Annotated in this window: 49 protein-coding genes and 1 pseudogene (2 of these 50 cut by a window edge); 30 read left to right on the top strand and 20 right to left on the bottom strand. The window is 42.4% G+C overall.

What is annotated here, in order from left to right; genetic code table 11:
• Nucleotides 1-77, bottom strand: the beginning of a protein-coding gene (sppA, locus tag ACI2JM_RS11680) for a signal peptide peptidase SppA (RefSeq protein ID WP_404644342.1). It extends 979 nt beyond the left edge of the window; 77 of the gene's 1,056 nt are visible here — the first part of the coding sequence; it begins with the start codon at nt 75-77; its stop codon lies off the left edge, out of view.
• 206 nt (nt 78-283) lie between these two features.
• A complete protein-coding gene (locus ACI2JM_RS11675) occupies nt 284-3,298 on the bottom strand; it encodes a ComEC/Rec2 family competence protein (protein ID WP_404644340.1) in 3,015 nt (1,004 codons plus the stop codon).
• 323 nt (nt 3,299-3,621) lie between these two features.
• On the opposite strand from ACI2JM_RS11675, the gene ACI2JM_RS11670 reads away from it, so the two are divergent.
• Nucleotides 3,622-4,197, top strand: a complete 576-nt coding sequence (locus tag ACI2JM_RS11670; protein WP_227694148.1) for a DUF2062 domain-containing protein — start codon at nt 3,622-3,624, stop codon at nt 4,195-4,197.
• A 183-nt stretch (nt 4,198-4,380) separates the two neighbouring features.
• On the opposite strand, the gene ACI2JM_RS11665 is transcribed toward ACI2JM_RS11670, so the two are convergent.
• From ACI2JM_RS11665 to ACI2JM_RS11655, 3 genes are all read right to left on the bottom strand, one after another.
• On the bottom strand, nt 4,381-4,692 hold the full coding sequence (locus ACI2JM_RS11665; RefSeq protein WP_404644338.1) for a hypothetical protein: 312 nt from the start codon (nt 4,690-4,692) through the stop codon (nt 4,381-4,383).
• A gap of 334 nt (nt 4,693-5,026) precedes the next feature.
• Complete coding sequence (lolD, locus tag ACI2JM_RS11660; RefSeq protein ID WP_045451357.1) at nt 5,027-5,707, bottom strand: lipoprotein-releasing ABC transporter ATP-binding protein LolD; 681 nt, start codon at nt 5,705-5,707, stop codon at nt 5,027-5,029.
• Nucleotides 5,708-5,800: 93 nt separating this feature from the next.
• Nucleotides 5,801-7,036, bottom strand: coding sequence for a lipoprotein-releasing ABC transporter permease subunit (locus tag ACI2JM_RS11655; protein ID WP_055123885.1), 1,236 nt, complete (start codon nt 7,034-7,036; stop codon nt 5,801-5,803).
• Between the two features lie 453 nt (nt 7,037-7,489).
• Here ACI2JM_RS11655 and ACI2JM_RS11650 point away from each other — a divergent pair, with 453 nt between their 5' ends.
• Nucleotides 7,490-8,464 (top strand): hypothetical protein, encoded by a 975-nt coding sequence (locus ACI2JM_RS11650; protein WP_109589131.1) that lies wholly within the window; start codon nt 7,490-7,492, stop codon nt 8,462-8,464.
• 130 nt (nt 8,465-8,594) lie between these two features.
• On the opposite strand, the gene ACI2JM_RS11645 is transcribed toward ACI2JM_RS11650, so the two are convergent.
• Entirely contained in the window at nt 8,595-8,984 is a 390-nt protein-coding gene (locus ACI2JM_RS11645) for an SCP-2 sterol transfer family protein (protein ID WP_404644335.1), read from the bottom strand.
• A gap of 861 nt (nt 8,985-9,845) precedes the next feature.
• Here ACI2JM_RS11645 and ccoN point away from each other — a divergent pair.
• The 6 genes from ccoN to ACI2JM_RS11615 all read left to right on the top strand — a co-directional run bounded on the left by ccoN (nt 9,846) and on the right by ACI2JM_RS11615 (nt 16,096).
• Nucleotides 9,846-11,327 carry a cytochrome-c oxidase, cbb3-type subunit I gene (gene ccoN, locus ACI2JM_RS11640; RefSeq protein ID WP_201560066.1) on the top strand — a complete coding sequence of 494 codons (1,482 nt, stop codon included), beginning with the start codon at nt 9,846-9,848 and terminating at the stop codon, nt 11,325-11,327.
• Between the two features lie 9 nt (nt 11,328-11,336).
• A complete protein-coding gene (ccoO, locus tag ACI2JM_RS11635; RefSeq protein WP_404644333.1) occupies nt 11,337-11,975 on the top strand; it encodes a cytochrome-c oxidase, cbb3-type subunit II in 639 nt (212 codons plus the stop codon).
• Entirely contained in the window at nt 11,975-12,157 is a 183-nt protein-coding gene (locus ACI2JM_RS11630; protein ID WP_010199605.1) for a CcoQ/FixQ family Cbb3-type cytochrome c oxidase assembly chaperone, read from the top strand. The genes ccoO and ACI2JM_RS11630 overlap by 1 nt, the downstream gene beginning before the upstream one ends.
• Nucleotides 12,154-13,290, top strand: coding sequence for a cytochrome-c oxidase, cbb3-type subunit III (ccoP, locus tag ACI2JM_RS11625; protein WP_404644331.1), 1,137 nt, complete (start codon nt 12,154-12,156; stop codon nt 13,288-13,290). The genes ACI2JM_RS11630 and ccoP overlap by 4 nt, the downstream gene beginning before the upstream one ends.
• Before the next feature lie 479 nt (nt 13,291-13,769).
• Nucleotides 13,770-15,179 carry a cytochrome c oxidase accessory protein CcoG gene (gene ccoG, locus ACI2JM_RS11620; RefSeq protein ID WP_404644329.1) on the top strand — a complete coding sequence of 470 codons (1,410 nt, stop codon included), beginning with the start codon at nt 13,770-13,772 and terminating at the stop codon, nt 15,177-15,179.
• A 335-nt stretch (nt 15,180-15,514) separates the two neighbouring features.
• Complete coding sequence (locus ACI2JM_RS11615; RefSeq protein ID WP_404644327.1) at nt 15,515-16,096, top strand: FixH family protein; 582 nt, start codon at nt 15,515-15,517, stop codon at nt 16,094-16,096.
• 153 nt (nt 16,097-16,249) lie between these two features.
• Here the strand turns inward: ACI2JM_RS11615 and ttcA are convergent, their stop codons facing one another.
• Nucleotides 16,250-17,407 carry a tRNA 2-thiocytidine(32) synthetase TtcA gene (gene ttcA / locus ACI2JM_RS11610; RefSeq protein ID WP_404644325.1) on the bottom strand — a complete coding sequence of 386 codons (1,158 nt, stop codon included), beginning with the start codon at nt 17,405-17,407 and terminating at the stop codon, nt 16,250-16,252.
• Between the two features lie 430 nt (nt 17,408-17,837).
• Here ttcA and queC point away from each other — a divergent pair, with 430 nt between their 5' ends.
• The 11 genes from queC to ACI2JM_RS11555 all read left to right on the top strand — a co-directional run bounded on the left by queC (nt 17,838) and on the right by ACI2JM_RS11555 (nt 30,340).
• A complete protein-coding gene (gene queC, locus ACI2JM_RS11605; protein ID WP_167541684.1) occupies nt 17,838-18,554 on the top strand; it encodes a 7-cyano-7-deazaguanine synthase QueC in 717 nt (238 codons plus the stop codon).
• 236 nt (nt 18,555-18,790) lie between these two features.
• Nucleotides 18,791-19,120, top strand: coding sequence for a hypothetical protein (locus tag ACI2JM_RS11600; RefSeq protein WP_045445384.1), 330 nt, complete (start codon nt 18,791-18,793; stop codon nt 19,118-19,120).
• Nucleotides 19,121-19,310: 190 nt separating this feature from the next.
• Nucleotides 19,311-19,808 carry a peroxiredoxin gene (locus ACI2JM_RS11595; RefSeq protein WP_404644323.1) on the top strand — a complete coding sequence of 166 codons (498 nt, stop codon included), beginning with the start codon at nt 19,311-19,313 and terminating at the stop codon, nt 19,806-19,808.
• 196 nt (nt 19,809-20,004) lie between these two features.
• A complete protein-coding gene (locus ACI2JM_RS11590) occupies nt 20,005-21,501 on the top strand; it encodes a dihydrolipoyl dehydrogenase (protein ID WP_404644321.1) in 1,497 nt (498 codons plus the stop codon).
• A gap of 115 nt (nt 21,502-21,616) precedes the next feature.
• Nucleotides 21,617-22,804 (top strand): mechanosensitive ion channel family protein, encoded by a 1,188-nt coding sequence (locus ACI2JM_RS11585; RefSeq protein ID WP_296241338.1) that lies wholly within the window; start codon nt 21,617-21,619, stop codon nt 22,802-22,804.
• Nucleotides 22,805-23,032: 228 nt separating this feature from the next.
• Nucleotides 23,033-25,336: a bifunctional 23S rRNA (guanine(2069)-N(7))-methyltransferase RlmK/23S rRNA (guanine(2445)-N(2))-methyltransferase RlmL gene (gene rlmKL / locus ACI2JM_RS11580; RefSeq protein ID WP_404644319.1), complete on the top strand. Its 2,304-nt coding sequence runs from the start codon at nt 23,033-23,035 to the stop codon at nt 25,334-25,336.
• 402 nt (nt 25,337-25,738) lie between these two features.
• On the top strand, nt 25,739-26,314 hold the full coding sequence (locus ACI2JM_RS11575; protein ID WP_055123872.1) for a TerD family protein: 576 nt from the start codon (nt 25,739-25,741) through the stop codon (nt 26,312-26,314).
• Nucleotides 26,315-26,588: 274 nt separating this feature from the next.
• Nucleotides 26,589-27,653 carry a DUF475 domain-containing protein gene (locus ACI2JM_RS11570; protein ID WP_045445375.1) on the top strand — a complete coding sequence of 355 codons (1,065 nt, stop codon included), beginning with the start codon at nt 26,589-26,591 and terminating at the stop codon, nt 27,651-27,653.
• A 469-nt stretch (nt 27,654-28,122) separates the two neighbouring features.
• Nucleotides 28,123-28,698, top strand: coding sequence for a TerD family protein (locus ACI2JM_RS11565; RefSeq protein ID WP_045445372.1), 576 nt, complete (start codon nt 28,123-28,125; stop codon nt 28,696-28,698).
• A gap of 171 nt (nt 28,699-28,869) precedes the next feature.
• Entirely contained in the window at nt 28,870-29,622 is a 753-nt protein-coding gene (locus tag ACI2JM_RS11560; RefSeq protein ID WP_045451333.1) for a TIGR00266 family protein, read from the top strand.
• Nucleotides 29,623-29,731: 109 nt separating this feature from the next.
• Nucleotides 29,732-30,340: a TerD family protein gene (locus tag ACI2JM_RS11555; RefSeq protein WP_045445366.1), complete on the top strand. Its 609-nt coding sequence runs from the start codon at nt 29,732-29,734 to the stop codon at nt 30,338-30,340.
• Nucleotides 30,341-30,476: 136 nt separating this feature from the next.
• Here the strand turns inward: ACI2JM_RS11555 and ACI2JM_RS11550 are convergent, their stop codons facing one another.
• A complete protein-coding gene (locus tag ACI2JM_RS11550) occupies nt 30,477-31,748 on the bottom strand; it encodes a TerD family protein (protein ID WP_404644316.1) in 1,272 nt (423 codons plus the stop codon).
• A gap of 305 nt (nt 31,749-32,053) precedes the next feature.
• Between ACI2JM_RS11550 and ACI2JM_RS11545 the strand changes: the two genes are divergently transcribed.
• From ACI2JM_RS11545 to ACI2JM_RS11515, 7 genes are all read left to right on the top strand, one after another.
• Nucleotides 32,054-33,217 carry an ATP-grasp domain-containing protein gene (locus ACI2JM_RS11545; RefSeq protein WP_404644314.1) on the top strand — a complete coding sequence of 388 codons (1,164 nt, stop codon included), beginning with the start codon at nt 32,054-32,056 and terminating at the stop codon, nt 33,215-33,217.
• An 87-nt stretch (nt 33,218-33,304) separates the two neighbouring features.
• Nucleotides 33,305-34,549: a trypsin-like peptidase domain-containing protein gene (locus ACI2JM_RS11540; RefSeq protein WP_404644312.1), complete on the top strand. Its 1,245-nt coding sequence runs from the start codon at nt 33,305-33,307 to the stop codon at nt 34,547-34,549.
• A 398-nt stretch (nt 34,550-34,947) separates the two neighbouring features.
• The gene (locus tag ACI2JM_RS11535) at nt 34,948-36,021 is read left to right on the top strand and encodes a J domain-containing protein (RefSeq protein WP_404644310.1); all 1,074 of its coding nucleotides are present in this window, start codon (nt 34,948-34,950) and stop codon (nt 36,019-36,021) included.
• A gap of 46 nt (nt 36,022-36,067) precedes the next feature.
• A complete protein-coding gene (locus ACI2JM_RS11530) occupies nt 36,068-37,375 on the top strand; it encodes a phosphoribosyltransferase domain-containing protein (RefSeq protein ID WP_404644308.1) in 1,308 nt (435 codons plus the stop codon).
• Nucleotides 37,376-37,457: 82 nt separating this feature from the next.
• The gene (locus ACI2JM_RS11525) at nt 37,458-38,285 is read left to right on the top strand and encodes an HAD hydrolase family protein (RefSeq protein ID WP_404644306.1); all 828 of its coding nucleotides are present in this window, start codon (nt 37,458-37,460) and stop codon (nt 38,283-38,285) included.
• 63 nt (nt 38,286-38,348) lie between these two features.
• Nucleotides 38,349-39,545 carry a cysteine protease StiP domain-containing protein gene (locus tag ACI2JM_RS11520; protein ID WP_404644304.1) on the top strand — a complete coding sequence of 399 codons (1,197 nt, stop codon included), beginning with the start codon at nt 38,349-38,351 and terminating at the stop codon, nt 39,543-39,545.
• Between the two features lie 213 nt (nt 39,546-39,758).
• Nucleotides 39,759-40,823: an HpcH/HpaI aldolase/citrate lyase family protein gene (locus ACI2JM_RS11515; protein ID WP_193007565.1), complete on the top strand. Its 1,065-nt coding sequence runs from the start codon at nt 39,759-39,761 to the stop codon at nt 40,821-40,823.
• Nucleotides 40,824-41,075: 252 nt separating this feature from the next.
• Here ACI2JM_RS11515 and ACI2JM_RS11510 read toward each other — a convergent pair whose 3' ends face one another.
• Nucleotides 41,076-41,888 (bottom strand): alpha/beta fold hydrolase, encoded by an 813-nt coding sequence (locus ACI2JM_RS11510; RefSeq protein WP_404644302.1) that lies wholly within the window; start codon nt 41,886-41,888, stop codon nt 41,076-41,078.
• Nucleotides 41,889-42,359: 471 nt separating this feature from the next.
• On the opposite strand from ACI2JM_RS11510, the gene ACI2JM_RS11505 reads away from it, so the two are divergent.
• Nucleotides 42,360-43,157 (top strand): enoyl-CoA hydratase/isomerase family protein, encoded by a 798-nt coding sequence (locus tag ACI2JM_RS11505; RefSeq protein ID WP_404644300.1) that lies wholly within the window; start codon nt 42,360-42,362, stop codon nt 43,155-43,157.
• Between the two features lie 121 nt (nt 43,158-43,278).
• Here ACI2JM_RS11505 and ACI2JM_RS11500 read toward each other — a convergent pair whose 3' ends face one another.
• The 4 genes from ACI2JM_RS11500 to acnB all read right to left on the bottom strand — a co-directional run bounded on the left by ACI2JM_RS11500 (nt 43,279) and on the right by acnB (nt 47,258).
• Entirely contained in the window at nt 43,279-43,722 is a 444-nt protein-coding gene (locus ACI2JM_RS11500) for a PACE efflux transporter (RefSeq protein WP_404644298.1), read from the bottom strand.
• Between the two features lie 323 nt (nt 43,723-44,045).
• Nucleotides 44,046-44,291: a hypothetical protein gene (locus ACI2JM_RS11495; RefSeq protein ID WP_238035014.1), complete on the bottom strand. Its 246-nt coding sequence runs from the start codon at nt 44,289-44,291 to the stop codon at nt 44,046-44,048.
• On the bottom strand, nt 44,284-44,478 hold the full coding sequence (locus ACI2JM_RS11490) for a hypothetical protein (protein WP_404644296.1): 195 nt from the start codon (nt 44,476-44,478) through the stop codon (nt 44,284-44,286). Before ACI2JM_RS11490 ends, ACI2JM_RS11495 begins: the two co-directional genes overlap by 8 nt.
• 176 nt (nt 44,479-44,654) lie before the next feature.
• Entirely contained in the window at nt 44,655-47,258 is a 2,604-nt protein-coding gene (gene acnB, locus ACI2JM_RS11485) for a bifunctional aconitate hydratase 2/2-methylisocitrate dehydratase (RefSeq protein ID WP_193007569.1), read from the bottom strand.
• Nucleotides 47,259-47,727: 469 nt separating this feature from the next.
• Between acnB and ACI2JM_RS11480 the strand changes: the two are divergent.
• Both ACI2JM_RS11480 and lipA read left to right on the top strand, forming a co-directional pair.
• A pseudogene (locus ACI2JM_RS11480) lies at nt 47,728-48,139 on the top strand (carboxymuconolactone decarboxylase family protein).
• Nucleotides 48,140-48,313: 174 nt separating this feature from the next.
• Nucleotides 48,314-49,357: a lipoyl synthase gene (gene lipA / locus ACI2JM_RS11475; RefSeq protein ID WP_055123860.1), complete on the top strand. Its 1,044-nt coding sequence runs from the start codon at nt 48,314-48,316 to the stop codon at nt 49,355-49,357.
• A 127-nt stretch (nt 49,358-49,484) separates the two neighbouring features.
• Here lipA and ACI2JM_RS11470 read toward each other — a convergent pair whose 3' ends face one another.
• From ACI2JM_RS11470 to ACI2JM_RS11460, 3 genes are read right to left on the bottom strand one after another with little or no spacing between them, the layout of a single operon-like run.
• The gene (locus ACI2JM_RS11470; protein ID WP_404644406.1) at nt 49,485-51,536 is read right to left on the bottom strand and encodes a TRAP transporter permease; all 2,052 of its coding nucleotides are present in this window, start codon (nt 51,534-51,536) and stop codon (nt 49,485-49,487) included.
• Nucleotides 51,537-51,546: 10 nt separating this feature from the next.
• Nucleotides 51,547-52,107: a DUF1850 domain-containing protein gene (locus ACI2JM_RS11465; protein WP_404644293.1), complete on the bottom strand. Its 561-nt coding sequence runs from the start codon at nt 52,105-52,107 to the stop codon at nt 51,547-51,549.
• The gene (locus tag ACI2JM_RS11460; RefSeq protein ID WP_404644292.1) at nt 52,088-53,107 is read right to left on the bottom strand and encodes a TAXI family TRAP transporter solute-binding subunit; all 1,020 of its coding nucleotides are present in this window, start codon (nt 53,105-53,107) and stop codon (nt 52,088-52,090) included. Before ACI2JM_RS11460 ends, ACI2JM_RS11465 begins: the two co-directional genes overlap by 20 nt.
• Before the next feature lie 517 nt (nt 53,108-53,624).
• Here ACI2JM_RS11460 and mtnP point away from each other — a divergent pair.
• Complete coding sequence (mtnP, locus tag ACI2JM_RS11455) at nt 53,625-54,530, top strand: S-methyl-5'-thioadenosine phosphorylase (protein ID WP_404644290.1); 906 nt, start codon at nt 53,625-53,627, stop codon at nt 54,528-54,530.
• Nucleotides 54,531-54,643: 113 nt separating this feature from the next.
• Here mtnP and ACI2JM_RS11450 read toward each other — a convergent pair whose 3' ends face one another.
• The 4 genes in view from ACI2JM_RS11450 to arsS are tightly spaced (at most 39 nt apart) and all read right to left on the bottom strand, a layout consistent with a single transcriptional unit that may run on beyond the window.
• Entirely contained in the window at nt 54,644-55,282 is a 639-nt protein-coding gene (locus tag ACI2JM_RS11450) for a TIGR04282 family arsenosugar biosynthesis glycosyltransferase (RefSeq protein ID WP_404644288.1), read from the bottom strand.
• 34 nt (nt 55,283-55,316) lie between these two features.
• Entirely contained in the window at nt 55,317-56,027 is a 711-nt protein-coding gene (locus tag ACI2JM_RS11445) for a TIGR04283 family arsenosugar biosynthesis glycosyltransferase (protein ID WP_404644286.1), read from the bottom strand.
• A gap of 39 nt (nt 56,028-56,066) precedes the next feature.
• Nucleotides 56,067-56,930 carry a DUF547 domain-containing protein gene (locus ACI2JM_RS11440; RefSeq protein WP_404644284.1) on the bottom strand — a complete coding sequence of 288 codons (864 nt, stop codon included), beginning with the start codon at nt 56,928-56,930 and terminating at the stop codon, nt 56,067-56,069.
• Between the two features lie 12 nt (nt 56,931-56,942).
• Nucleotides 56,943-57,671 carry the 3' portion of an arsenosugar biosynthesis radical SAM (seleno)protein ArsS gene (arsS, locus tag ACI2JM_RS11435; RefSeq protein WP_404644282.1) on the bottom strand. Its footprint extends 270 nt past the window's final position, so 729 of the gene's 999 nt are visible here — the last part of the coding sequence; the start codon falls outside the window, past its right edge; the stop codon is at nt 56,943-56,945.

Genomic DNA, 57,671 nt, shown 5'->3' with positions numbered 1-57,671 from the left:
CTTGGCGGCGACATCGGTACTGGCTGATTTGCCGAATTGTCAGGACGTTTGTTAGGGTCTGGTGGCCAGTTGGGCATATAACTTCCTAAGTCAGAAACAATCTAAAGCAATAAAAAGAGAAGATAGAAATACAGTCAGTAATAAGGAGCTGCTTCTCACTCCAAATACGTTCACAGTCATCTATATTCATAGGCTGCTAAGTATGGTGGTATTTCAATCATGGTTCAATAGTATAACTGTGAAATATCACTATATTGTAACATTGATTAGACAAGCGATATTTTTACGGCGTCATATTAGTAGTATCTACTGCCGCATTGAGAGACAACGTTGCTTCTGGCATTTTGTCATCATAAGTGATCATTTCATTGATTGTTTGACGATTTATCACCTTAGCAGTTATCTGTGATGTGCTATGTCCTAGCCATGTCACATTACGAAAAGTGCGTGGTTGCTCGGGTGGTTCAACTGGACATAACAATGTCCACATTTGCCAGATACGCTGATGAGTATCTGCATTTAATATCAGACGTGCCTGAGGCATATTGGCTTGATGAGTCGGTGGCTGGCTACTTGATGTGAGTGTTTGCGCAGTGGCAGGTGTTGATTTGAGTGGATCAGCCGCATTATATTTTAATACCCTTATGGGCAAGCTGGCATCTATAGCCACTGTACAATCCCAAACACTCGGACTGTCTATTTTGCTCCACCCTGTCAATGCTTGTATGGACAAATCACCATTGCCCAACTGCCACGTTTTGCCTTGTTCACAGCGTTGCACACTAATATTCGTAATGTCCTTGGATTGGCTAGTGACTTTATAGGCTTGCTGAAATGCAGACCAATGATCAGAGCGCCCTGCTTGCCAATACTGACTAATAGGTAAACGCTGATTAAGCTGAAAAACCGTCAAAGGCAACAGCTCAGAAGCACTAGCATTAGTAGAAGCAGAAGCATTAGAAGCTAAATACGTCTTATCAGTAGTAAGCGTATCCGTCAATCCAGCACTACTACTCTGCACGACTATACCTTCTAGTGTATCAACTGACAAGCTACCCAGCTGCTGCGCCAATGTCATCGACAGCTTATTCGCCGTTAGATTACTGGGCATCGTTCGTGCGACATTGGGTCTGTGGTCAGATAAAAATAGCCAGCTGATGTTTGTCTTATGCGTATCTGTTGTGGATGACTGCTTATTATTGGCAACAGGATACTGCAACAAAGCAGCGCTTATATAGGGGTCACCCGTTGGTAAGATATATAAGGTCGGTATCGTCGTGAGTGATTGCTGATTGGCATATACTGTCATCATTAATAAGGTGAGCGGCGGCAGTGCCAGCCAACGACTGATAAACCCTCGTGGTAGTAGCCATGGCAACATACTTAATAGTACCATCAGCAATATGGCGACATTCACGGGGGTATAAAGCCACGCTTCTGACAATGCAGGTAATGAAGTTAACCACGTTATCAGTTCATGCAATTTCGCGACAATGGCGCTAACGAGCAGCCAAATACTATCAGCAATAGCAGGTGATAAAAGATAGCAAAGCCCTGCCCACAGATTAAGTGGCACAATCACCCAACCAAATAAACCGATAGCAAACAGATTGATGACAAGACCCCACAGCGACGCCTTGCCAAATAATAGCAATGTAATAGGCAGTAAAGTAATAAATAGCCAAAATTGTAATTTGAATACACGTTTGACTATTATCCAAATATGCTTGAACGCAGTCTCTACTACACTGGCATTATGAGCAGGTGCCGTTTCTGATACGACAGCTGATTGCGTATATGATGCATCATCATATTTAAGGAGTAATACCACTGCAATAAAAGATAGCCAGTACCCTGCCTGCCATAATACGTAGGGATCAAGCCATGCCATCAACACTGCCAAGGCAAACAACACCCGCATCGTACTAACCGGCAATAATGTTAAACGTACCAAACCTATCGCAAATAACATCCATGCGGTACGAGCAGCGGGTACATCAAAACCAGTAAATAGCGCATAAATAAAAGCAGCAGCGATCATCACCCACCAGCGCACTTGCCAACGCGGTACATAACGATAAACCTTTGGCCATAGCCGATCAAAAAGCAACACCGCCGCACCTGCCAGCATAATCGCTAAAAACAACACATGGGTGCCAGAGATAGCCAGCAAATGTGAAATACCAGCCAGCTGATATAGATCTTTGGTATCGCGATTGATTAAACTGCGATCACCTGTGAGCAAACTTAAAGTGACCGCTTTTGCCTGTTGCGCTGCTGTGGTCTGTGTCGACCAATCTTGATAAAAATACTGGCGTAATTGCCAACGTCCTTGGTTGATATAAGTCTGAAAACGCTGCAGATATGAAGAAGAGGAAAATGCTGGCTTTGATACCTCAGTATTGGTGACATTTGATGTGCCAACGGTCAATATATTAGCGACTCCATCAATATGACGACCTCGCAGCCAGCGATAACTGTCAAAACCAGATGGATTGCTCAACGCTTGCTCAGAGGTCGCCAGTGGTGCAAGGGCTAAACTCATAAACAGCTGATCGCCAGGTTGTAAGTAATTTAAGCGGTCAAACGGATTGTTGTCCAAATTTTTCTTGGATGATTGTTTTGATGGATTTTTTGGATAACCATTGAGCAATACACGGTACGTGCCATCCTTACCGTTATTGTTATTGTTATTGTTATTGTTATTTTCATACAATCTATTATTGCTTAGGCTATTATTTTCATCTATTAGAAAGTTACTGGTCATGGCATCTAAATCTTCAACCGCCAACGCCGACACCAAGGGTGATATATCACTAATGACAGCAACTTGTCGATAGCCACTGTCCGTGGCGACGTCATAAACGCTGTCACTTATTCCTTCGATGGTGACTAATGCTTGTACACGCATTGGCTCAGTGATTTCTGTTAGTTCTGCTTGCTGATGGCTAATCAGGGCTTGCAGCCCACTGCCAATGATTAATCCAATTGCCAATACAGCAACTAAAACATGAGTCAAGATACGAAAGAAGAGTTTAGATTTATGTGAAATATTATATGAAGGATTACGTGAAGAGAGACCCGCAGTATGTTGCGATAAATGGCTGGGTTTTGCAGAAGGTACATTAAACTGGGCAATAACAATCAGTATAATAGCAAAAATAATGAGCGACAAAGATAAGGTGGGAGTATTCAATATATCCATTAACGATGAACTAGTGGGTATCGCCATACTATCTGCGACTGCCAAAACGCCCATCATGGCGATAATAATCAAGCTACCAATCAACCAGTACACCAGCGCTCCTTGCTTGATGAGGTGAATATTAGTTTTTGCCTAAATAAAGCCATTTATTATGATAAATAGCCACTTAATACGACGAAAATGTACCGGAATGCTAAAACACAGATTGATACTAAAACCAGAAACAACAACTGATACGTCATGCAATAGCATTTATATAACTATTACCCTATACTGACTGACATATTGCGATGATGATAATCTAACATCATTATCCTCTATATTCTCAGCTGTACACTTTATGAATAATATTACTTTATAGCAGACCATCAATGAGATTGAGCGGACTTTAGCTAACGATTACAAAAGGCGATCCTGTGCCCCAAAAACGTCTGAAAGACCTACTTCCTACGCCAGAGAAAATCTTAGAAAGTCGCACCTTAAAACTGTTCGCACCGCATTTGGCTGATCCACGATTATGGCACTTTAATCGACATAGCTTAAATAAAGCGGTCTATATCGGGGTGCTTAGTGCATTTTTCCCATTGCCAGGGCAAATGCTACTGGCTCTAGTTGGCTCATTGATTTTTCGTGCCAATGTTCCCATGGCACTCGGCTTGACTTGGATTACCAATCCACTCACGAGCTTGCCCATCTTTTATGCAGGCTATTATATCGGTGCCAAAATCCTTGACGTACCGATGATTAGTTTGCGGCTTATCGGCAGGATGATTGCTGATTTTAGCTTATGGGCACTATCAGATGGTGCAAATCCATTTATTACCTATCGCGGCACGGTATCGATTGCTGCTTTTTGCATAGGGTTGACGATATTAGCGATTGTGACCAGCATCGTTTGTGGACTGGCATTTAAGGCTGTTTGGCGATATAAAACCGTCGTGAGCTGGCAAAAACGTCAGCAAGAACCTTCTGATAAATCACCTAAAACCTAATATATGCTGCTGTTCTCAAGTCATGGTAACCATAACGTAGCGAACCACCCTTTACTTTCAACCATTCGCTAACGCCAGCAATCTAGGTTACCATCTGTCCTCGATTATTCTATGCTATGTCTCGATATCACCTTAAGCTGGCTATGACTTAAAAACAAAAGCCATTTTCTCTGTTGATACCAGTCACTCTGCTTCTTTATTCTTTTCTATGGCAGCAAGGATGTTGTCCGTAAGGCTAGTGTCCATCACGAAAACTTCAACCACTTTTTCATCTTTAAGCAATGTATAACGTTTGCCCGTTGCACTGTCTTGAGCTTTTAGATCATAATCAACGCCAGCCAAAGTAATGGCATCAAAAACGGGTGTTAATAGATCTATTTGTTCCTGTTTATCAATTGTCTCGAATAACGTCACATCCATATAGGGTTTTAACGGTTCATTGCCTTCTTCGGCACTGCCAAAAGCAGCGATTGGGTCGTCATCTCTATCCATCATAATAATCCTTCTTTAATAAATTGGCGGCATTTTTCAGCCCCATTTTGCGTTTATTTTTATTAAAAACTTAGTGTCTGTTGAACATAATCTTGTCTTTCTAGGGTATATCCTCATTTAATAATGATGATAAAAGCAAGACAAATTGCCGTTAAACAAGAGAAATAACACAGATCATAGTAAATATTAATCAGCAGTTCAGTTCAACGACGTTTGACAAATTTTAGCCCGTATAGATATCCATTGACTTAAATCAGGACACACCCTACTACTTAGCAACCATAACCATTTACGCTATTACAAATAAAGCGCTAAAAAATGCAGTGTTAAAAAACAGCTAATACTGCTCCCAATGACCATTACGTAGCAATAACTGACGATCCGCCAACGCCGCGAGATTGCGATCATGTGTCACCATTAATAGTGCGGTTTGCATGGTATTCTGCAGCTCTGATAATAATCCGAACACGCTTTGCGCATTGTCATAGTCCAAATTACCAGTTGGCTCGTCTGCCAAAATGAGCGATGGCTTCGTAACCAAAGCACGGGCAATAGCCACACGCTGGCGCTCACCGCCCGATAGCTCACCAGGTCTATGCGCCAGACGATGCTCAAGTCCGACACTTTCTAGTATCGCAATTGCTTGCTCTCTTGCTGAAGTCGTTGAGACTTCTGGTCGCATCAGCAACGGCATAGCAACGTTTTCAATGGCAGTAAATTCGGCTAATAAATGGTGAAACTGATAAATAAATCCCAAATGCTTGTTACGCATGGCACCGCGCTCAGTTTCATTCATGCTATTTAACAATTGACCATGTAGCCAGACCTCACCGCTGGTTGGCGTATCAAGACCACCAAGCAAGTGTAGCAAAGTGCTCTTGCCTGAACCACTGGTGCCAACGATGGCGATGCGCTCGCCAGCATGGACGGTCAAATCCAAGCCAGTCAGTACTTGCGTACTAACCGCCCCTTCATCATATATCTTGTTGATATTTTTCGCCTCTAAAATGGCAGACATAGCGCTTCCTTTATTTTATTTTTTTCGATACTTATTTCAATACTGAGTCTGATACTTAGTTCAGTATTTAGTCCCATACTTAGGCATTTGAGATTACTCGTAGCGTAGTGTCTGGGCAGGCTGAATCTTAGCCGCTCGGCGTGCTGGATAAATGGTTGCCAAAAAGCTCAGTACGAAAGACGCACCTGTAATCAATACCACATCTAGTACACGCAACTCTGATGGCAAATAATTAACAAAATACGCATCAAACAAGTTCAAATTAAAGACTTGATTAATAAAGCCTAAAATATCACTCACTGTAAGCGCAAATATCACGCCCAGTATCGTACCAGCAATCGTACCAATCACACCGATGACCACACCTTGCACCATAAACACTTGGGTAATCAAACGAGGAGATGCACCAAAAGTTTTTAGAATCGCAATATCCGCTTTTTTGTCAGTTACGAGCATCACTAGACTTGAAACAATATTAAAAGCAGCCACTAGGATAATTAAAAATAGCAGCAAGCCGACCATGGCTTTTTCCATTTGAATTGCACCAAATAGGTTGCCATGTGTTTGTGTCCAATCATTAGGATACAATTGCTGAGGGGCAATAGCGGCAGCTTTTTCTGCTGCCATCGGCGCGGTAAAGATGTCATTGAGCTTCATACGCACACCCTGCGCGCCATCTGGCAGACGCAACAGTTTTGCCGCATCACCCATCGGGATAAATGCCATGAGGCTATCCACTTCTGGACTGATGGTAAAAATACCTGTCAAGGTAAAGCGCTTGAATCGTGGTATCACGCCAGCTGGTGAAGGCGATGCCTCTGGCAGCACTAGCGTCACTTTATCACCCAGTTGCAGACCTAGAGACTGTACCATCTCTTCACCTAGCACAATATTGAACTCACCACTTTGTAAAGTATCAATACTGCCTTGAACCATGTGTTCATTGATAATAGAGACATCTTTTTCGTATTCAGGATCGACACCAGTGACCATAATCCCTGCAACCTGACCGTTTGACGTCAACATCCCTTGCAGTTGAATAAAGGGCGCTACAGCTGCCACTTCAGGATCTTCTTTAATTTTATCAGCCAATTGCTTCCAATCACTGATAATCTCGGTGGAAACGACCGTTGCTTGCGGGACCATACCCAAAATACGGGTTTTTAACTCCCGATCAAAACCATTCATGACTGATAGCACCGTGATCAATACGGCAACCCCAAGAGTCAAACCAATCATCGAGATCAGCGAGATAAAAGAGATAAAACCATTACTACGCTCTGCTCGGGTGTATCGTAAGCCGATAAACAACGCTAAAGGACGAAACATATTCAAACTCTTTATCTTATCTACGTGCGACTTTATATATACTATAAAACGAGCAACAGCAAATGCATCTCACACCTGCACTTGCCATAGTCACATATAAATCGAACACAAAAACAGGGTTTCAGACGAGCCAAAGACAGCCGTCAAAAGGGAGCTAGTTTGACACAATTTGGCTGATATGTGCCAGTCATTAGCAAAAACTGGGCGTATTTTTTAATAAAAAACTGGCTTTTGTTACTATTTTTTATGAGGGGCTTGCTATTACTTGCGTCAATACCTATATATTGTATGCTAAGGACAATTGTCATTAACCATTCATTGTGGTTTGTTGACCCTTTACTGATGACAACGTTGCCAACTATCATAAATCTATCGTGTTAAATAAAGCCTTATGATAGTCAGCAATAGCCGTTTCAGGTCCAAACCTCACGCTGACTAATTTTGAGTATCTTCATGACCATTAATTATCAATACAAAAACGTCCAATCTCCCACTAAAATCACCATGACTGATGAACAATCTGCAGGTCATGCCGATCATTGGAGTATTCTGACCGATGACATGAGTCATGACGTGCCAGAATGGCTACAAAAAATGATCGAAAAGGCGGCCATGCCTAAAGGCCTCAATAGCAATGTCAGCGCTCAAGACAGCTGCCTACTGCTCTCTGAAAACCAGCCTTGTCATATCAATCAAGTATTGGCCATGAAAAATGGCAAGCCTGAATGCTTTATCAATGCTTATCCTTGTGTCGATAGCCCGTATGGACTCAATTGTAAGATTGAGCGCATCATTGCCAATGACAATTCACATGATGCTGTATTACGCTTGCGTACCGCTGATGGCAGTATTATTTACGCCTTTGACCAGCTCTACACCACCAATCGCCATTTATATCAGCGAGACACGTCTTACTTTGTGAACTTTAGCGCTTGGGCACATGAGATTAAGCTAAGTGAGCAAAACGAAGTCATCATGGTTGAAGATCAAGAAGCGATCCGCTACCACCGTGCATTTAACGACATCGTTGCCGCCAATGATGGAAAAATACCCGATGATCTGCAAGAGCAAATCAAAGAATGGAAACCAGAGACCAAAGCGCAAATGGCGCCAGTTGAGATCAACTTAGGTCACATGTGTGCCTATCTATTCGGTGATACTTTGGGACAAGAAGATGAAGCATGGTGCCAAGGTCAGGTGCTCGGCAAGCAAGAAACAACATTTAATGATAAATCCATTATCCTGTTTGATGTCGTGATACTACGCGAACAAGATGCCGATCCTTTCGTGATTCGTATCGGCGCGCTCAACACGCCAGAGACGGCTTCTATTAAAGTGCATGACTACGTACAAGCGAACGTCTGGCTACAAGCTGCCATCTATAAAGAAAACCAGCAAAGTGCAGCGCAGCAATCAAAAGCCAGTTAACTACTTTACGAGTCATCCACTACTTTTAAGAATGACCATTAAATGTATCATCAAATAAAAAGCCCCTAATAAGCATTAGGGGCTTTTTGTCTTCTTACAATCGTCAGGATAAAACCCTGAAAATATAAAATTAAGCCATGGTCGTCATTGATTTGATACGAGTATATAGCTCTTTTTGTTCAGCACTTGGGCGTGCCGTTTGTACTGCCATCAGTTGTGACATATCGCCTTCAACGCGAATTTTACCACCCATAAAAGCACCCATAATTTCATTGGTATCGAAATCAGTGATGATTGATTGCAAGATACTGCGGTCAAGCAACAATGTGGTTGTCGCGGCGGCGTTCAAGCCGCGATGCAATAAACCGTTTGCAAAGTTCGCTTCGATGTCTTGCTCAGTGTCAGATACTTTTAGATTGACGATCATATTCGCCAGTGCTGGCGGCAAATTTAGCTCGCCTGCCTCATTACCCATTTGCTCAACTTGCTCAAACCACTCATCTGTCAAAAAAACTGCCATATTATTGTCCTTAATTGGTGTTATTTCAGGCTACCGTTGTTTGGCTCACTCGCCTGACTGGATATCAAGTGATAAAATAGTTGCTCATAATAGCAGTACAAAAACTGCTATCATCACTTATATTTAGCCTCATTATAAGGGTCGACTTGATGATAAGTAAAACTTATTTAGAGTGCTCATGCGGCCATTGTTACAAAAATGCTGCTGGTCATGATATCTAAGCGTAGTAATTACTGTCCATCTATCACCAAAATGTATTTCTAGAATCGTGATAAAATTGGGTATAAAATAGACAAATTGCACAGCTATAATAAGTTGCTTGCTAAGATTTTTACCAAAGAGTTTGTATTTTGCCGCATAGTTCTGATGATATTTGATTAGGATTGCGTTACAATACCCTTAAACAGAGTCGGGAGTTTTAACTAAACATTACGCAAACATGTTTTTTTGTCAGCCGCCGCTAGCATACGTCTATGGTCAGTACGTTTTTATGGCCCTATGGATATTGGTATCTATCTTCATTAGTACAGAATTTTTGGTAATAATTAAGATAAATACTTCACCTCTTTGGATGTTTGATGCTCAAAAACGGCGCATCTTCTTATTCACCTTAATGATTTATTAACAATCCTACTATCGACCAGCTGTGAGTGTCGTGCGTTTAAAACGCCTTTATGCCTCAATACCAGCTGATATAAAGCGAAAGCTTAGATTGATAGTTAATAATATTATGGTGATAAGCAAGACAAAAAACAGCATGTACCGCGATTCTATTTTTATCTGACTATTACTTTTATGATGCAGATAGCGCGGAGAGTTAGTTAATTCTGTTGATAATTCGGGCTGTAAAGGAATCATCCAATGAGTTTACAAAACACAGCAGTCGCCCCAGTTGACCGTGAGTACGAAATTACTATCGTAAGATTCTTTACGATAATGGCCGTGGTATGGGGCATCGTCGGCATGAGTATTGGTGTGTTCATTGCTTCACAGTTAGCATGGCCATCACTTAACTTTGACATTCCATGGCTGACATTTAGTCGTTTAAGACCACTACATACCAATGCGGTCATTTTTGCGTTCGGTGGCTCTGCCCTGTTCGCAACGTCTTACTATATTGTTCAGCGTACCTGTAAGACAAGGTTATTTGCGCCTTATTTAGCTTGGTTTACCTTTTGGGGTTGGCAAGCCGTTATCGTATCAGCGGTTATTACCCTACCTTTAGGTTTAACATCGACCAAGGAATACGCTGAGCTTGAGTGGCCAATCGATATTTTGATTGCCTTGGTATGGATCTCTTATGCCATTGTTTTCTTCGGTACGCTCATCAAACGTAAAACCTCACATATTTATGTGGCTAACTGGTTCTTTGCAGCCTTTATTATTACGATTGCATTACTGCATATCGTAAACAGCATGGCGATTCCTGTTAGCGCATTTAAGTCTTACTCGTTATTTGGCGGTGCGACTGATGCGATGGTGCAGTGGTGGTACGGACATAACGCGGTAGGTTTTTATCTAACGGCAGCTTTCTTAGGAATGATGTATTACTTCGTTCCAGTACAGATTGGTCGTCCTATTTATTCTTACCGTTTGTCTATCGTTCACTTTTGGGCATTGATTGCGTCATATATGTGGGCTGGTGGTCACCATTTGCATTATTCAGCGCTTCCAGATTGGACGCAGTCTCTAGCAATGGTATTCTCAATCATCCTGTTTGCGCCATCTTGGGGTGGTATGATTAACGGCGTGCTAACACTATCAGGTAGTTGGGATAAATTACGTACCGATCCGATCATTCGCTTTATGATTGTGGCATTGTCGTTTTATGCGATGTCGACCTTTGAAGGTCCAATGATGTCGATTAAGACAGTGAATGCGTTATCGCATAACACGGATTGGACAGTCGGTCACGTACACTCAGGTGCACTTGGTTGGGTAGGTATGATTACCATTGGTTCGCTATATGTACTGTTACCACGTATTTATAACAAACCTAAGATGTATTCTATCAGCTTAATCACCACGCATTTTTGGTTGGCGACAGCGGGTACTATTTTCTATATCGTATCTATGTGGATTTCAGGTATTGGCCAAGGCATGATGTGGCTAGCTACTAATCCAGACGGTACACTGGTATATAGCTTCGTTGATACAGTTGAGTTCTCACATTTCCCATATATTGGTCGTGCTTTTGGTGGCTTCTTGTATGTATCGGGTATGTTTGTGATGGCATATAACGTTTATAAAACACTTAAAATGCCAGAAGGTAAGCCTGTCGATATCGCAGATCCTACTGATCATGAACCTAGTGTTGATAAACCTTCAGCAGCTAACGTATAAGGAGCGATCATGTCTGGTACACCGCATGAAATTATTGAAAAAAATACAGGCTTGTTGGTTATCGGTATCGTTATTGCTATTAGCTTTGCAACGCTAGTTGAAATCGTACCATTGATATATGACAACAAGGGTCCTGAAGAAGGTGGGGTGAATGCTCCCCTGCCCTCTATGGAGCCATGGACTGCACTAGAATTTGAGGGTCGTGACATCTATATTCGTGAAGGTTGTCACGTTTGTCATACTCAGATGATTCGTCCACTACGTGCTGAAGTTGAACGTTATGGGCCCTACTCACGTGCTGCTGAATCTACGTGGGATCACCCGTTCTTATGGGGTTCAAAACGTACTGGACCTGATCTGGCACGTGTTGGCGGTCGTTATTCTGAAGACTGGCAAAAGCAGCATTTAATTGCGCCACGTTCACTAGTACCTGAATCAGTAATGCCTGGTTTCCCGTGGCTTGCTACCAACGAAGTGAATGGTAAAAACGTTCAAACTAAAATGCGTCTATTCCGTGATCGCTTTGGTGTACCTTACACTGAAGAAGATATCGAAGGAGCACCAGATGCTGTACTTGGTGCCACTGAACTTGATGCTTTGGTTGCTTATCTACAGCAACTGGGCACCGCGATGGAAGGACAGCGCTAATGGGTATTGGTGAATTACAAACAATTGCGACCGTTTCTGCCTTTGTTGCCTTCGTAGGTGTTGCATGGTGGGCGTATTCGCCAAAAAACAAAAAACGCTTCGAAGAAGATGCACAACTTGCGCTTGATGACGAGGATATAAAATCTCTGTCTGAAGAGCAGCGCAATAAGGATAAACGATGACATTTTTTTGGAGTTCTTGGATTACCATACTAAGTATCATGTGTTGGGCTGCTATCCTCGGTGTCTTACTAATGGTATTGAAGTACAAGCCAGAACTAGAAGATGACGGTACGACAGGCCACGCTTATGATGGTATCAAAGAGTACGACAAGCCATTGCCTAAATGGTGGCTCGTGATATTTTTTGGCTCTATTGCTTGGGGTGTTGCCTATTGGGTATTTTTCCCAGGTATCTTCCCATCAAAATGGGAAGGTATTGCCACTGTAGAAGTCGATGGCGAAATTGTACCGTGGACCTCTAAGAACGAGCTATATAGCGAGCTTGAGAGTAATAACAAAGTATTTACGGATAACTTTGAGAAAAACATTTTAGCAAAAGCGGATGCTAGTGGTGCAACAGAGACCTTAGCGGCACTTGCTGAGTTACAGGCAACGATGCGCCGCAGTGAAACACCACCAGCAGATCTGCAAGCTCAAATTGATGAGAAAACTGCAGAACTATCACCTTATGTAGAAAAGCTTTCAGAAAACCCGAATGCTTTAAAAGTTGGTAGTCGTTTGTTCTTACAGAACTGTGCGGTCTGTCATGGCTCTAACGCCAAAGGGGCGGTAGGCTATCCAAATCTAACTGACAATGACTGGTTATATGGCGGAGAAGCGTCAAACATTTTGACCACGCTACATAAAGGTCGAGTTGGTGGTATGGCTGCATGGCGTGATCAAATCGGTGAAGATGGGGTACGTGCGGTATCTGAATACGTGCTGTCAATATCTGGCAACCAACCTGGTTACGAGCTTGATAAAGCTCAAGTCGCTCAAGGTGAGGCAATCTTTAATGAGCCGACTAACTGTGTACTTTGTCATGGTGCAGATGCCAAAGGTATGACTTCTACTGGCGCGCCAAACTTGACGGATGACATTTGGTTATATGGTGGTGATCGTGAGACCATCCGCGAAACCTTACGTTATGGTCGTGCTGGTGTGATGCCTGAGTGGGAAACCAAACTGGGTAATGAGCGTATTATGCTGCTTGCAGCTTATGTTTACTCATTATCAGATAAAACCCCTCAATCTGCTGCTAAAGCACCAACTGCTACTCAAGTAGCAACCACTGTAGAAACGACGGCTAACTAATATTTAAAGATGGTTGTCATAGCATCAGTGGATAAGATTTGATAAAGGGAGAACTGTTATTGCAGTTCTCCTTTTTTTATGAATTCTTCGATGAGAGTTTATTAACTGCTACCGCATTATCAAAATTTGAGTAGTAAATGAAATGCGGTTTAATACTGCATATAGTACGATCAATATATCGATCATTATGCTGATATATTGATTGGTTTTTAAGATTATTACCCCATTTATAATAGGGAGAATGCTAAAATGACAGTACCTAAAAACCACTTATTAGTGGCGAATTTAGAAGATAATCACCCATTCTCATTAAGCTAATTGCAATCGATCATTTGGTAGATGGGTTAAAATATTTTTCTGTTCAAAATTTTATCCGCTACTTACTGACATTGATAACATCACACACTCATACATCTGATGATTAAAGATGTTTGTTCATCATGCCAGCAAACTGATTCTTTTTTAAAAGAGGCACGTTTATGTCAGCACCACAACCCAATAAAATCCCTGTACAGCAAATTGACCTTGATGCGACCAAGCATCGAGTTCACCCTAGGTTTGTCACCGGTTTTTATCAAAACATTCGTGTCGTCACGATGTATGCGCTTTTAGCCGCTTTTCTGCTTTTGCCGTGGTTACGTTATAATGGTAGGCAAGCAATATGGCTTGATGTTCCCTCGCAGCATTACTATATTTTTGGCATGACTTTTTTGACCCAAGATTTTTACTTCATTGCCGCCTTTGCGATTATTGCCGCATTCACTTTATTCATGGTGACTGTGTATGCGGGGCGTGTTTGGTGTGGCTATGCCTGCCCTCAGACGATCTGGACACATCTTTATCAATATGTTGAAAAATGGGTGATTGGCGATCGCAACAAGCGTATCAAGTTTGACAAAGAACCGATGAGCGCAAAAAAAGCTTTTAAACGTTCTTTGATATATTTTATTTGGTTAGTATTTTCAGTGATTACCGCGGCAACTTTTGTCAGTTATGTCGCTGGAACAGATTATTTATATCAGAGCTGGCAAACCATTGGCTTTGTTCCCATTCCTGATTGGCCAACATGGGTATGGGTATCAATGTTTATCTTTACCTTTGCCACTTATGCCAATGCGGGCTACATGCGTGAGCAGATGTGCGTACAGATCTGTCCTTATGGTCGTTTTCAGAGCGTTATGTTTGATAAAGATACGTTAGTTGTGTCTTATGATTATGAACGTGGCGAACCTCGCGGGGCACGTAAAAAAGGCACCCATCCTGAACATTTAGGGGATTGTATCGAATGTACCATGTGCGTACAGGTTTGTCCGACTGGGATTGATATTCGAGATGGCTTGCAAGTTGGTTGCATCCAATGTGCTGCTTGTATTGACGCTTGTAATGAAATTATGGATAAAGTCGGGTATCCACGTGGACTCATTCGTTATACGACAGAACGACAGTTGTCAGAAAAAGAAAATACCCGCGTCATCAGTCCACGTCTATTTGCTTATTTAGCCGTTATTACTATCTTATGTGGTGGCGTTATTTATGCATTGACGGACCGTGTACCGTTAGAGATTGATATTCGCCGTGACCGTAATCAGTTGTCTTCAGTGAATAATCAAGGCATGATTGAAAACAGCTATATCGTCAAGCTGACTAATAAAACACAAGAGCCGCATACCTATACAATAACCCTTGCTCCACAAGAAGGTTTGAGCTTGGCGCTGCGATTCAACGATGTACCATTAGAAGCAGGTGAAAGCTTTGATATGCCTGTGAGTATTTATGGCGATCCTAAGGTTATCGATTTTGAACAAACGTCAGTGACCCTAAATGTGACCAGTGAAGATGGTCAGTATAAAGTCAGTAAACAAAACGTATTTACTACTCAAGGGCAGTAGGTTTTTATAAGCGCTTGATAGCTTAGCTAGTGCGGGTCCTCATTTTAAAAGTGGTAATAAAAATGAGATAAATGGCAGCCAAACTGGGAAAATAGTGCAGATAACATCGTGCTATTAACCAGTAGTTTGGCAAAATTTAACCATTTTTAATCCATTTAGGTGCTTTCATTCAGACTGAGGATGCGCCCTAGTATATAATTCTATATTTCACCTGTGAGTCAGTGGCTAGCAGGTGGACGATTTATCATTAAACTGGCAGCTGTCTCGCTGTCAGCTTATCCATTGATACAGTTTATAGATATCTGATAAACAGATATCTGATTAATAGGTATTTTATGTCTACTCCAGCATCAAATTTTAAGCATCAAGATACTCAGCCATGGTATAAGAATTACATGGTGGTTATTTTTGTTATTGGCATGCCAGCATTTGTCGTAGTGGCCTGTATCTTTTTTGTTTATTACTCTTATCAAATTCGGGATAGCGTGGTACGTGACGACTGGTATATGGATGGTAAGACGCTTTATCATGATGTGTCACGTGACAAATTGACTTATGACTTAAATTTGCACGGCGAAATGCAGTTTGCAGATAATGGTGATGTTGTATTCTATCTAAATTATCCTGAACAGAGTCTGCAATCAGGTAAACTGCTGAATGGCAATCCTCTAGCTTATCCTGAAAAACTAGATCTGTCTATCTCACATGCAACCGATATCAAAAAAGATCACGATGTCGTACTTCAACATGTCGAGGGCAATAAATACAGTGCGCAGGTAGATATAGATCCTTTAAAAGCAAAATATTATCTACAAGTAAGTAGTGATGGTAAAGATGACTGGCGTATGCAAGATGTAGCGAAATTACCACGTTCAAAAGTTAGCTTTGACCCATTACCTGTTTTTGCAGAAAGTTGATTTTACCAATCTTGCTATTATAAGCATGATTAATAATTGATTTATTAACACATAAAAAAACCAGCCATTAATCAATAATGAGCTGGTTTTTTACACTAACGGTTTATGCTATTTTTTATAAATGTCACTTAATATTATCGAATAAGCGAATCGTTAAATAACAGGATTTATTGTTGGAATCTTCTGATTCGTATGCTTGTTTTCTGCTGAATTATCAGACTCTGTCGAAAGCAGCTTACTATCGAACTTCGGATTGAACGCTTGAGTTTTTGGCGATACAGGTAAGCCAATTTCAGCCAAGCTCTCGGTCTGCCCAGCTTGGATGTTATCTCCTTCAAACAAACGTTCATTATCATCACGATCAAGACTTAACTGCTCAAAATCAAACAATTCACGGTCTGCTAGTTGCGACGGTGCCACGTTTTGCATGGCTTTAAAAATAGAGGCCAAACGCTGCGGATGAGCATTATCCCATTCCCGCAACATATCGTTGATAATGGCTCTTTGTAAGTTGGTTTGGCTGCCACATAAGTTGCATGGAATAATTGGAAATTCTTTTAAGCGAGCATATTCAATGATGTCTTTTTCTTCGACATAAGCCAGTGGACGAATAAGTAGGTTTTGCTTGTCGTCACTGAGCAATTTCGGTGGCATCGATTTAAGAGTGCCGCCATGAAATAAATTCAAAAAGAAAGTCGCCAACATATCATCGCGATGATGACCCAGTGCAATTTTGGTTGCGCCAATCTGCTTAGCAAAACCATATAACGAGCCGCGGCGCAGACGTGAACACGCCGAGCAATAAGTTTTGCCTTCTGGCACCACGCTCTTAACAATACTATAAGTGTCTTTTTCTAAGATATAGTGAGCAATACCCTGCTCGTTCAGATACGCTGGCAAAATATCTTCAGGGTAACCGGGTTGCTTTTGATCGAGATTGACCGCGACGATATCAAAGTTAATCGGGGCGATACGCTTGAGTAATAGTAAAATATCCAGCAAGGTATAGCTGTCTTTACCACCTGAAACACAGACCATCACCACATCGCCGTCTTCGATCATATTAAAGTCACGAATTGCCCAAGAGACTTGTCTACGCAGCTTCTTTTGTAGTTTACGGAACTCTGCTGATTCAGTAGACGTTGACGGTGCAGCGGCGATACTGTTTTCATTTGTATGATCGTCAGCAACATCCTCATATTCCATACTATCACCATCAGTGTCCCAAGCATGATTATCCAAACCTGTATCAGCTGACATATCATCGATTTCAGGCGTAATTTGTGGCGTAAACAAGGTTGCTGCGGTCATAAGTTACTCAATATCTTTACAAGGGAATTTTGCTAAAAAATGGAAGGATAAAGCCTTTAGCAAGGAAGTAATAGCACAGTGGCTCTAAAAGCAGCGATTATAACAAAATTTGCTAACAGATTGAAAAGATCAGATTAAACTATCAGATTAAATATTCAGTCTTTTTTATGGCTTAGCTTAGGGCATGATGAACATTCGACCATAGCACTGCTGATAGCTCCACACTTTTATGAATAAATTTCTCTTTTGAGCTGATTAAGGTTTCATATCGTATTTATAATGGCTCCGTGGTTCTGTAATGCGCGTATTTTTGCTAAAATAGGCGTTTTTCGCAAACCCATTTCGCAAACCAATAATAGATACCACTATGACTAATGTTACTTCGCAAAGCGCCTCTAATAATCAAGCCTTCGATACTGACTTAAATGCTCTGCATAAAAGCCAAAATGCCGTTGTGCTACTGTCAGGCGGGCTTGATTCGGTGACTTGTTTGTATTGGGCCAAGGCACGTTATGCGTCGGTGACTGCGGTCAGTTTTAACTATGGTCAACGCCACAATAGTGAGCTGGTCGCGGCAAAAGCCATCGCTGAGACTGCCGAGGTCAATCACAGGATTATTGATATTGATATCGCTCAGCTTGGTGGCTCTTCGCTGACAGATCACAGTATGATTGTTCCTGATGGCGATACGGATAAGTTCCCTAATAAAAAGCGTGATGAGATCGATAACGACGCTATTCCCAACACCTATGTGCCTGCGCGTAATACGATATTTTTGTCTTATGCGCTAGCCGTTGCTGAAGTGACCGATGCCAATCATATCGTCATTGGCGTTAGCTCAGTCGATTACTCAGGCTATCCCGACTGTCGTCCAGAGTATATTGCCGCCTTCGAGCATATGGCCAATCTTGCCACCAAAGCGGGCGTTACCGGTCATCACTTATCCATTCAAACGCCATTACAGCAACTGTCAAAAGCAAAAACCATTGAGCTTGGATTGTCATTGGGCGTCGACTATGGGCAAACCATATCTTGCTACCAAGCCGATGCACAAGGTCTTGCTTGCGGTGTATGTGATAGCTGTGCCTTACGCCGTCAAGGATTTGCTCAGGCTGGCATCACTGACCCAACCCATTATCAGTCTTAGTTAATGATAGAATTGCACTTGCATGAAAGCGTGATAGCAATCAACAGTAGCGAAACATTCGCTTGCATTAACACAGCACGCCGCCGTTGTATTTTAACTCACATACTTGTTATGGTATGAGCGATTGCATTTATCACAAGATATAAGTAACCACATTAATCAACGAACTATGAGTACTTTTGCTTGACTTTGAGTACAAAATTTAGAAAATTGATGTTACCCGTAAGAGGATATTTATGAAGTTGTTGCCATTATTACCCCTAGCTTTAGCTGCCATTTTTGTGATGCCACAAGCAAACGCTGCCGATATTAAGCAAAATAACATCAATACCTGCGTTAATGGTGCGGTCAAATATAAAGTCGCTGACAAAGGCGATGCGACCAAACTATGCAATTGCACTATTGGCGTGCGTAGCAACATGACCATCGGTCAGATGTGGGAAATTGAGAGCTATGCCCAAGACAAAAAAGATCCGTCTGGACTGCCTTACGTCAAAAAAATGCAAAAAGATTTGCAGCAATGCACTGTTGGCTTAGATTTAAAACAGCCACAAAAACCAGCATAATACACATCTCGTTTGATATATAAAAGACTGGCTATTGCCAGTCTTTTTTGTTGTCAATACAGGCGCAAAGTGTAAAACTGATTATGAATCGCTGCTAATCTGCTTATAATAAGCACACAGCATAGATTACCAATCGACATAAGCACTGACATAAGTACTGATATAAACAAAAATGAATAAGGATTTTATAATGGCAAAACCAACCACAGAAAACCTAACCTTACCTGACTTTCCAGTGACGATAGTACGAAAGCTTGCCGGCAACTTTATCCATGATGAAATCAATCTCCAAGAGATGATTGCCAATACTGATAAAGGGCTTATTCTGTACTTTTATCCAAAAGACAGTACGCCAGGCTGTATCACTCAAGCAACCGAATTTACTGCTCATCTCCATGAGTTTGATGATTTAGGCTATGACATTATCGGCGTCTCACGTGATAGTGTTGAATCTCACGAGAAATTCATCACCAAATATGATTTAAACATTGCCCTTATCAGCGATACTGACGAAAAATTATGCCAATCCTTTGACGTTATTAAAGAAAAAAACATGTACGGCAAAATAACGTTAGGACTGGTCCGCTCAGCATTCGTTTTTAACAAAGATGGCGAGCTGACCCATGCTCAGCGAAATTTACGTGCCAAAGGCTACACTGAACGTTTGCTTGAAACCTTAGAACCTTAACCAATAAAACTAAGAGTCATAAAAAAGCATTTTAAAATAGACGCTAATAATCATTACGATAAACGCTGGATATCAGAGGCTGAAAGTCGTTTTTGAATGACTATCTTTTAGAGCAATCTCTTATCAGAGGAATCTCTTAAAAAAATTATCTAAAAAATAGTCCTGAATACTAAACATCTTATAACTTGAGAATAATATGAATAAACAATCCGATACAGCAGCGGATAACACAGTATCCAAAGCTACTCGCAAAGTATCTGTTGCCATTATCGGTGCAGGTACTGCTGGGCAAAATGCTTTTCGTCAAGCCAGTAAAATCCATGATGATGTTGTTATTATTAATGACGGATTCTGGACGACCACTTGTATTGCGGTCGGCTGTATGCCAAGCAAACTATTGATTGCCGCCGCTGATCGCGCGTATGAAGCCAATCACTCTGCTGAATTTGGCGTCCATGCCACTGTCCAGATAGATGGCAAGCAAGTCATGCAACGCGTTCGAGACGAGCGTGCTCATTTTGCTAGCTACGTCAAAGCTCAAGTAGATAGCTGGCCTGATCACAAAAAAATCTCAGGACGCGCTCATATCAATAACCAAGGATTCATTGAAGTCAATGATGCGCTGATTGCCGCTGACAAAATCATTATCGCCACAGGCAGCTCTCCATTTATTCCAGATGGCTGGGCAGATAAGCTTGGTGACGCCATGCTCACCTCTGATACGATCTTTGAGCTCACAAATTTACCAAAAACAATGGCCGTCGTCGGTACAGGTGCTATCGGATTAGAGCTTGCGCAAGCCTTTAAACGCTTAGGCGTAGAAGTAACTTTGTTTAATCGTGTCAAACGTGTTGCAGGCCTCAAAGACGATGATATCAATCACAAAGCTATCGATTGCTTAAGCCGCGAACTGACCATGCATTTGGGTAGCAAAATCAACGATGTCGGCGTGCAAACAGCCACGGATAATGACCATTCAGCCGCGTTCATCGATTATGAAGACAGTGCTGGAGAGTCGCAACAATGGCAAGGTGAGTATGTACTGGTTGCGACTGGTCGCCGCAATAATATCAAGCCGCTGGGAGTTGAACACTTAGGCGTTGAGCTTGACGACAAAAATCGTCCAAAGCACTTGAATAAAAAAACAGGTCAGATTGGTGATTTAGATGTCTATATCGTTGGTGATGCCAACGCCAATCTCCCACTATTGCATGTGGCCAGCGATGAAGGCTATAGCGCTGGAAGTATGGTCTGCGAGAATGAAGACGCCGCTCATATTCGCCCGCCCGCCACGCCCTTCTCGATTGTGTTTTGCTCACCGCAAATCGTTAACGTCGGCATGTCTCTACCAGACATTCAGCAGGATACAAGCTTAGAATATGTCATCGGTAGTGTCAGCTTCGACAATCAAGGACGTAGTCGCGTGATGGGCGTCAACTGTGGCCTGCTACATATCTATGGCTGTAAAAAAACTGATAGAATCTTAGGCGCTAGTATGGTGGGTCCTGATGCCGAGTATATTGGGCACATTCTAGCGGCAGCGATTACCAATGATTTGAGTGTTAAGGCCATGCTCGATACGCCTTTTTATCATCCTACGATATTAGAGGGCTTACGTACCGCGTTACGCGATGTTCAACACAAAATGGCAATACCTTATCAGTACCAAGACACACAGGAAGATAGCTTTTAAGCATCAGCTCAGCTACACTTTCAAAACAAGGATGTGTCGTATTAATCATCACTCATGTTGTGTTTGGTAGCACTGACGACTTGAGGTACTTTAAAAACTCTGCATGGACCAAAAAATGGCAATCGCTAGTATTACTGATTTTTTTAAAGAGATTGTTCGTGACCTGCATACTAGCCTCTACCTTGCGCTTGGTGGCTCTGTCGATGAAGAGTCACTTGATTGGTCGTCTCAAGCGGTAGAGCTCGCTAGTACTGCCATCAAAATCCTAATACTGCTGGCAGTGTTGGGATTTTTTTATTGGCTTGCCATTTACATCCTTAAGCAAAGTAGGACAAAAATCCGCCTGAATGAGCGCCGTACTAAGATTGTCCGTTCAGTCTTGCGTTATATCTGGATAGTTGCCAGCTTGATTGCCATTATGAGCCAGATTTACTTTGAGCCAGAGACTATCAAAGCCACTGCAAAAGCCAGTACATGGGCGGGTATTTATTATGTACTTTGGGCGTCATCTGGACAGATTATCCATAAGGTGTTACAGCATTATGGTCTCAATGCTTCTATAGAGCAGCTGCTTCAAAACATCTTGTCAGTGCTGCTATTGGTACTCGGACTTGCCAGCGTCATGGCGCAATTTGGTTTCGATATCGTCTCATTGGTCGCAGGTTTAGGGATTGTGGGCTTGGCAGTCGGTTTTGCTGCCCAGTCAACGCTTGCTAATTTCATTGCAGGTATTACCATTTTACTCGAACAATCTTTTCAGGTTGGTGACTGGATTCATATCAATGACAACGAGGGTCGCGTCGTACTCATTGCGTTACGCACCACCCATATTTTGACGCGAGACAACATCACCGTCATTATTCCCAACTCTAACGTTGCCTCCTCTGAGGTGACCAATTTAACCTCCAAGAACTTCATACGTTTCGATATTCGTGTGCGTATCGCCTTTGAAGATGATATCGATACTGCTCGCAAGGAAATTTTGCAGGTGCTTACTGACACCGATGTGGTACTCAGCCGTCCTGAAACCTCGGCCACCGTGGATGAAATTGGTGAGTATGGAGTGTTCTTTATCGTGCGTTTTTGGGTCAAGCCTGCCGCTGTCGCTCGCATGCCCAAAATTAAAGAAGGTCTAAAAGAAGATATCAAGCGTGCCTTTGATGCCGCTAATATTTCTACTCCTTATCCTCATATGCGTCTGCTTATGCCAAAGGACGTGGATTATCCTATTGCCACTAAACCCTTTGCGACTACAACGCAGGTCGTATCAGAAACACCACCACTGAGCAAAGCGGATAAATAAGCTCATTATATTATTTATCCCTTGGACAATTTATTCCACAATTTTTAGGCTTAAGGTTTTAATCCTCAATATGATAAGCATGATTTTGTGAAAGGTAGCGCTGCTGAATCTCTCTTTGATAAACACCACCACTTTAAACCATCCTGCCCTGAATTATGGTAAAATTGGCGGTTAAACATCTTATTTTATGATGTGCATTACTTATCAATTTAGCCCACAGGTATCCGTATGACCGAAACAACCGCGCCCGCATCTCTAACAGCAGCTTCACCAGAATTGTCGCTTGACCTTATTATCACCTGTGCCGATGGGCTTGAGGCACCACTACAAACTGAGCTGACAAGTTTTGGTATTGCAAGCGAAATCAAAAGTACAGGCCGTCTGGCAGTTACTGGTACTTTGCGTGACTTATATAGCATTTGTTTGTGGTCACGTGTCGCCTCGCGGGTATTAATGCTCATTAAACGCAAAAACATCAATGCCGAATACGATGTGGCTGAGCAACTTTATGGCTTGGCAAAATCGGTCAATTGGATTGAGCAGTTTAGTTTAGAGCAAACCTTTGCCATTCGTCTGTCGGTCGACAAGCGTGTCGCCGTCAGTCAACAGTTTGCGATGCTACGTATCAAAGATGCGATTGCAGATACGTTCAATGAAGTTTACGACAGCCGTCCTAACGTCGATAGTAAAAATCCAGACTTTTCTATATTTGCAACCGTGAATGATAAGCAAGCTGAGCTGTATTTGGATTTATCAGGTACCAGTTTGCATCGCCGTGGTTATCGTGTGGCAATGACTGAAGCGCCACTCAAAGAAAACTTGGCAGCGGCTCTACTATATAGTGCAGGCTGGCACAAGAAAAATGAAGCTGGTAATGCACCTTTTTATAATGCGCTAATTGATCCAATGTGTGGGTCTGGCACCTTTATCATTGAAGCACTACTCATGCATTGCGATTATGCTGTGGGTATCGATAAAGCCGCCAATCAATTTGGTTTTTACCAATGGCAGCATCATGATGATACGTTATGGCAACAGATGATCGATGATGCCCAGACACGTTTTCGCGAAGCCTTAGCAATTGCTAATGAGCAACCAGATACATTACCGCTGATTTTGGGTTTTGATGCCGATAGCGGCGCGATTTTAGCGACAGAGAAAAACTTGATTGCCGCAGGTTTGCAAGATTTACTACCACTACTCGATCTTGAGACGCGTGCGCTTGACCAGCTGAGCACTGTCCTGAAGCCATTGGTCGATGACGGTCGATTGAGCAATCCTCTAATCATCACCAACCCACCTTATGGTGAGCGTTTGGGTGACGAAGAGATGATTAAGCCATTGTACCAAGCGATTGGGCTTATTTTGCAAGACAGCTTTGCTGGTAGCGGCATCGATCCAATGCTTGGCATATTAGCATCTAATGTTGAGCAAGTTGATATCTTACCTATCAAAGAACCAAAAACCTTACGCTGTCATAATGGTGCTATCACCGTTTATTTCCGCTATGGCACGTTGATTGCGGGACAAACTGGCAATCTCGTTAGTCGCTTCGAAAAACGTGAGATTGAAGTGGAAGAGGGACAAGACTTTATCAACCGCTTGCAAAAAAACCTGTCCAAGCTGAAGAAGTTGGCTAAAAAAGATAAGGTTAGTAATTTGCGCGTTTACAATGCGGACTTGCCCGACTTCAAAGTCGCCGTCGATTTATATGGCGACTATGTGCACGTGCAAGAATATGCGCCACCAAAAACCATTCCACCTGAGACGGCTAAAAAACGCTTTAACTTGGCATTAATGGGTATTCGTGAAGTTTTTGGTATTAACCGTGAACAAATATTTATCAAGACTCGTGCACGCCAGTCTGGTAATGACCAATATAGCAAACAGAACACCACAGAAAAGCGTGGTAAATTTCATGTTGCACGTGAAGATGGTGCTTATTTTTACGTCAACTTTACGGACTATTTAGATACGGGTTTGTTCATTGATCACCGTAATATGCGTGCCCGTATCAAAGACAACAGTCGTAATAAATCCGTACTGAACTTATTTGCTTATACGTGTACGGCAAGTGTACATGCAGCGCTTGCTGGCGCGAAAAGAGTCACCAGCGTTGACTTGTCACAGAACTATCTAGACTGGGGTAAGCAAAACTTTGTATTAAATGGTCTGGACGTTAGCCGCAATAAATATCAATTCGTCGCAGCTGATATCTTTGAATGGATTAAAGACAATACTGAACAATTTGATGTCATCTTTATCGATCCACCGACTTTTTCAAATTCGAAAAAGTTCCAAGGTACCTTTGATGTGCAGCGCGACCACTCTGCCCTCATTAATCGTGCGATGAACCGCTTGACCTCTGACGGGATTTTATATTTTTCAAATAACTTTACCCGCTTTGAGCTCGATGAGCAACTAACTGAGCGTTATGAAATTATTGATATCACCCAAAAAACCATTGGTTTTGATTTTGATATTAAAAAGCCCATTCATCAAAGTTTTGAGATTCGTCATCGTCAGGGCTGATAATTTAGGTTTATGGATGGATTTAAAGGTTAACCACCGCATTTAGACGCCAACTTTTATGGTCAGTCTGATCGTACACATAACAATGACCCAATCGGCTTTGATTGGGTCATTTTTTGTTGTTATGATAGAGCGTCATTAAGCAATAGTTTTGCAGCTATAGTCAGAGCACTTTTAAACCGCTACGGTGTTACCCGCCCTAGATGTACTCAGTGTACTATCTGCGGTCGGTCGCCTTGTAGCGATTCTAAAATTCCTTGACTATATAATTTTTCAACCAGTTCAATCCCACTATCAATTTTGCTACTTTAGCTTACGTCTGATAGCTTGCATTGCTATTGCTTTAATATTGCCCCTCTCCCTACTCTAATAACCTTTTACTTTAATAATAAGGACAATCCCATGGCATTATCACTTAATAAAGGCGGTAACTTATCGCTCACCAAGACTGACCCAAATTTAACCAAGTTACTGATTGGTCTTGGTTGGGATGAACGCGCAACTTCTGGTGCTGAGTTTGATCTTGATGCCAGTGTGTTTTTACTGAATACGGCAGGTAAAGTACGCGGCGACCATGACTTCATTTTCTATAACCAACTTAAGTCTGATAATGGCGCGGTTGAGCATACTGGTGATAACCGCACTGGCGAAGGTGATGGCGATGATGAAGTCGTCAAAGTAAATCTGACTCAAGTCCCAGCTGATGTGGATAAAATTGTCGTCACTGTTACTATTCATGATGCGGCGGCTCGTAGTCAAAACTTTGGTCAAGTTGCCAATGCCTTTATTCGTGTCGTGAATGAAGAGACAGGCACTGAAGTCGTACGTTTTGATTTGGCAGAAGATTACTCTGTTGAAACGGCAATGGTATTTGGCGAAGTCTATCGTCACAACGGTGAGTGGAAATTCCGTGCCGTTGGTCAAGGCTATTCAGGCGGCTTGCAAGCCATGTGTCAACAGTATGGCGTTGTTATCTAATGTGATAACTTATTCATGCTTAGACTACTATATGACCATTAAACTCAAAATATAAAGCAGGTATTAGCCCTCTATTTGTACTCACCATTAGCAATGATAATGGCTGTAAAATATGGTTGCAAAATAGTCACAATTATTCATAGCTAAATGACTAGTAATGCTTTATGTTTCGTTTAGAATTATGCAAAAAAAGTGGTTAGCGATAACCGCTTTTTTTGTGGTTTGTGCCTATAGTAGGCCGACCTTAGCTTTATGCAACCAGACAGGATGTGTCATGAGACATTTTTATTTAGACTTTATTTTCACCGCCATCGCCCTAGCGGTCGCGGCATGGTGGGGATATTCACATGGCGGTATGGGCGGTATGATAACCACCCTATCTATTACTGCTATTTTGGCCGTCATGGAGATTTCATTATCGTTTGATAATGCGGTGGTCAACGCCTCAGTCCTTAAAGGCTGGGACGAGTTTTGGAAAAAGATATTTTTAACGGTGGGTATTTTAATCGCCGTCTTTGGTATGCGTTTGGTATTCCCTATTGTCATCGTCGCTGTTACTGCCGACCTTGGTATGATGCAAGTAATCGATTTGGCATTGAACGACCCTAAAGAATACTCAGCCAGACTATTGGCGCATCATGCCGAAATCTCAGCATTTGGTGGTATTTTCTTGTTGCTTGTCTTCTTAAACTTCATCTTTGATGAAAAAGAAGTACACTGGTTCGATTGGCTTGAGAGCCGTCTGGCAAAATTAGGCAAAGTCGATGCCATGAGCGTGTTTGTCGCGCTTATCGTCTTGATGATTGCCGTATCATTTGCCAAGCCTGAGCAATCAGCTGCGGTCCTAATCGCTGGCGTATGGGGCATCTTAGTTTATCTTGGCGTACAAGTGGTCTCTGGTATGTTAGAGGGTGATCTTGAAGAAGAACTAGACGCTCAAGGTAACAGTACTGGTGCTGCAACTAGCGCGATTATGAAAGGTGGTATTATCGGTTTCTTATATCTAGAAGTCCTTGATGCCTCATTCAGTTTCGACGGTGTGATTGGCGCATTTGCGATTACTAATGACGTGATCGTTATTATGCTAGGTCTGGCTATTGGTGCGATGTTCGTACGTTCGATGACTATCTTCTTAGTCGATAAAGGCACCCTTGATGAATATGTCTATCTGGAGCATGGCGCGCATTATGCTATCGGTGCTTTAGCTATCATCATGCTGCTATCAGTGAAATTCCATGTACCAGAGCTTATCACTGGTCTGATTGGTATTACCTTTATTGGTTGGGCGTTTGTCGCTTCACTCAATTATCGTAAGCGAGAAGCCAAATCAATTACTTGATGCTCGTTCGATGTTAAGAACCCAAGCAAAAATTTTTAATATCAAATAGTATAAAGTGGATAGATAAAGTTAGTTTAAAAATAGACGGGTTGTACCAAAGCAGTTGGTATGACCCGTTTTTGCTTTAAAGCACTTATTTGATACCCGTTGAATAAGTGCTTTTTTATGTTGCACTGCCTGACGATCTAATTTACTTTTTGATAACAACACCTTAACGACTGTTGCTCGGACGGTTAAAAAGTATCAGACTTGCAGCATTGATATGTCCCTTAGTAATCATATCGTAATCACACAAAATACGCCTTGCTTAGTAAGCAATCGCTTAGTATAGTAAATCGTAATGATATGCAGGGCGTGGCATACGAGTAAATTTATTCATTGTTTGCATTTATATATCGACCACTGCACTATTTTAGTTTATTTTTTTTATCATTCAATCCACTCAATTATTAATTAAAAGGATATTTATATGGCTATTAGCTTAACAAAAGGCGGCAACGTAAACTTATCAAAAGAAGCGCCGGGTTTAACCAATATTACAGTCGGTCTTGGCTGGGATCCACGTGCTACTGACGGTCAAGAGTTTGACTTAGATGCAATTGGCTTTTTGGTCAATGAAGCAGGTAAAGTACGTAATGACCAAGATTTCATCTTCTTTAACAACTTAAAGTCAGACAATGGCGCGGTTGAGCACACAGGTGATAACCGTACTGGTGAAGGCGACGGCGATGATGAAAAAATCAAAATCAATCTTGCTAGCATTCCAGCTGACGTAAGCAAAGTCGCTATCTGTGCGATTATTTATGAAGGTCAAAGCCGCAATCAAAACTTTGGTCAAGTGGGTGACGCTTACATCCGTGTCGTTAACGACAATGGCGATGCTGAAATCGCACGTTATGACTTATCAGAAGACGGTAGCACCGAAACCGCGATGATTTTTGGTGAATTATATCGCCATAGTGGTGACTGGAAATTCCGTGCCGTCGGTCAAGGCTTCAGCGGTGGTCTTGGACCATTAGCGGCTTCTTATGGCGTTAATGTTTAAGAGCTGACTAACATTTAGCGCTAATAATATAAGCCCGAAAAGCCATCAAGTGTGCCCTACTATCGCATTTGATGGCTTTAAAAGTAATAGGCTAGCGAAAATCTATGGTTAAGCCGACTTACAGACATGACTTACAAACATATAGAATACTGATATAAGGATTCGCACCCTATGACCGCCACGTTTAGCTTGATCGGTACCATTGAACCATTTCTTCATTGTAACCTCAAAAAAGGCGACTCCATCTATTGTGAAGCCAATGCAATGGTGATGATGGAATCAAACCTTGAGCTAAAAGGTAAGCTGCAAGGCGGTCTAATGCAATCACTTATGCGCCGTTTTGCCAACGACGAGTCACTATTTCAACAGCAGATTGAAGCCGTGAACGGTGAAGGCGATTGTTTACTTGCGCCAACGCTCGACGGTGATATGCAAATCATTGATTGCGGTGCGCAGCAATATACGCTCAGTGACGGCGCATTTGTCGCGGCGCAAACGGGCGTCGATGTGAAGGCTAAGATTCAACGTAATCTAGGTGGCGCCGTCTTTGGTGATACTGGTGGCTTTATGGTGATGCAGACGCAAGGTCAAGGTCAGGTAGTGGTATCGGGTTTTGGCTCATTGTTTGAGATTGATGTTGAACCTGGTAAAGACGTCATTATTGATAACGGTCATGTGGTCTGTTGGGACTCGCGTTTGGAATACAAACTGTCAGTCGCCACCAGTAAGAAAAAAGGCTTCATGGGCAATATTATCAATTCGGTCACCAGTGGCGAAGGTATGGTTTTAAACTTCTCAGGCTCAGGCAAAGTCATTATCTGCTCTCGTAATCGTGATAGTTACCAAGGCTGGCTACAAAGCGTCTTAGGGACTAGCTCAGGCGGTCGCGGCGGCAGTAACAGTTTGCTTGGCAATATCTTATAGCTATTATTATGTTTTTAAAGCTGTATGTTACAACGACTCCTCGTCATCATAGACTTTATTTAACCCTCTACTCACAATTACTATAACACTGTAGTATAAGGAATATCACATGGCAGTTAGTTTACAAAAAGGTCAGAAAATCTCCCTAAGCAAAGAAGCTGGCGGCGAGCTTACCCAAGTAAAACTGGGTCTAGGCTGGGACGTTGCTCAAAACCCTCAAGACAAAAAAGGTGGGTTCTTGGGCAAATTATTCGGTGGTGGTAGCGGCGGTGACTCGATTGACTTAGATGCCTCGTGCATCATGTTTGATACCAATAAACAAGCCATCGATGCGATTTGGTTCAGTCAGCTGAAATCAAAAGATGGCAGTATCGTCCATACTGGTGATAACCGCACTGGTGACGGCGATGGTGACGACGAAGTTATCAATGTCGATCTTTCAAAAATCCCTGCCAATGTCGTCTCTCTAGTATTTACGGTCAATAGTTTCACTGGTCAAACCTTTGAAACGGTAGAAAATGCATTTTGTCGTATCGTCAATGCCAATAACAATCAGGAAGTCGCGCGCTACAATTTATCAGCGCAAGGTGGGCATACCGCGATGATTATGGCAAAAGTATATCGTCATAATAACGAGTGGAAAATGCATGCGATTGGTGAAACGGCTTCTGGTCGTACTTTCCATGACTTAATGCCTGCCATCACGCCGCATGCGTAAAGGATTCAAAGCTTTAGTTGGATTAGCGTTCATCCGTTAAAATGAGCCATTGAAGCAACGTTATTGAGAAAAAACAGCCCATCTACGATTAGATGGGCTGTTTTTTTACGTGTGCTAAAGAATATTTTTAAAGCTGTTACTTACTCCCTCGCTTCCAGCTAAAGCCCCAGTTAAAGGCTTTATCCATCTCTTGATGCCCTTTAAAATATTGGTTAATACGTTCAACGTTAATACTACCTTGCTGATTGACCAGACGCGCAATCGCACACATTGGCAAATTACCTGTACCTTCTGTCAAACGTGTCTCAATCGGGGGTTGGTCGGGCACATGAATGGTCACGACACCATCGGTCTGTGCCCAGTTTGGTGCGCCTTCATAGATAAAGGCGAAAATAAACACCTCTTCTATCTGCGACCACTGCTGACCGTTAATATCTAGCCACTCACCGCCGCTCACCTGTCCCGTTCTATCATCAGCACGCAAACAAACGTAAGGCGCTGATGTTAAGCTACCAAAGCGATTGCCCAAGGCCTGAATCAAGGTTTTTTCACCATTTTTTAGATGAATCATCGCCCCAACATCAAGGTCAATACCGCCCGCTTTATGTTGTTTGAAAAGATCGCCTAGCAAGCCTTTTTTGGGTGCTTGCTGATTAGCAGTCGGATTTTGGTTCCAGTTCAAGTTAACAGAGATTTTACCAAAGTCATCACGTTTCTTTAGGTTGATGCTAGACTGATTTTTGGTTAAAGTGATTTTGCTTAGGTTAATTGACGGATTTGGAGAAGCTGTAGGAATTGGCGGCGGCGTGCTTGTTTGAGGTGCACTACCTGCCTTCTGCGTATTGATGGGCTGAGCTTGACCTTTTGACTGGTCTTGTACAGGGCTTTGAGCGGGCGCTTCATCAGCAATCTCTACACCAAAATGCTCAGACAAAGGCTTCAGCCCCCCTTCAAAACCTTGGGCGATAAAACGAAACTTCCAGCTACCTTGGCGACGATAACATTCCGCTAAAATAATGGCTTTTTCATTACGTCCGGCTGCACTTAGTTGGCAAGTCATCAGCACTTGGCTGCCTTGCAATACCTGAATATCGACATCACCAACTTGTGCAAGCGGCTGCGCACTAGAAAATGCTAATGCTATCTTCTCGATATTTGCAGGCTGCGCCGGTAAATTAATATCAAAAAACCCATCGCTATCATGACCACGGAAACTCACACTGTCATCATCGCTACGTGTCTGCCCATAAAATATCATGTCGCCATCACCGCGTACTTTACCGTCAGTTGTCAGGCGATATGCCGCGCAATCGACCGCACTTTGGCTTAAAATACGAATGCTAATATGATCTGTTGGCAGTGGCGCATTGGCACCAGCAATCAGTTGTTGAGGTTGGATTTGGCTCATCATACATCCTTTTAATTATTTATTATGTGCGTGTGTTTGTTATGCTAATAATTGTCATATAGTAGCATGGATGGCCGCTGACTTTTAAAGCATACGACCGTTCAATAACATGCCAATGACCCTAAAAAATATTTTTACAAATCCTTCATGCTATTTTGTCAGCAGCATTTATAACGCTTAGCATTTGTATATAATAGCCCCTACTATTAGCAATATTACGGCTTGCTTATATTCCTGATGGTGTTGCGATGACGATAGTGAATTATTCAATTATATCTAAAACCTACGATAATGCTGAGAGAATTATGAAAACCCCTGCTAACGATAACGATCATAAAACATCAACTGCCGCGTCACCTGCCGTTTGGTTAGCTGAAGGTCAGTCAAGCCAGCGTGATATGTTAGCCAGCCTGCAAACCCTAAAAAATCACGCTGATACTCCGTTTAACATTATCGCTTCACACCGCCACAATAGACCTGAGATTTTCGAATTTGCTGACAGCGTTTACCTCGAGCCTTCTACTAGCAACGCAGATAACGATGAGCAAGTAGTGCTGGAATCTGTTGAGCCATTGATGCCGCGTTGGCAGTTTGTGTTAGAACAAGCGCAGAAAAACAACGTAAAAGTATTGCTCACTGGACGCAATGGTATTGATTACGAAGCCCAGCGTGAGGCGTTTGACGCGGCTGGCATTCGTTTATTGACGGGTGCAGCGAGTGTGGCAGCGTTAGAAGTAATAGATGATAAGTTTGCCTTTATGCAGCAGTGTCATGAGCATGATATTCCCGTTGCCGAGGCGTGGCGCTTTGATAATGTCGCAGAGCTTGAAGCATTACTTGCTACGTACGGTCACCAACCATTATGCGTCAAACCGGTTACGGGTATTTTCGCTCAAGGGTTTTGGCGACTAGATTTAGCAAAAAATGATGGGGAACAGTACGATAGCTTTGAGCATTTATATTTTACTGAAGATAAAAAAATCAATACCACGCAATTTATTAATGCCTATGCAAACAGTGTCATGGTGCAGGAACGCCCAATTCCCATGCTGCTAATGCCTTATTTGTCAGGGCAAGAGTACTCTATCGATGTCGTCTGTGAATATGGCGAAGTATTGGCTGCTGTCACCCGCTATAAAACAGGAAAAATCCAGCATATCGGCTACGAGCAAGTGGTCATGGATGTCGTCATTCCACTCATAAAAGCCTTTGGCTGCGATGGCATCGTCAGTGTCCAAACCAAAGCTGATGATGACGGTCAGCACCGTGTGCTTGAGATTAATAGCCGCCCTTCTGGTGGCATTGATTACACCACCCACAGCGGTGTGGATTTAACCCAAGTTGGATTTGCTTATTGGCTAGGCTTAACCGATAAACCGATACTGGCTGATATCGCGCAACAAATAACCCCCTGCCAAGTACGCTCTATTATGGTCGGTGTAAAGGTTGAAGAAGACATCACTGAATAAGTCAAAATAATAATATAAAAAGCTGACGGCAACGAATCGACAATAATACATCCATGACAACCGAATATATTCACTAAGAGGCAAACGATGACAGCACAAACCACGTTAGTGTTAGGGGCAAATACGGTCATCGCGACAGCGAATTGTTCGGTCGCCTTTGCAACGACAGATCAGTCAAAGTTTGGCGAGCAGCTTGGGCTACTATGGCTGCCTTTGGATGAGCATCGAAAAGCCGCTTGTAGTCCTGCTTATCTTCATGAACAGAAGGAATGGGCGCAGCTCAATAGCAAAGATGATCCAAATGCATGGCAATTGGATTTGCCTGCATTGTTTGATAAACAAGGTGCAAGCTTTTTACAACTGATTGCTTATGTTTATCATGAGCCAAGCCTAAACTTACCTGCCGTTGAATTGAGCAAGGTAAGCTTAACACTCAATGAGGGCGATATTCGTTATGAATTTACCGCAAGTGAACGCCATGTTAAAGCGGCGATCATATTAGAGATATACCGACGCAATGGACAATTTAAATGCCGTGCCCTTGGTGAAAGCTCCACGCAAGGACTGGCAAGTCTTGAGCATCATGTACAAGTTAGCCTTGATGTGCGTCCGCCAGATACGCATGCCCTTATCCAAGATGCCCAGCGTGCACAGCAGCAAGGTTATCCTAACAGTGACGCACGTCCGCCCAGACAAGTTCAATCTGGTGAAACTTGGACAGGGACAGCGTTTGCTATCGATCCCTATCATTTACTGACTTGTTATCATGTCATTGAATCGGCGGCGATGATTGGTGTGCGTCAGCAAGGGCAGCCTGATCGTGAAGCGCAAGTGGTGCTCAGCGATATTGGTAGTGATTCAGCCATTATTAGAGTAAGTGAGCCACTGCCAAGTTATTTACCCTTAGCACAGCGTTGTACTGATAATTTAGGTGAAACCATCACCACCTTGGGATTTCCGTTATCAGGATTGAGTAGCCAATTACAAGTAACGCAAGGCTGCATCTCAGGACTGACAGGGTTTGGCGATGATATTCGCTATCTGCAATTTACTGCGCCTATTCAGCCAGGCTCTAGTGGCAGCCCTTTATTACTGCCGACTGGCGAAGTTATCGGCATGGTAACGTCCAGCCTCGTCCATGAGCATGCACAAAATATGAACTATGCGGTGAAATTTCAGTTATTATCCGCCCTACTCGCGAGCGCCGGAATCAGTTTAGATAATTCATCTGGCTCATATGGCATGTCACGCACGACAGCTGCGCCGCTGACTACGCCGCAATTAAGCAAACAAAGCCGCGGTGCTTTGTGGTTGGTAGGTTGTCAGGGTTAATGATTCACTATAGTGTCGACAAACCTTAAATAAATACATCTAAACACTTGATTTATTTAGTAGTTGATTATTTCGATACGCGCTATCATAATAACCCGGCTTAGAAATAACAAGTGTTGAGCTACACTATATTTTTAAGATTTTAACCTTGATAAAATCTAACCTAAATAATTAGAAATTTATAGTTACCCAACTTTTAAAAGCATACACTGCTACTCAAATGAGTTTTTAGCAATTTCTATCTGCGTAGGTCCAGCAAGCACAGAGCATTAATTCTAGTAGCATGTGATAATACTTGCACCTTTTTTATTTCAAACTATATATACAAAGCAAAAATTTTAGTACAAATGTAAGAAAAAATTCCAATAAAAATTAATAACTAAAGTAAGCAAATAGATATGATTTATATAATAATTTTAGTTGCTGTTTTTTTCATAATAGGTGCTTTGTCAAATGATGATGAAAGTGTTTCAGATAATACTGCCACTAGAAACTATTCCTACACTACGAAGCTAGAGGGCAAGTATCTACACTTAAGTATGGATACTATTCCTTATGGAACAGAAGTTGTTATTCTTGAACTTGCTTATCAGGGACAAAATGTAAAAAGTTATTATGATATTTTTAATGATGAAGAAGGCAACTTTATAACTGGTGCTCGCAATAACGATAATAATGGTCCTTACTCAATAAGTGTGCCTATCAATGCTTTAATTTTGCCTAGAAATAAAGATATCACCTTAGAGTTTAATATTACGCTTTTAAAGGATGGCGTTATTCTCGATAAACTCAAATCTCAAGAGGAAATTCGTATAAGCTCTAGCTCTTTTTTACTTATGGAATGGTTCATTCCTACAATAAAAATCTTGGCTTACTACTCCATAAAAAAAGGTGATTCTAATGATTCAAAATCTTGGTCCAAAGACAATATCAAAGTTATCAAAAATGTTTTTTCAAATCACATAGAAAGCAATCCAGAAGAACGAGATTTTTTAAAAAATCAAATGAAAATCTTATCAGGTACTTCAATAGATTTGAGAGAATGTGTTAAGGATTTCAATAATAGAGCAAATACTACTAATGACAAGAATACTGTTTTCTATGCATCAGCTCGGATAATAATCAATAACCTAGAGTCAGGAAAATGGTTGCATATAGAAAAAGGTCTAGCAGAGATTAAAAATCTGAGCAAATTAATGGGCATTAGCAATGAAATATTAGAGGATGTTTACTCTGGTTTTGAAACCCTTAAAAACCAAGACAAACCTACAGAAGCTTCTGATAATCTAAAAGCATTAAAGATTCTTGGTTTGTTAGAAGGAGCTACTATCGAAGAAATGCGTAGAGCTTATAGGTTAAAGATCAAAGATTTTCATCCTGACAAATACACTCACTTACCTGAATCTGTAAAACTGGTACTTCAAGAAAAAGCTCAAGAACTAAACCTTGCAAAAGAAACACTACGATTTTAGCACTCAATAACGTTGAAACCTTTATATGACTACAAACAGTATTTCCATGAAAAAAAGCTATGTCTGCACCATTACCCTACCACGCGGCAATCTTGATTTAACCTATCAAACCAATTCAGCCACTACGAAAAATGGGGCAGAACCAAGTAATGATTATCAATTAGAAGACTTACTTGGATTTGCACAACGCATTAACCCAAAACGTGCCTTTTTGTTTGTCTCAAAAGTATTAGGTCGTCATATTCCAGTGGCTCCTAGTACCATGCGTCATGCTTTTACTGACTTGGCGAATTTGGTTCCTAGCGATTTGCCTGAGCCGATTTTAGTCATCGGTATGGCAGAGACGGCGGTTGGCTTATCTGCGGGGGTACATCAAGCGCTACAAACGCGTTACCCCAAAGCCTTACTATTGAACTCTACGCGGCATGCGCAACATGATGACAATAAGGACAGTAGCAGCGACTCTTTATTAACCACTTTCAGCGAAGACCATAGTCATGCCAGCCAGCATCTCATTTATCAAAGTGCAGATACAGTGACCCAAGCGCAGTTATTAGCGAGCAAGACCTTGATTATGGTGGATGATGAAGCATCGACAGGCAATACTTGCGTCAATGTCGTCACTGCCCTTCGTAACGCAGGACTTGACCAACTAGAGCAAGTACATCTTACCACTTTGGTTGATTGGTCTTTAAACCAGAAACAGCATGCAGCCGATGCCAATGAAGCTGTATCTGACCAAATCGCAAAACGCCTGCCTAATATCCACTTTCAACGCCATCATCTACTGTCTGGTGCATGGACTTGGACGGATGCGCCCAATCCTGAACCGATCACGATGCCGTCGGTTGATACAACTGAAGCAGGCAGTCAGGCGCTAGGTAATACTGGCAATTGGGGACGTTTCCCAACCCTAGATAGCACCGATGGGTTTGATCATTATCTTTTGAGGTTTCAAACTGCCTTTAACGTTTTTAACAAGCAAGCTCAACCTGAGAAAGAGCCGTTTGATAAAGAGCAGTTGCCACAGCGTATCTTAGTATTGGGCAGTAATGAGTTTGTTTGGTTACCGTTTTTATTGGCTGAATGGCTTGCGCAAAATACGCATATAGAGAATAGTAAGAATACGGTTAATTTTAGTGCGTTAACCCGCTCACCGATTGCGCTTGGTGGCGCAATTACCTCGATGCTAAGTTTTAATGATAATTATGGGCTTGGTATGACCAACTTTGCGTACAACGTTACACCTAGCGATTGGGATTTGATTGTCTTGTGTGTAGAAACGTCCGCTGATAGCGTTGATACTATGTGGAAAGGTTTGGAGAATGTATTGGTGGTGAGTCCGACGCTGTAAATTATTTTATAAGAACTGTCCCATTAAAACCATCCTCTAAATCCAGCTCTGCTTTTCACATTCAACCCTTACGGACACCTTTATGACCAGCCCATTCTTTCAAGCCAATCCTGATATTCTCAAGCCTTACGCGCTAATGGATTTGGACGATACGCTCTTTCAAACTCAGCGTAAAATTGACGCATGGGACTTACCCACCACTGAAGCTGAAAACTTAGTTTGCGCAACCGTTAACAAACAAGGCGAGCCATTAAGTTTTATGAGTCAGCGCCAAGCCACGTTTTTTAACTGGCTACTTGCTAGCACTGATCTAATTGTAGTGACGGCACGTGACCGTAGTGAAATCCAGCGTGTTAAACTGCATTTTGACAGTTGGCAAGTTTTGACTCATGGCGCGATTATTCTTGACAAAGACGGTATGTTACAAGCCCATTGGCAACAGCATATGTATAGTAAGCTTGCGCCATTGCAAGAAAAATTGCAGCAGCTGAGCCAGCTATTCGCGAATCACAGCAAAAATGACAATAGCCAGCTGGTCTTTACACCACATATCGATAGCTTTAGTAAGGGCGCTGATAATAGAGAATTAACCATTTATCTGGCTATCAAACATGCGCAAAAAGACCATCAAGCATTAATAGATCTCGCTGCAAAACTGCCAACGTTAATACGAGACTTTGAGCAGGATTTTTATGTGCACGTGAATGCGAATAATCTAGCGATATTGCCGCACGCAGTTCATAAGCGCCATGCGGTACAGTTCTTGTTAGCTAATCATTTAGACAGTCAACGACCAAGCTTTGGCTTTGGTGACAGTCTGGCAGATTTACCATTTTTACAGCTGCTTGACTGGTATGGTATGCCCAATCATGGTCAGTTAAATGAACGACTTAGCTCTCAATCATTCTAAACACTTAATCTCTCCTAAATAAAAACAATAATCGCCGCCGTTTATAGAAGTAGAAATTATTTTATGACCCATCATATAACAAACCCTAATGTTCAAAAATTAGAAGCATATGGCTCAGGCAGCTATCTTGCCAGTGATGTGACCGTACTGCTCGATATCGTCGCTAAAGACGCGGTCGCCGATGTGCCAGTCAGTCAAAAAGAAGCGCTCATTCAAAGTGGCCAACGTCATTATTCTGATATGTTGACCTTGGAGCAAGCGCCTACTGCTATGCATGAGCAGCTATACACGCAAGCATTAGAGCAAGGAGCTGAGAGGGCTGCCACTGATATTGCTAATTTGGCTTATACGCTACATCATACTTTTCAAAAATCTCGAAATGAACATACCGTTAATAATGAGCGCCCGCTAGTCTTAGTCAGTTTGGTACGCGCAGGTTTGCCAGTTGGCGTTTTGTTGCAGCGTGCGTTAGCAGACGTTAATAGCAGCTCTGCTTTGCCGAGCGTGCATTATGGTATCAGCATCATTCGCGACCGCGGACTTGATCCAGTTGCGTTACAAATGATATTGAATGCTCATCCAGACAGTCCTATCGTATTTGTTGACGGCTGGACAGGCAAAGGCGCAATTTATCAAGAGCTTGCTCATAGTTTAGAAAAATTTAGCGATCCTAGTCATGCAAACTTTGCCAATATCTTTCATCAAGGGGCAGATGTTATTCCCTTATTAACGCTGGCTGATCCAGCTGGCGTTGCTTGGCTTGCAGCTAGTATCGATGACTGGCTAATTCCGTCAGGATTATTAAATAGTACGGTGTCGGGGCTTATATCACGTAGCTTATATACTGAGCCGGCATTGGGGCTACACCGCAGCGTGTTTTATGATAACTTAATTGAGGTCGACCATAGCTTAGCTTTCATCGCTCATATCGATGCAGCGCGCCGTGCATTAGCCCCATCTTTGCAATGTTTGCCGACGTTTCAGCAGCCGCGCTATCAGACAGCTGCTTTAATCGACAAGCTGGCAGCAGATTACGATATCGCCAATCGTAACCGCATTAAGCCAACGATTGCAGAGGCAACACGGGCGATATTGCGCCGTGACCCTGAACGCATACTATTAGCCAGCGCTGATCATCCTGATACCATACTGCTAAGACATTTATGTGCCCAGCGAAATATCATTGTTAGTGTATTAGGTGATAAAATACATCCCTATCAAGCCATCACGCTTATCAAGCAACGTAGCGAAGACCATTAATCATTGCTACACTCGCGTTTTTTATAAACCAGACCCGTCTCAAACTCAAAGCAGCGAAAGAAAAAGGTAAAACTACTCCTTCTTGTCGGCTAAACGAATTTGACATTACCAAACGTATTTTTGGGTTTGCGGTCATTGCTGCTAAGCCATACCACTTGATGATACCTCTTAGATTTTATACCCATTCACTTATCACTATTGATGATGCCAATTATGTCAGATATGCAAAACAACGAGTCTACTCTTTATCAAAACACCCAGTCTTACGCTCACCTTATTACTGAGCGTCATGCGATGCTCAAACCACATGCGCATCACCCGTATCAGTTGGGGGCTAGCCTATACATGCCAGCAACTCGCCAAGATATTTGGCAAGTCATTAAGCGTGATAAATTACCAACGATTAATAGTATTATCATCTGCCTAGAAGATGCGGTTAGCCATAATGATGTTGAGCTGGCAATTGAGCGCTTGCAAACGTTGCTGCATACATGGGCGACGCATGTCGATAGCATCAATGACCCATCAAAACATGCCGACATTCAGATTGAGCAACCAACACGCCCGCTGGTATTTATACGTCCGCGTCATCCAGCGATGTTAGAGCAGCTCTCAGGTTTTGCCCATATCGATTTGATTGATGGCTTTGTCATGCCAAAAGTCGATATGTATAGTCTGTCTAATTGGCGTATGGCCTGTCAAAATCTGAGTACTGAGCAACTATTAATGCCGACGCTTGAAACCGCAGCGCTATTTAATCCACATCATAATCAGGAATTGGCCATTGGTTTTAAAGAAGCCTTTAGCCAGCCTGTATTTGCTTTGCGTATCGGTGGCAATGATTTATTTGCAGCATTGCGTTTGCGACGTCCCAAAAACAGCATCGTTTATGATACTCCTATCGGCACCCTTGCCTATCAGCTGCTCGGCTGCTTTGTGCCACATGGCTTTTATTTAACAGCGCCTGTCTTTGAGTATTTGGATCAGCCAACGCTATTTATGCAAGAGCTGACCCGCGATGTTAGCTTAGGATTGGTCGGCAAAACAGTCATTCATCCAAGCCAAATTGCGCTGGTGCAACAAGCCTATTGCGTACCATTGAGCATTTTAGATGAGGCGCAAGCAATCTTGCATAGCGAGGCGAAAGCGGTGTTTAAATATAATAATACCATGCTAGAGCCTGCTACCCATCGCGCGTGGGCAACAGAAATCGTCAATCGTGCCGAGGCATGTGGCACTCTTGATGACGGCAATAATGACTATACGGCACGGTTATAAATAAAAACCTTAAGGTTAATAAGGCATGTCCTGAACCTGAACGAAAGCGCCTAAATGGGCTAAAAATAAGTACGTGCCCTAATTTCAAATCAATGTTTCAAATTAATATTTTAAATGCACTCTTTTACATGCGCTCAATAAAAAAGCCGTTATCACATTCAAGATAACGGCTTTTTTTAGCACAAAGATTTCATTACTCTATTATTATTAAAACGATGCCTTATTTAAGGCTATTTCAAGACCAACTCAAAACTAGACACAGTCCGCTAAAAAGGTGTTAATCACTCGATTGACCTGCTCAGGCTCTTCTACGGTGGCGGTATGACCAGCGCCCTTGATTACTGCCAATTTAGACCCTGCTATCGCAAAATGCATACGTTCAGCCTTTGAATAAGGGGTTGCTGTGTCCTCATCACCGACCACAATTAATGTCGGCACCGTAACACTTCCTAGCTGATCGTAGGTGCCTGACCGTTCAATGACGCCCATCGTTGCCTTAATGACCCCGCCTTTGCGATTGCCTTGTAGCATCGTTAACCACTGCTTACGATCAGACTTACGCAACTTATCTGTCAAAAAAGTATTGCCAAACATAATAGGCATGACCTTGTTACTCACGCGTTTGAGACCCAGCCAACGAATGGCTTTGACCAGCTTACGATACTGCGGCACGTTTTTGGGATCTTCAGGATCAGCAGAAGTCTCTAACAGGGTAAGCGACAGCAATAGCTCAGGGCGTTTGAGTGCGACACGCTGGGCGACAAACCCACCCATTGATAGCCCTAACAAATGGCATTTATGAATATCTAGCGCCTCTAATAATGCCAATGTATCCTCGGTTAAGGTTTCCATATCATAGCCAGACTTGGTTATTTCAGACTGACCTTGTCCCCGAAAATCAAACGTAATACAGCGATAACCAGCTTTGAAATACTCGACTTGCTTGTCAAATAGGTGTGTATTCCACAGCAGACCGTGGGCAAATACCATGATGGGTTTTTGCTTATCGTTTGGCGCGCTGTCTTCGTAATAAAGTTCAACATTATTGACATGAATAATTGGCATAACCACTTCCTTGTTGGTTTAATAAATAAAAATCAGTCTTTGAAAACCTGCCTTCTAGGGCGTGTCTTCATTTTAAAAATGGTGAAAAAAATGAGATAAATTACCGCTAAACAAGGAAAATAGCACAAATAATATCGAGATATTCATCAGCTATTTGACGCAGTTTGGCAAAATTTAGCCATTTTCAACCCATTTAGAGAATGCTCGATTGAATTGAGGACATGCCCTAGCATAATTCAACCTTTCTACAGATAGTAGCCTTATTTTTGAATGGTAGGTTTAATAATTTTAGCAATATGATAGCAGCAAAAAACACCATACCTGAATCATGTCTTAAGCGCGCACACATCCTGCTTTTATAATAAGCTCAAACTGCTATAGTAATTGCCATTGCAATATTTGTCACATTTACTGCCAATAGCTAGTGTTACCAAAAACGTTTTACAGAAAACTCAATTAAGGATATCAACCATGTCACACCCTCTCGTCGAATATCAAGTAGAAAACCATATCGCAACCATCACGATGAACGATCCCAAAACACTGAATGCCTTTAGCACAGTGCTCAAAGATGCCATGATGAATGCACTGACGAACGCAGATGAAGACAAAGACGTCAGAGTCATCATCCTGCAAGGCGCAGGCAATAACTTTTCAAGTGGCGGTCATATCGGTGAGATGTTAGAAAACGGCATGGAAAGCGAGGCGCTGTCGAATAAGCTAAACTTTATGGTTGGCGAAGTCGCTGAGATTAGCTTAAAGTTGCGTAATATTCATAAGCCTATTATCGCCAAATTAGAAGGCGCAGTGGCAGGTGCTGGCATGAACTTGGCACTGACTTGTGATTTTCGCATAGCCGCTGATAATGCCAAATTCGTGCAAGCCTTTGTCAATATCGGTCTAATACCAGATGCTGGCGGCATTTATTTACTGAATCAATTGATTGGTGTGGCAAAAACCACGGAGATGGTCATGCTTGGCGATAAACTCAAAGCGGAAGATATGGCACGCTTAAACTTGGTTAATGATGTGGTCAGTAGCGACGAGCTGGATGCTAGCGTATTGGCATTGGCAACGCGCCTGAGCAATCTGCCCGGAAAAGCATTGGCATCAATGAAGCATATGATTAATACGCACGCTTATATGGGTCTCAATGAAGCGCTCGATATGGAAGTGGATCAACAGACCATGCTTGCTAAAATGGATGATTTTAAAGAAGGTATTACCGCCTTTATGGAAAAACGTAAGCCGGTTTATCAAGGTAAATAATAACCTGATCACATTCTATTTTGCGCTATCATCAAAAAGGCTACCTAATGGCAGCCTTTTTTTTAGGTCATACGATATCAAGAAAATTCTGTATTAAGCATATCTTTAACACTTTTAACTCTTAAGAATCAGAGGCTGTCTTATAGTGATGCGGTAAGGTAAATATCTTGTCAAAACCCAAGGTAAAGATAAAGGTATAAACCAAGAAAAATAGCAGTAACGCTGCTTCCATCATAAAAGCTTTGATTAAGCCAACATCATACCAAATCATATAAAGTGGTAAGCAAATCAACACCAATCCCCCTTCAAATCCTAATGCATGCGCACTGCGAATGAGTAAGGTGCGCTTTGCCACCTGCTTGCGACGTTCCCACGCTTCAAAAGCTGTATTGTATAAGAGGTTCCAAATCACCGCTGCCAATGACACCATCACAGCAACTGGTAAGGATTCTGCCGCGTCGCTACCGCTCAGCTTCATCAATACGAAAGTAGAAGAAATGATAGCGATAAGCTCGAAAATAGTCACATAGACGATACGACGTTTGAGTGGGGATAAAGTAATCAACCAAGACTCCAAAGCACTTGAGCGTCAACAAAAAAGTGCCTATCAAAGTATCGGTCCGTCCCGAGATAGAAAAAGATGAATGAATTGCAGAGCCACGGTTTCCGCCTGCCCCCATATTATACATAAGATAATGAGAGAAACCAGTCGCAGCTTATAGCAAAATAATACTTAATAGAACACTAAATATTAAAGATGAACAATAAAAAAATAATGGATTTTACTGATGACTTTAAAGAAGGTTTTACCGCTTATATTGAAAAACTTAAACCGGTTTATAATAATTAACTCCGTATATCAGAACATATATCATTTATTCAAATTTTCTAACTGAACATCAGCTTTACTATTATTAATATTACACCAATAACTAACCCAATTATAATTTTACCAAAAGCTGTTTCATGCCAAGTTTTGCGAATAGCATTGATTTTTGATGAAGACTCATTTTTACTAGCTTTGATGCTTTTTGCATTTTTAGCTTTAAGTAGAGTGTTAGAACTAGTTTTATTATTATGAAGCTCAATATCTTCGCAATCTTCTAAGTCAAACATCGGATTATTATTACCCATTAATTATTCTCCTCATAGCAATTGTCAATCGAGTTAGTCTAAAATACCCACTGTCATAAGTAGCTACATTATTATCAGCATATATACCTTTTGTACGCTTAATTACAACTGGGTTATCTATATTTTGAAATCTATTACCCTCTATAGTCACATTTTTACAGTTCTCAACGTATATACCAGTAGACATTAAAACTCCTATACTTTAAAAAAAGCAATACTGAAAAACACTCAAAACTTATTTAGCTATTATTATTAAAAGATTTAATAATAGCTATACTTATAGCACAAAAAACCCCGCATCATGATGATACGGGGTTTCTATTTTTAGAACTGAAAAACGTTTTGCTTAAGCTTGAAACAATATTAGGTCAACTGAGCAACGTTAATTTTGTCGGCTTCTTCAGTATAAGAATCCATACGATCAAAGTTCATATACTGATACACTTCCTCGCCCATGCTATCAAGCATACCAGCGTACTGCTGATATTCTTCGTTGGTTGGCAATTTACCAAGTACCGCTGCTACGGCTGCAAGCTCTGCAGAAGCTAGGTATACGTTAGCGCCTTGACCCAGACGGTTCGGGAAGTTACGAGTTGACGTCGATACCGCCGTAGATTTCGGTGCGATACGTGCTTGGTTACCCATACATAGTGAACAACCTGGCATCTCAGTACGAGCACCGGCTTGAGCGTAGATGTTGTAGTAACCTTCTTCCATCAACTGACGCGCATCCATCTTAGTCGGCGGCGCAATCCATAGACGAGTTTTCAAACTACCTGCTGGTACGTCTTGTAGCAGTTTACCCGCAGCGCGGAAATGACCGATGTTGGTCATACATGAACCAATGAATACTTCATCAATGGTATCGCCAGCGACATCAGCCAATGTTTTTGCATCGTCTGGATCGTTCGGGCAGCAAAGGATAGGCTCTTTGATAGTGCTCATATCGATAGTCATATCGATGGCGTATTCTGCATCAGCATCAGCACGCAATAGGCTTGGGTTTGCTAGCCATTCTTGCATCTGCTCGATACGACGGCTGATAGTACGCGCATCGCCATAGCCTTCTGAGATCATCCACTTAAGTAGCGTGATGTTTGAGTTTAAGTACTCAGTCACCGACGCTTCAGACAAAGTGATAGTACAACCAGCAGCACTACGCTCAGCTGAGGCATCAGACAATTCAAACGCTTGCTCAGCGGTCAAATCTTCTAGACCTTCGATCTCTAAGATACGACCATTGAACTCGTTGATTTTGCCTTTCTTATCAACGGTCAATAGACCTTCTTTGATCGCTTGATAAGGAATCGCATGTACTAGGTCACGTAGCGTGATACCAGCCTGACGTTCGCCAACGAAGCGTACACGGACAGATTCAGGCATATCAAGTGGCATAACACCAGTCGCTGCTGCGAATGCTACTAAACCAGAACCTGCTGGGAATGAGATACCCATTGGGAAACGCGTATGCGAGTCACCACCAGTACCAACGGTATCTGGAAGTAGCATACGGTTCAACCAGCTATGAATGATACCATCACCAGGACGTAAGCTTACGCCGCCACGGTTCATGATAAAGTCAGGTAGTGTGTGCTGAGTTTCAACGTCAACTGGCTTTGGATAAGCAGCCGTATGACAGAATGACTGCATTACTAGATCTGCTTGGAAACCTAAACATGCTAGATCTTTTAGCTCATCACGAGTCATCGGACCAGTCGTATCCTGCGATCCTACAGTCGTCATTTTAGGCTCACAGTACATGCCCGGACGTACGCCCTCTAGACCACAAGCTTTACCGACCATTTTTTGCGCTAGGGTAAAGCCTTTACCCGTATCAACTGGCTCTTCTGGCTTAGCAAAGATATCTGAATGTCCAAGACCCATGTACGCGCGGGCACGATTGGTCAAACCACGACCAACGATCAATGGAATACGACCGCCAGCACGAACTTCATCAAGCAATGTTGGTGAGTTCAATTTGAACGTAGACAACACTTCATCAGAATCATGCTTAGTGATTTTGCCTTCATACGGATAGATGTCAAACACATCACCCATGTTTAGGTTATCAACGGCTACTTTTTCGATTGGCAATGCGCCAGAATCTTCCATGGTGTTAAAGAAGATAGGCGCAATATTGTTACCAAGTACTAGACCGCCGCCACGTTTGTTTGGCACGTTAGGGATATCATCGCCCATGAGCCACAATACTGAGTTGGTCGCAGATTTACGGCTAGAGCCAGTACCTACCACGTCACCAACATAAGCTAGCGGATGGCCTTTTTCTTTAAGCGCTTCGATTTGCTTCATTGGACCGACAACGCCCTCTTCGTCAGCAGTGATGCCGTCGCGAGAGTTTTTGTGCATAGCCAATGAATGCAATGGGATATCAGGGCGGCTCCACGCATCTTGCGCAGGCGACAAATCATCGGTGTTGGTTTCGCCAGTCACTTTAAACGTCGTGTAAGTCGTTTTTGCTGGCACAGCATCACGGTTCAAGAACCATTCAGCGTCAGCCCAAGATTGCACCACTTCTTTAGCGATAGCATTGCCCGCTTCTGCTTTTTCAGTCACATCATTGAACGCGTCAAACACCAGCAATGTCTTTTTCAACGCTTCAGCAGCATCTTGTGCCACTTCCGCGTCATCCAGTGCCGCAACCAATGGTTGAACGTTGTAGCCACCTTGCATCGTGCCTAGGATTTGAACGGCTTTTTGCTTGCTAATAAGTGGTGAAGAGGTTTCACCCTTAAGGATCGCTGCTAAAAACGCTGCTTTAACGTAAGCCGCTTGGTCAACGCCAGCAGGAATACGGTTTTCTAGCAGGTTCATCAAGAACGCATCTTCGCCTGCTGGTGGATTCTTTAGTAGTTCAACCAACTCTGCTACTTGTTTTTCATTCAGTGGTAGCGGAACCGTTCCTAGCTCAGCACGTTCTTCGACATGTTTACGATAAGCTTCTAACACAATAGTCGTCCTCGTCAGTTGGGAGTATTAGTACATTACGTGGGTAGTCAGCATGACCGCCTGCGTCTATATACTAGATGGAATAATTATTGGTGCAATCATAGCTTAAAACGCCCTAAATGTTAATGGCTCAGCCTTTAAAAGGCTCATAAAGCGGTTATAAAGGGCTCATATTGAACATTTATTATATAAATAGTACCATCAACAATATGATTGAGCAGCCTTGCACAATCGATATACAGCTTGTCATTTTAGTCAAGCACTGCTCGATTTATGATTAAATAAATACGCTGTGACTGCTAAACGCTTTATAGGATATTATTTGATAAAATATTCTTTTGAAAATAGCATGTGGAAAGATAGCTCTTTAAAAAGTAGCTTTTATTAACCATATATTAAATGAATAAACATTAAGGATAATGATATGGATAGTAGTGCAATGGAAAACAAAAATAGGGATAACAGCGATATGGAGAACAGCGATATAAAGAGTAGCGCTAATTATCAAAACGGTCTAAAAGTTCGCACCGAGGTCATGGGTGAGGCACATGTCAAACGCTCACTGGATACAGCGACTGGGTTCACTCAGCCATTACAGGATTGGATCATTGAGCATGCGTGGGGCAGCACGTGGCAAGATGACTCAGTATTGCCACGCAAATACCGCTCATTAATCACCATTGCTTTTTTAATTGCGCAAAAAAAGCCCCACTGAGCTAAAAGGGCACATTCGAGGTGCAATCAATAACGGCGCAACTGTCGCTGAGATTCGAGAAGTATTAATGCACAGCTTGCCTTATTGCGGGGCACCTGCCACTCAAGAAGCGTTTCGTGCTGCCATAGAAATCCTGAATGAGTTGGATATTGATATAGATATTTAAAACTATGGTTGCGAGACAAACCATAGTAGCCTTAATGATCCACCTCAAAATGATCAGTTAAACATTATTCATTGAAAATTAGCCCCTAAGTTTCTGCTATAATGTCCTCACTCACAACACATTCTAATAATTCCATAAACCCTTATACTATAAAGGGTTAAGAGATACTTTATTATGACAACTGCCGTACAAACACATGTGCCTGCTGCTAAGGTCAAACCTAAAAAAGCCATTCAAGGCGAAAAGCTACGTGGCTACGATAAAGTTGCCCGCATCCCAATTAAAGTGATTCCGACCATCGAGGCCAAGAAAAAGCCAGATTGGATTCGGGTTAAAATGTCCTCGCCTGCTGAAGTAGCTCGTATCAAAGCCACCTTGCGTGAGCAAAAGCTCTATACCGTTTGTGAGGAAGCGGCCTGCCCTAACCTGCCGCAGTGCTTCGCTGATGGCACCGCGACCTTTATGATTATGGGTGATATCTGTACCCGTCGCTGTCCGTTCTGTGACGTCGGTCATGGTCGTCCGAATGAGCTAGATGCAGATGAGCCGCGTCACACTGCCGAGACTATTTTAGGTTTGCAGCTTAAGTATGCGGTAATCACCTCTGTGGATCGTGACGATCTAAAAGATGGCGGCGCGATGCATTTCGTTGAAGTGCTCAATGAATCTCGCGCACTTAGCCCGAATTGCCTCATTGAAATATTGGTGCCTGATTTCCGTGGTCGTATGGATATCGCGCTAGACTTGTTAACTGAAACACCGCCAGATGTCTTTAACCATAACATCGAAACCGTGCCTCGTTTATATAAAGCCTTCCGTCCAGGTTCTGACTATCAGCATTCATTAGATTTACTCAAACTCTATAAAGAGCGTCGCCCTGATATCGCGACCAAGTGCGGCTTTATGGTTGGCCTTGGTGAGACCGAAGAAGAGATTTATGCGCTGCTTGATGACCTAAAAGCGCACAATGTGGATATGATTACGGTTGGTCAGTATCTGCAACCTAGTAAAAACCACGCGCCTGTCGATCGTTACGTCCATCCAGACGAGTTCCAGCGTTATATGGACTACGGCAAAAAAATTGGCTTCTTTAACATTTGGGCAGGCCCAATGGTACGCTCAAGCTATTTTGCCGATCGTCAGTACTACGGCGAAGACTGCCCTGCACCAATTCGTAGCAAAAAAGCATTGGCAGCAGAAGGCAAACTTGGCTGCTAAGTGTCAGATTTTAATGAGCTAATACTTAAAACTTAAGCTGAGCATGTAAAAAGGGTGAATAACATTTTATGTTATTCACCCTTTTTTATGACTTTAACGAATTATTAAAACCTTTAACCGCAACGCCTTAAATGGTTAAAGTTGGCGTTGGTTCGCCACTGTTTCTAGTATTAAGGATGGCGATAGCAATAACGATCATGCCACCCACTAGACCAGTCGTTATTCCAGGATAGATTAATAGCAAAGCTCCGATTGCCAAAACAACGCGTGTTACTGGGCTCATATCGCTTTTAAAATAACCCTCTAATGCTGCACTAAGCGCGAGAACACCCGTAATTGACGTCAATACTACCGTGACAATATCGATAATAGGTGGTAGCGGGAAGTCCTTAGCAGTTACCGCAAGCCCAGTAGGATCAATCATTAACATCGCTGGACTATAGATAAACATAAACGGCACGATAAATCCGGCGAGTGCCAATTTGAGAGATAAGAACCCTGTCTTCATCGGATCGCCACCAGATATGCCCGCACCAGCAAAGGCGGCTAGACACACAGGCGGTGTAATATTGGCAAAGATACCAAAATAAAAAACAAACATATGCGCTGATAAAATTGGAATATCAAAGCCAGCTAAGGCTGGTGCTGCCATCGTTGCTGTAATAATATATGCAGGAATAGACGGTAGTCCCATGCCCAATACCATCGAGGCAAGCATGGTCAAAATGAGCGTGAAAAATAACGACCCTGCACCAAGTGTGACAATTGATGAGGTCATCACCGTTCCAAAGCTGGTTAGACTCACGACTCCGATGATAATACCGACGACTGCACAGGCAGCCATTACCGCGAGCGACTGGCGTGCGCCATCTTCTAATGCACCCAGAATGTCAGAGAAACCCATTCTAGTCTCTTTTCGCAGCATACTAACCACGACAGTAAAACCAATGGTATAAGCCGCTGCATAACCAACGGGCACATTTCTAATTAATAAGAAAATCAAAAATACAATCGGTAGCAGCATATGACCGCGAGCTTTTAACACTTCTTTGACAGCTGGCAAGCTTTCTTTAGCGATACCTTTTAGATCGCGACGACCAGCGCGAAAATGCACCTGCGCAATGACGCCAAGATAATACAATATCGCGGGTAATAATGCTGCCAACGCAATCGTGCTGTACGGCAAGCCTGTTGTTTCTGCCATGATAAAGGCACTCGCGCCCATAATTGGTGGTAATATTTGCCCGCCAACAGAGGCACTTGCCTCTACTGCACCGGCAAAATCTTTGTGGTAACCAACCTTTTTCATGAGCGGAATGGTAAACGCACCAGTACTGACTACGTTTGACAAAGCAGAGCCATTAATACTGCCCATAAAGCCACTGGAGATGACCGCTACTTTTGCCGGACCACCTTTTTTATGACCCGCAATTGCCAATGCTAAATCATTAAACAGCTGTCCCATCCCTGAGCGCGCTAAGAATGCACCAAAAAGAATGAATAAGAAGATAAAAGTGACCGATGCACCAATCGCAACAGAGTATAAGCCTTCGGTTTTTAGGAATAATTGACCAAAGATATCACCCATGTCATAAGGACGCGTCAGCAGCCTATCGGGCATAAAGTCTAAGTGGCTGACAAACGGATAGGCCAAAAATATCCCTGCCAATATCGGTAAAATCCAACCTGTGATACGGCGACTGCCTTCTAATACGCAGACCACCGTAATCAGCGAAAATATCACATCCATCTGATTGGCCATACCGCCACGTGAGGTCACGATATCTTGATACTCATATATGAGATAAGCCATGCCAGACAATGACAGAGCAAACCAAATCCAGTCATACCATGCAACGCGCTGACGGCTGCTTTTTTTACTTGCGGGGAAAATTAAGAAAATTAAGGCAAAACCAATACCCACGTGTACAGAACGCTGTAGCAGCGCTGGCATGGGATTAAAAGTGATATATAAATGAAACAGTGAATATAAAATGCAAAGTCCAGCGATAAAATACTTCACTGGTCCTTGAGTGATGTGCCTTGTGATGGATTCTCTATCATACTTTTCTAATATGGCTTTATTGTGGGCTTGCGCCTCAAGTTCAGCGTCGACATGAGTATCAGCATCCGTGTTGGAATGTATAGGCAAGTCGTTATTGATATGGTTATCTGACATCGTTGTCACATTATTGTGATCCATCACTTGGGAGTTCATGACACAAATCCTTGTTAAATCTATCAATGAAACCATACGTTGTCGGCATGATCGTTACTTCAGAATAGTCTGGCACCCAGCGATGAATGAGCATCTGGTAGTTACCATAGTCAATCTCACCTTTGGTAAGCCGTGAGACCACCCAATTGAGCTTAGGCAATTTCTCATTGATTTGATAACCCAGATAACCAGGTTTTTGTATGGGAGCAAGCGCTTCGGTTGAGGGTGTACCCGCCCCAAAAGCTTCAAAATAAGTGGTGGTCAGCAGCAATGCAGCGTCTTCTGTACTGCTGCCGTCTATACGTTGGTATTGCTCTTCCCACCATTGTTTTTCTACAGAGTGTATCCAGCGCAGTTGAAAATTTGGCTCTACGAAGTAGCAAACTTTATCATTAGCAACATCGATGCCTGCGACACGCACTTCCACCACAGGCTGACGGACAAAGAGATGCCATAGCGTAAAAAAAACCAGCGCGGCAATGCCTGCCACGCCAATTAATAACCCTAATCGCTTATTTAGCTGCTTGCTCATCATAGTACTTTTTAGCGCCAGGATGGATAGGTGCGACCATACCTTCACGAGCGGTTGCTAAGCTAATATCATTGGCCGCTTGGTGCGCTGTTTTTAGACCGTCTAAATTGTCAAATAATGCTTTGGTCAGCTTGTAACCATCTGCTTCAGACAACTCAGAGCTAACCAATAGAGCATTCATGATTGCTGCGGTTGGAATCGCGGCGTCATTGCCATAAGTGCCAGCAGGAATCTCAAAGGTCTTAAAGTAAGGCTTGGTTGCGATGATTTCTTTTAGCTTGTCTTGATTGATGGTGATCAACTGTAAGTCTAGACCCTGCTCTAGCTCCATCAATGAAGAGTTTGGCAGACCACTACTAAAGAAAGCTGCTTCAATTTTACCCGCTTTCATACCGTCCGCTGCTTCCGCAAAGCCTAAATAATCAACGGTCACATCATCATATGTGATACCAAACCCTTCTAATAGCGTCCGAGCATTTACTTCTGTGCCAGAGCCTTGATCGCCCACAGCGATGCGCTTACCACGTAGGTCTTCAATATTTTTGATGCCAGATTTTTTGGTGGTGACAATTTGCACCACATTAGGGTACAAGACCGCAATCTGTTGTATGTTGGTTATCGGCTTATCAAAGTTGTTTTTGCCTTCGATCGCGTCGGTGACCACATCACTAAGCGCCAACACCATATCAACCTTTCCTTGAGTCAATAGATTGACGTTTTCGACTGAAGCGCCAGTGGTTTGCGTTTTTGAGTTGACCCCAAAGGTTTTGACATAGACTTCTGATAAGGAAGTGCCGATGATGTTATAAGGGCCAGATGCTCCGCCAGTGGCGATGGTAAGAAACTTGGTGTCCAGCTTGTCGGCGGCAGTGTCAGTAGCAGCGCTATCTGTTGCCGTACTGTCTGTACTTTCTGAACTTGGTGATGAGCATGCTGTCAGACCTAAAGTGGCGCTTAACATTGCTGATAAAAGTAACGGGGATTTTAGAGAGTTGAGCATTGAATTCATCCTTGAAATAATCGAGTTAATACACTTAACGGCATCAATATATCAATAGTGATGCGTTACAGACCTGTAATAATATAGCAATTCTTGCTATAAATAAACTGCCATCCAGATTCCCTCTACACTCACACTTTGTATGCGAAGCTATTTAAGTAAAGGAGCAGCCGTTCTTGTAATGAATTAATAGCCAAATATAGTTTTGCTATGCGGAACAATGTTTCATTAGACAATTCATTTAAACAAAGTCTGTGTCTATTGTAAACCTTTATAATCATCTAAATATAAACAAGACTATTTGTTATTTGACCAAAAAATACTGATATAAAATGACTAGATGGTAGCTCTTAATGCACTTTTACCATACTGTAGGCTTGATTATATTTTATATATAAACCCTAAGCCGTTATCTTGTAAGGCAGCTCACTTAAAGTAGATCCCGTCTAAATTTATAAATTCGTCACCACATATCTTGGCAACGTTATCTGTTACTCTAAAAATAGGGAAAACCTTTATGACAATATCTAGTGTAGAAAAGTCAGCGGCAGTATCAGCATTAGTATCTGCCGATATCGCCATCATTGGCGGTAGTGGTCTTTATCAGATGCAAGATTTAACCAATAAACATAGTGTCAGCATATCGACGCCTTACGGTACACCTTCTGATGATATTGTCTTAGGTGAATTAAATGGCGTAAAGGTCGCCTTTCTAACTCGTCATGGTCAAGGTCACAAGCTCACACCTTCCGAAGTGCCTTATCGTGCCAATATTTATGCCCTCAAAAATTTGGGCGTACGTTACGTCATTTCGGTATCGGCAGTGGGGTCGCTAAGAGAAGCGCTTAAGCCCTTAGATATGGTCATTCCCGATCAAATGATCGATATGACTAAGTATCGAAACAGCAGTTTCTTTGGGGAAGGCGCAGTGGCACACGTCGCGATGGCTGATCCTTTATGTCCTAAAGTCGCGGATATTCTAACGCGTGCTTATACTCAGGCGCAGATAGCCGAAGGTCAATGTCATGCAAAAGCCACTTATATCTGTATCGAAGGGCCGCAGTTCTCCACTCGTGCAGAGTCACACTGGTACCGCCAAATGAACACTGACATCATTGGTATGACCAATATGCCAGAGGCTAAGCTTGCTCGTGAAGCGAGTATGGCTTACGCAACGCTAGCATTGGTCACAGATTTTGATAGTTGGCACCCTACCGAAGAAGCCGTTAGTGCAGACTATGCCATAAAAAACCTAATGAAAAATGCGGGTAATGCGCAGCAGGTCATCAAAGAAGCGGTTGCTTTGTTAGCTGCTGAACAGCCTGACTCTATTGCCCATACAGCTTTAGCTCAAGCGTTAGTCACGCCAGTAGAGGCGATGAGTGAAGATACTAAAACCAGACTTTCAGCATTATTGCCTTAGCCATACCAGTTTATGATTACCAAAAAGCCATCGAACTATAATCAACCTAATAGGGTCAACAAAATAGCTCGATGATTTTTTCATACCTAAAAACCCTAAATGATAAGGCATTCTCAATTCTCAATAACTTTATAACCATCAAGCCAGCCATTTGGTAAGTACCGCAAATCTTCAGGCTCATCAATATCAGGCAAAGGTGCTAACAACGCTACAGACCAGCTCAATTCTGCCAAGCGCTGTTGAGTAACCTTTGCGACGCTCGCCGTACTCCATTCGATAGTGCTAAATAAACGAGCAGCAACTTGCTTAAAACCAAACAGTGCATAGCCACCATCAAAAGCAGGAATCATGACGCTATCTTGTGTTTCTAACTGCTGGGCAGCCTGTCGAATACGAATGGTTGTAAGACTCGGACAGTCCGTACCTATCAAGATAACTTGCTCGAAACATGCTAAGGCTTGCTGACTGGCGGTTAACATACGCAAACCCAAGTCTCCCTCTGCTTGCGCTGAATAATGCAGTGAGTCAGGCAAATTAAGCGCTTGCCAGCATGGATCTGTCGGCGCAGGACTGACACATAACTCAACCGTGAAGCCAGTAGCGACGGCTTGTTCTATACTATGCAATAGCAGTCTACGTGCCACTTGCGCAGCACCTTCAATGCCAAGAGCCGGCTGTAAGCGCGTTTTTGCCATGCCCTGTGCGGGGAATTTGGCAAAGAGAATAATGCAAGTTTGTTGGTTTTGATTCATGGTAAGAGCTTATTCTTTGTAAGAGCTTATTCTTTTATTTATAATAACGCGCTTTGATATTATCAGCTGATACGCCGCGCCAATAATCAAAACGTAGATGCCACATCAAAATAATGATCCGCCAAGTGCCGTGCTGTTGCCAGCGTCTTGCTGATGTGATGACTTTACTTTTTAAACAAGCAGGTTTAGCAATACCTTTTAACTGTTTGCAAAGCTCAATATCTTCCATCAACGCTTGGTTAGGATAGCCACCAATTTGCTTAAATAAAGACTGGCTAATAAAAATAGCTTGGTCGCCTGTCGCGATTCCGCTCAACCGTGAGCGCCAATTAATCATTTGACTGACCAATCGCAGTGTCGGTTGACGACTGGCTATTTGCACATCAAAACGTCCCCACTCTGCCCGTTTCATCGCTTCAGAAACGCTCTCGATAGCATTCAGTGGCAATTGCGTATCGGCATGCAAAAAAAGCAATACCTCACCAGTTGCTAACGCTGCGCCTGTATTCATTTGCAGCGCGCGCCCTGCTTTAGACTCAGTCATTTGCCAATCAATTTTACGATTATTATCAAGTATTAACTCATTAATAAAACTTTGGATTATGTCAATAGAATCATCGTTTGAACCACCATCGACCACTATCACTTGCTGCGGGTTTGGATTTAGCCTATTGATATTATCAAACAATAAAGGCAAATTATCTGCCTCATTGAGTACTGGAATAATGATAGAAACCGTTGCCATAGCCGTCATAGTTAGCAGTACTCTTACTTGTTATTACCATTATTTCTTATTAAGTCTCCAATTATAATTGGTATAGCCAATCTTCGTTTTACCCGCTTTTAGATCAGTGGTTTGCGACTTATTAAGCCCTAAAGACGAGCTGTAACGAGCCAAAAACCCTTCTAAATCATTAGTACCGCGCCAGTTAGTCTCAAAGTCTTCTTTATACCATTTAAAAATTGGTGATATCTCTAACGTATTACCTTTGAGACGATTACGACTACTATCTGCAAGGAATTTACTGGTCACTTGCTCCAACTGTTTATCCAATTTACTACCTGTAAAAGCATCATTCAACAATGCTGGACAGCCAATACTCGCACAGTTTACGGCAAAGTGAATACGTGGTTCGTTATAGCGTTTGGAGCCACGGATTAGATTGTGCTCGATGTCATCAAGCGAGCGCTTTTTGCCTAATAGCGTGATAAAATCTTGTTTCCATGGCGAACCAAATATTCCACCAATATCTTTAATCGACTTGATGTTAGGATATTTAGTCAAGACTAGCTCTACAGTGCCAGCGTTATAGACGTTGATCAAAAATGCCAATTGCTCATCTTTACTCCAACCATTAAACTCTGATTGACTGACTTTGCTAGTTGCTGCCATGTAGCTATCAAGCTTGCTCTTATCGGCTTTCATACCGTTGTAATTAACGACTGAGGCTTTGCCACCATTAGTCATAGTGACGTTTTTATTCAGTAAACTATCCCAAGTGCTGTGATTAAAATCCGCATAACTTGCCATACTGGCTAACAGGATAGAAGTGGTCACTGCCGTTTTGATTAATAAACCACTGCTTAAAAAAAGGCTTTTACTATTAAGTCTTGTACTATTAAATCTTCGGCTATTCAATACTGACATGAGTCACTCCATTTAAATCAATGATATTTTTTCTATCGTCTGATCTGTTGTCTCTTCTTCTAGCGCACCACCGCAGCTACTTCCTTGCCCTGCCGTACAGCCATAGCAATGATCTGCAATGGCAATATCATCGCCAGCAGGATTTTGTGTTAATAAATCGCTTAGATGCCGACGGGACTTATTGGGCAATGGAATCTCTAATTGCTGGTTAAAGTCACAATCAAATAACTCTCCTAACCAATTAACACTGATGGTCGATCGGCACATGACTTCGGTTAAATTGGCGGCCACGTAATTGGCTTTGAGCAAATCCATATAGGGATGGAATTGGTTTTTAGCCAATAGCACCGCACCAAAACGCTGAATGGGCATATTGGTCAAGGCAAATAACTGATGGAATTCGATATCAAAATGTTCTTTTAACTCGTGCTTATAATCTGCTTCTAGTTGTTGCTGATTGGGCGGCAGCGTCGCACCTTGCGGGTTATAAACGAGGTTCAGCGTGAATTCTGACCCTTTCTTGCCGTAGCCGAGCGCATTGATTTTATGCAATCCCAATATACTGTCATCAAATGCGCCTTTACGGCGTTGCTTATCGACATTTTCTAATGAATAACATGGCAGAGAAGCCACCACTTCGACCGCATTGTCTGCCAAAAACTGTGCCATGTCCTCAAAGCCTTCTTCCATCAGGATAGTCAGATTACAGCGATCAATTACTTTTACACCCAAGGCACGTGC

Source organism: Psychrobacter sp. NPDC064578 (genome assembly GCF_044901245.1).
Lineage (GTDB): Bacteria > Pseudomonadota > Gammaproteobacteria > Pseudomonadales > Moraxellaceae > Psychrobacter > Psychrobacter cibarius_C.
The sequence above is the reverse complement of the archived record's forward strand: the minus strand, read 5'-3'. Positions and strand labels throughout refer to the sequence as shown.

Bases quoted from the DNA above. Each gene is read 5' to 3' on its own strand.
- ACI2JM_RS11665 (WP_404644338.1), bottom strand. From the start codon at position 4,692: ATGATGGATAGAGATGACGACCCAATCGCTGCTTTTGGCAGTGCCGAA.
- lolD (WP_045451357.1), bottom strand. From the start codon at position 5,707: ATGTCTGCCATTTTAGAGGCGAAAAATATCAACAAGATATATGATGAA.
- ACI2JM_RS11655 (WP_055123885.1), bottom strand. From the start codon at position 7,036: ATGTTTCGTCCTTTAGCGTTGTTTATCGGCTTACGATACACCCGAGCA.
- ACI2JM_RS11650 (WP_109589131.1), top strand. From the start codon at position 7,490: ATGACCATTAATTATCAATACAAAAACGTCCAATCTCCCACTAAAATC.
- ACI2JM_RS11645 (WP_404644335.1), bottom strand. From the start codon at position 8,984: ATGGCAGTTTTTTTGACAGATGAGTGGTTTGAGCAAGTTGAGCAAATG.
- ccoN (WP_201560066.1), top strand. From the start codon at position 9,846: ATGAGTTTACAAAACACAGCAGTCGCCCCAGTTGACCGTGAGTACGAA.
- ccoO (WP_404644333.1), top strand. From the start codon at position 11,337: ATGTCTGGTACACCGCATGAAATTATTGAAAAAAATACAGGCTTGTTG.
- ACI2JM_RS11630 (WP_010199605.1), top strand. From the start codon at position 11,975: ATGGGTATTGGTGAATTACAAACAATTGCGACCGTTTCTGCCTTTGTT.
- ccoP (WP_404644331.1), top strand. From the start codon at position 12,154: ATGACATTTTTTTGGAGTTCTTGGATTACCATACTAAGTATCATGTGT.
- ccoG (WP_404644329.1), top strand. From the start codon at position 13,770: ATGTCAGCACCACAACCCAATAAAATCCCTGTACAGCAAATTGACCTT.
- ACI2JM_RS11615 (WP_404644327.1), top strand. From the start codon at position 15,515: ATGTCTACTCCAGCATCAAATTTTAAGCATCAAGATACTCAGCCATGG.
- ttcA (WP_404644325.1), bottom strand. From the start codon at position 17,407: ATGACCGCAGCAACCTTGTTTACGCCACAAATTACGCCTGAAATCGAT.
- ACI2JM_RS11600 (WP_045445384.1), top strand. From the start codon at position 18,791: ATGAAGTTGTTGCCATTATTACCCCTAGCTTTAGCTGCCATTTTTGTG.
- ACI2JM_RS11595 (WP_404644323.1), top strand. From the start codon at position 19,311: ATGGCAAAACCAACCACAGAAAACCTAACCTTACCTGACTTTCCAGTG.
- ACI2JM_RS11590 (WP_404644321.1), top strand. From the start codon at position 20,005: ATGAATAAACAATCCGATACAGCAGCGGATAACACAGTATCCAAAGCT.
- ACI2JM_RS11585 (WP_296241338.1), top strand. From the start codon at position 21,617: ATGGCAATCGCTAGTATTACTGATTTTTTTAAAGAGATTGTTCGTGAC.
- rlmKL (WP_404644319.1), top strand. From the start codon at position 23,033: ATGACCGAAACAACCGCGCCCGCATCTCTAACAGCAGCTTCACCAGAA.
- ACI2JM_RS11575 (WP_055123872.1), top strand. From the start codon at position 25,739: ATGGCATTATCACTTAATAAAGGCGGTAACTTATCGCTCACCAAGACT.
- ACI2JM_RS11570 (WP_045445375.1), top strand. From the start codon at position 26,589: ATGAGACATTTTTATTTAGACTTTATTTTCACCGCCATCGCCCTAGCG.
- ACI2JM_RS11565 (WP_045445372.1), top strand. From the start codon at position 28,123: ATGGCTATTAGCTTAACAAAAGGCGGCAACGTAAACTTATCAAAAGAA.
- ACI2JM_RS11560 (WP_045451333.1), top strand. From the start codon at position 28,870: ATGACCGCCACGTTTAGCTTGATCGGTACCATTGAACCATTTCTTCAT.
- ACI2JM_RS11555 (WP_045445366.1), top strand. From the start codon at position 29,732: ATGGCAGTTAGTTTACAAAAAGGTCAGAAAATCTCCCTAAGCAAAGAA.
- ACI2JM_RS11550 (WP_404644316.1), bottom strand. From the start codon at position 31,748: ATGAGCCAAATCCAACCTCAACAACTGATTGCTGGTGCCAATGCGCCA.
- ACI2JM_RS11545 (WP_404644314.1), top strand. From the start codon at position 32,054: ATGAAAACCCCTGCTAACGATAACGATCATAAAACATCAACTGCCGCG.
- ACI2JM_RS11540 (WP_404644312.1), top strand. From the start codon at position 33,305: ATGACAGCACAAACCACGTTAGTGTTAGGGGCAAATACGGTCATCGCG.
- ACI2JM_RS11535 (WP_404644310.1), top strand. From the start codon at position 34,948: ATGATTTATATAATAATTTTAGTTGCTGTTTTTTTCATAATAGGTGCT.
- ACI2JM_RS11530 (WP_404644308.1), top strand. From the start codon at position 36,068: ATGAAAAAAAGCTATGTCTGCACCATTACCCTACCACGCGGCAATCTT.
- ACI2JM_RS11525 (WP_404644306.1), top strand. From the start codon at position 37,458: ATGACCAGCCCATTCTTTCAAGCCAATCCTGATATTCTCAAGCCTTAC.
- ACI2JM_RS11520 (WP_404644304.1), top strand. From the start codon at position 38,349: ATGACCCATCATATAACAAACCCTAATGTTCAAAAATTAGAAGCATAT.
- ACI2JM_RS11515 (WP_193007565.1), top strand. From the start codon at position 39,759: ATGTCAGATATGCAAAACAACGAGTCTACTCTTTATCAAAACACCCAG.
- ACI2JM_RS11510 (WP_404644302.1), bottom strand. From the start codon at position 41,888: ATGCCAATTATTCATGTCAATAATGTTGAACTTTATTACGAAGACAGC.
- ACI2JM_RS11505 (WP_404644300.1), top strand. From the start codon at position 42,360: ATGTCACACCCTCTCGTCGAATATCAAGTAGAAAACCATATCGCAACC.
- ACI2JM_RS11495 (WP_238035014.1), bottom strand. From the start codon at position 44,291: ATGGGTAATAATAATCCGATGTTTGACTTAGAAGATTGCGAAGATATT.
- ACI2JM_RS11490 (WP_404644296.1), bottom strand. From the start codon at position 44,478: ATGTCTACTGGTATATACGTTGAGAACTGTAAAAATGTGACTATAGAG.
- lipA (WP_055123860.1), top strand. From the start codon at position 48,314: ATGACAACTGCCGTACAAACACATGTGCCTGCTGCTAAGGTCAAACCT.
- ACI2JM_RS11470 (WP_404644406.1), bottom strand. From the start codon at position 51,536: ATGTCAGATAACCATATCAATAACGACTTGCCTATACATTCCAACACG.
- ACI2JM_RS11465 (WP_404644293.1), bottom strand. From the start codon at position 52,107: ATGAGCAAGCAGCTAAATAAGCGATTAGGGTTATTAATTGGCGTGGCA.
- ACI2JM_RS11460 (WP_404644292.1), bottom strand. From the start codon at position 53,107: ATGCTCAACTCTCTAAAATCCCCGTTACTTTTATCAGCAATGTTAAGC.
- mtnP (WP_404644290.1), top strand. From the start codon at position 53,625: ATGACAATATCTAGTGTAGAAAAGTCAGCGGCAGTATCAGCATTAGTA.
- ACI2JM_RS11450 (WP_404644288.1), bottom strand. From the start codon at position 55,282: ATGAATCAAAACCAACAAACTTGCATTATTCTCTTTGCCAAATTCCCC.
- ACI2JM_RS11445 (WP_404644286.1), bottom strand. From the start codon at position 56,027: ATGGCAACGGTTTCTATCATTATTCCAGTACTCAATGAGGCAGATAAT.
- ACI2JM_RS11440 (WP_404644284.1), bottom strand. From the start codon at position 56,930: ATGTCAGTATTGAATAGCCGAAGATTTAATAGTACAAGACTTAATAGT.